The following is a 57,671-nucleotide window of genomic DNA, read 5'->3' on the forward strand; positions in this document are numbered from 1 at the left end:
CATCGCGGTGCCGACGGGCGTGAAGGTGTTCAACTGGCTGTTCACGATGTTCAGGGGGCGTATCCGCTTCACCACGCCCATGCTCTACTCGATCGGGTTCGTGGTCACCTTCGTGATCGGCGGCGCGTCGGGCGTGCTGCTCGCCATCCCGCCCGTCGATTTCGTGCTGCACAACACGCTGTTCCTGGTGGCGCATTTCCACAACATCGTCATTCCCGCCGTGCTGTTCGGGCTGTTCGCGGGCTACACCTATTGGTTTCCCAAGGCGTTCGGGTTCAAGCTCGACGAGCGTTGGGGCAAGCGCGCTTTCTGGTGCTGGATCATCGGCTTCTACATCGCCTTCATGCCGCTCTACGTGCTGGGGCTGATGGGCATGCAGCGCCGCATGAGCGCGCACTACGTCAAGGCGTGGGAGCCGTGGCTGATCGTCGCCTCCGTCGGCTCGGCGATCATCGCACTGGGCATCGCCGCGATGGCGGTGCAGCTCTACGTATCAATCAGGAACCGCGCGGCCTTGCGCGACGACACCGGCGACCCCTGGGACGGCCGCACGCTCGAGTGGATGACCACCTCGCCGCCGCCGTCCTACAACTTCGCCGTGCTGCCCGACGTCAGCCACGAAGAGGCTTATTGGAGCCTGAAGGAGGGCGCGCGGGAGAAGAAGCGGCTGAGCGACCGGCCCGACTATGAGCCGATCGAGATGCCGCGCAACTCGCCCACCGGCTTCATCACCGCGTTCTTCACGACGGTGCTGGGCTTCGCGGCGGTGTGGCACATCTGGTGGCTAGTGATCCTCGGGGTGCTCGGCGCCTGGGCGACGTTCACGATCTTCGCGTGGCGCGACCATCACGAGTTCGAGATCCCGGCCGACGAGGTCGAGCGCCTCGACCGCGAGCGGCGCGAAGCCAAGGCGCAACTGCTCGGCATCCCTAAGGAAGCGACCGCGTGAGCGCGCGCTCGACCCAGGCGTACGCCGGCGCGCACGGCGACCCGAACCGGCTCGGCCACGGCGAGGGCCCGTCGATCAGCGAGCTGGGCCCGGCGCCCAAACGCATCATCGTCGGCTACGGCTTCTGGATCTTCCTGCTGTCCGACTTCATCATGTTCGCCGCCTTCTTCGCCGGCTACGCGGTGCTGGTGGGCGAGACGGCGGGCGGGCCGTCGGGGCGCGAGCTGTTCGACCTTAGGTTCGTGGCGGGCGAGACGGCGCTGCTGCTCCTGTCCAGCTTCACCTGCGGCATGGCAACCATCGGCGCGGCGGCGAGGAGCCAGTGGTGGTTCCAGATCGCCATGGCCTGGACCGCGCTGCTCGGCGCGGGGTTCCTAGGTATGGAGCTCTGGGAGTTCGCGCACCTGATCGGCGAGGGCGCAGGACCGGACCGCTCCGCCTTCCTGTCGAGCTTCTTCGCGCTGGTGGGCCTGCACGGGCTCCACGTGCTCGCGGGCCTGCTCTGGCTGCTCACCATGATGGCGCAGGTGCTCGCCAAGGGGTTCCGCGAGGACATACAGCGACGCATCCTGTGCTGGGCGCTGTTCTGGCACGCGCTCGACATCATCTGGATCGCCCTGTTCACCGTCGTCTATCTGTTCGGAGCGCGCGCATGAACGAGGAGGAATACTCCAAGCGGAGCGACATCGACCGCGCGCCGGGCGACCAAAACGAGGACGAGGACCTCGACGTCGTCAAGGGCGTGCGCGGCTACGTCATCGGCCTGATCGCGGCGTCGCTGCTCACCGCGGCGAGCTTCTGGTTCGCGACCACCGACTTGATCTACGAGCCGGGGCTCCCCGTTTTCCTCGTCGCGCTCGCGATCGGGCAGATGGGCGTGCACCTGGTGTTCTTCCTCCACATCACCACCGGGCCCGACAACAGCAACAACGTCCTCGCGCTCGCCTTCGGCACGCTGATCGTGGCGCTGGTGCTGTTCGGGTCGATCTGGATCATGGCGCACCTGAATCACGGCATGTCGAACGGGCAGATGCACGACATGATGCGGGGGATGTGAGGGCCGTCCCGCGAAGTGGTACTTCGCGGGGGAAGAAGCCCCTTCATCTTCTTTCGTCACCCCGGACTTGTTCCGGGGTCCATCGTCGTGCGCGCGATCCGTTCGAGGGTGTACACAGCCGTCCGCCTCCTGCTCGCGGCCGGTTCGCCCGGATAGCGATGGACCCCGGAACAAGTCCGGGGTGACGGGTGGGGTGGGGAGAGGGCTGTGCTTCCCGGTCCGCTATAGAGGGGGTAGGGCCGCCGCATGAACCTGGACGACGACAAGCGACTCGCCGCCGAGGCCGCCGTGGCCGAGGTGCGGGATGGGATGATGGTGGGGCTCGGCACCGGCTCCACCGCCGCGCACATGATCCGCGCGCTGGGGCGGCGCGTGGGCGAGGGCCTGAAGATGGATGCGGTCGCGACCAGCCATGCCTCGGCCGATCTGGCGCGGGAGCTCGGCATCCGCGTCCACGACTTCGCCGACGTCGCCCGCGTGGACCTGACGATCGACGGCGCGGACGAGATCGATGGGCTCATGCTCGTCGTAAAGGGCGCGGGCGGCGCGATGCTGCGCGAGAAATGCGTGGCCGCCGCCAGCGACCGCATGGTCGTGATCGCCGACGGCGCGAAGCGCGTCGAGCGCATCGGCAAGGCTGCGGTGCCCGTCGAGGTTCTGCCCTTCGCAAAAGCCTATGTGACGCGCGTGCTGGCTGAGCGGTCGGACGCGGTGCTCCGCATGGCGGGCGGCGAGGCGTACCTGACGGATCAGGGCAACCTCGTCCTCGACTGCGCCTTCCACGACCTGTCCGACCCGCACGAGGTCGCGGCTTGGCTCCAGGGGATCCCCGGCGTGCTGGGGCACGGGCTGTTCCTGTCGGAGGTGGACGGGGCGTATCTGGCCGATGGCGGCGTCGTGACGAGGCTGGAACGGTCGGAGCTCGGCTGATAGGGGCACGCTGAAACCAGTCCTCCCCCGCATCGTAGATGCGGGGGAGGGGGACCGCGCCCGTAGGGCGTGGTGGAGGGGGTACAGGGCGATGCCGCATCCCGTAGTTCCCCCTCCACCATGCTTCGCATGGTCCCCCTCCCCCGCTGTGAGCGGGGGAGGAACTCGGATCGCGCAACCCAATCGTGCGCCTCGCGTTCGGGGCGTTAACCTGAAGAGGGCTCCATGAACGACGCGACCATCCCAGCGGCTCTTGGCTCGCGGCCCGCCGCCTCTTCAGGCGAGGGCAAGAGCGCGCAAGCGCTCGCCGTCGACACGATCCGCACGCTGGCGATGGACGCGGTGCAGAAGGCGAACTCGGGCCATCCCGGCACGCCGATGGCGCTGGCGCCCGCGGGGCACACGCTCTGGACGCGGTTCCTCCGCTACGACCCGAGCCGCCCCGACTGGCCTAACCGCGACCGCTTCGTGCTGTCAGTCGGCCACGCGTCCATGCTGCTCTACGCGCTGATCCACCTGGCGGGGATCGAGGAGATCGACGCGGACGGCAACAAGACGGGCCACCCCGCGATGGGCCTCGACGACATTCGCGAGTTCCGCCAGCTCTCCAGCCGCACGCCGGGCCACCCCGAATACCGCCACACCACCGGCGTCGAGACGACCACGGGGCCGTTGGGCGCGGGCTGCGGCAACTCGGTCGGCATGGCGATCGCGGAGCGCTGGCTGGCGGCGCACTTCAACCGGCCCGGCTTCGAGCTGTTCGATTACGACACCTACGTCTTCTGCTCGGACGGCGACCTGATGGAGGGCGTCGCGAGCGAGGCCGCGTCGGTCGCGGGGCATCTGAAACTCGCGAACCTATGCTGGGTGTACGACGCCAACCAAATCACGATCGAGGGCGGCACCGACCTCGCCTTCGACGAGGACGTGGCCAAGCGCTTCGAGGCCTATGGCTGGCAGGTGCTCTACGTCGACGACGCGGAGGACGTGGGCGCGTTCGCGGGCGCGATCGAGCAGTTCCGCGCGACGGAGGACCGGCCGACGCTGATCGTGCTACGCTCCGTCATCGGCATCGGCTTCCCGACGCGCGCGGGCACGCACAAGGCGCACTCGGACGCGCCGGGCGAAGAGGAGATTCGCGGCGCGAAGCGCAGCTACGGCTGGCCGGAGGACGCGCAGTTCCTCGTGCCGGACGAGGCGGTCCGCAGCTTCCGCGACGCGCTGAACGGCCGCTCCGTGCCGCTCCGCGAGGAGTGGGAGCGCACCGTTGAGCGCTACCGGAAGGCGCATCCTGAGCTTGGCGCGGAGCTCGACGCCATGCTCCGCGACGAGCCCGCGCCGGGTTGGGACGCCGACATTCCGACCTTCCCCGCGGACGCGAAGGGCGTCGCCAGCCGCGAGGCGGGCGGCAAGGTGCTGAACGCGATCGCCAAGCACGTGCCCTGGCTGATGGGCGGGTCGGCCGACCTGGCGCCGTCCACCAAGACACTCATCGACGGCGAAGGCTCGTTTCAGGCGGGCAGCTACGGCGCGCGCAATCTGCATTTCGGCGTGCGCGAGCACGGCATGGGCGCGATCGTCAACGGCATGGCGCTGTCGCACCTCAGGCCCTACTCGGCGACGTTCATGGTCTTCTCCGACTATATGCGGCCCGCGATCCGGCTGGCGGCGGTCATGGAGGTGGGCTCGATCTTCATCTTCACGCATGACTCGATCGGGGTCGGCGAGGACGGGCCGACGCACCAGCCGATCGAGCACCTAGCCGCGCTCCGCGCCATTCCCGGCCTCGACGTGATCCGCCCGGGCGACGCGAACGAGGTCGCCGCGGCGTGGCGCTGCACGATGGAGATGGCGGACCGGCCGACCGCGCTCATCCTCTCGCGCCAGGCGATCCCGACGCTCGACCGGAGCAAGTACGCGCAACCGGACGTGGCGCGCGGCGCCTATGTGCTCGCCTCGGCGGACGATCCGGAGGTGATCCTGATCGGCACCGGTTCCGAGGTCCCGCTGGTCGTGCAGGCTTATGAGAAGCTGACGGAGCAGGGCATCCGCGCCCGTGTCGTCTCCATGCCGAGCTGGTACCGGTTCGAGCTGCAGGACGACGGGTACAAGGACGGCGTGCTGCCGTCGAACGTCCCGCTACGGCTCGCGGTCGAGCAGGGCGGCGAGATGGGCTGGCACCGCTATGTCGGGCTTGAGGGCCGCACGATCACCATGTCGACCTTTGGGGCGTCGGCCCCGATCGCCAAGCTGCAGGACAAGTACGGCTTCACCGTCGACAACGTCGTCAAGGTCGCGCGCGAGATGCTGGAGGGCAAGAAGTGAGCAAGCTCAAGGAGCTGTCCGCCAAGGGCACGGCGGTGTGGTTGGACTTCGTCGACAAGCAGTTCCTCGACGCGGGCGGCCTCAAGAAGCTGGTCGACGAGGACGGGCTGACGGGCGTCACGTCCAACCCGACCATCTTCGAGAAGGCGATGGGCCACGGCACCGCGTACGACGCGGGGCTAGCGGAGTACGACCGCGCGCATCCGGGCGCGTCCGCGCTCGACCGCTACGAGTGGCTCGCCGCCGCCGACATCCGCGCCGCCGCCGATACGTTGCGCCCGGTGTACGACCGGCTGGACGCCAAGGACGGCTATGTCAGCCTGGAGGTCTCGCCCACCATCGCGCTCGATACGGACGCGACGATCGCCGAGGCGACGAAACTCTGGGCCATGGTCGACCGGCCCAACCTGATGATTAAGATCCCCGGCACCGACGCGGGGGCGCCCGCGATCGCGGCGACGATCCGCGAGGGGATCAACGTCAATGTCACTTTGCTGTTCAGCCAGGCGGCTTATGCTCGCGTGGCCGAGGCGTATGCGATGGGGCTGGAGGAACGGGTCGCGCGAGGGGAGCCGATCGATCGGATCGCGAGCGTGGCGAGCTTCTTCGTCAGCCGCATCGACTCGACGATCGACAAGGAGATCGACCGCCGCGTAGGCGAGGGCGATCCGGAGAGCGACGCGCTGAAGGCGCTCCGCGGCAAGGCGGCGATCGCCAACGCCAAGATGGCGTATCAATGGTATCTCGACTTCCTGAAGTCGGACCGCTGGCGGAGCCTGGCGGCGAAGGGCGCGCAGCCGCAACGGCTGCTCTGGGCGTCGACGGGCGTGAAGGACCCCGCGTACCCGGACACGCTCTACGTCGACCAGCTGATCGGCCCCGACACGGTCAACACCATGCCGCCCCAGACGATGGACGCGTTCCGCGACCACGGCACGGTCGCCGATACGCTGACGGACGGCGTGGACGAGGCGCGGCGCGTCCTGGCGGAGGTGGAGCGGCTGGGGCTGGACCTGGACGCGGTGACGAGCAAGCTGGTGGACGAGGGCGTGGCCTCGTTCGTGAAGTCGTTCGACGACCTGCTGGGCAGCATCGCCGCGAAGCATCCGGCGAACGCATAACACGAGGGAGCCTCCCCGGCGGAAGCCGGGGCCCAGTCACGATGAACGACGGGGGTACGCACCAAGTCAGCGCACCGTAGCTGGGCCCCGGCCTTCGCCGGGGTGGGGCCGGTGGAACGTGGAAAGGAGACCGCATGAAGCTCGGCATCATCGGCTTGGGACGTATGGGCGGGAACATCGCGCGGCGGCTCATGCGCCATGGGCACCAGGTGATCGTGTATGATCGCAACCAGCCGCTCATCGACGCGCTCGCCGGTGAAGGGGCGGAGCCGGCGGGCTCGCTCGACGACATGCGAGGGAAGCTCGACCACCCCGCGATCTTCTGGGTCATGCTGCCCGCCGGCGCGCCGACGGAGGAGACGGTGATCGCGCTGTCGGAGCATTGCGGCGCGGACTCGATCGTCATCGACGGCGGCAACAGCTTCTACAAGGACGACATCCGCCGCGCGAAGATGTTGGGCGAGAAGGGCGTGCACTATGTCGACGTCGGCACGTCGGGCGGCGTCTGGGGCCTGGAGCGCGGTTATTGCATGATGATCGGCGGCGACAAGGCGACGGTCGATCACCTCGACCCGATCTTCGACGCGCTGGCGCCGGGCCAGGGCGACGTGCCGCGCACGCCGGGCCGCGAGGATGCCGATGACCCCCGCGCGGAGAAAGGCTATATCCATGCCGGTCCCGCGGGCGCGGGGCACTTCGTGAAGATGGTTCATAACGGCATCGAGTATGGGCTGATGCAGGCGTACGCCGAGGGCTTCGACGTGCTCGCCGCCAAGAACTCGGAGAAGCTGCCGGAGGACCAGCGCTACGACCTCAACATGACGGACATCGCCGAGGTGTGGCGGCGCGGGTCGGTAATCTCCTCCTGGCTCCTCGACCTCACCGCGCAGGCGCTAGCGAAGGACGAGCGGCTGGAGGGCTTCTCCGGCCGCGTCTCCGACTCCGGCGAGGGCCGCTGGACGATCGAGGCGGCGATGGAGGAGGCGGTGCCCGCGCACGTGCTGTCCGCCGCGCTCTACGCGCGCTACCGCAGCCGGCTCGACAACACCTTCGGCGAGAAGGTCCTGTCCGCGATGCGCTTCGGCTTCGGCGGCCACGTCGAGGTGCCACAGTGACGGCGTCGCCCGGTGCGATCCGCTTCGTCGTCTCGGACGTGGACGGCACGCTGGTCGATCATGACAAGCGGCTCCGCCCCGCGACGATCGAGGCGGTCAGGCGCGTCCGGGACGCTGGCGTCGGCTTCACGGTCATCAGCGCGCGGCCGCCGTCGGGCGTCGAACCGATCGCCGACGCGCTCGGCCTCGACACGCCGATCGGCGCGTTCAACGGCGGCACCGTGTTCCGCCGCGGCGGCGAGGTGATGGAGCAGCACCTCGTGCCGGCCGAGGTGGGGCGCGGCATGCTGGAGCTGGCGCACGGATCGGGCGCGGACGTCTGGGTTTTCGCCGAGGGGCGCTGGTACGCGTCGACGCCGGACAACCCGCACACCGACCGCGAGCGCAAATCGGCGAACCAGGAGCCGGTGATCGTCCCCGACCTCGCCGAAATGGCGGGCCGTGCGGGCAAGATCACCTTCGTCAGCGACGACCCGCCCGTGCTCGCGCGCACCCTGGAGCAGGGTCGCGACCGCTATGGTGGGCAGGCCACGATCGCGAACTCGCAGACCTACTATCTCGACGTCACCGCGCTGGACGCGAACAAGGGCGCGGGCGTCGAGGCGCTGGCGCGCGCGGCCGGGGTGTCGCTCGATCAGGTGATGGTGCTCGGCGACATGCGCAACGACTTGCCCATGCTGACGCGCGCCGGGCTCGCGGCGGTGATGGGCCAGGCGCCCGCCGACGTGAAGGCGGTGGCGGACTGGGTCGTCGCCTCCAACGACGAGGACGGCGTCGCCCAGGCGCTCGACCGGCTGCTCGCCGAGCGCGGTTAGGCCGATCCGCCGTATGCTCCCGTGACTGCGTATATTGCTTCTGGCTCGTTCACTCCGTCATCCTGAACTCTTTGGGCACCTGTACCCTTCGGGCACGTATGCGCCTCCCCGGCGGAGGCCGGGGTCCAGCTACGGTGCGCTTCGGGAGTTGGCGTCCATGCTTGCACATGGCCCCGTGACTGGGCCCCGGCCTGCGCCGGGGAGGTGTCCATGTTCGAGCGGGATAGGCACCTACTTGTTTCAGGATCCAGCGTGGTGCGCGCGACCGAGCCTGAGTCGTCCGTACAGCCATGGATGCTGAAACGAGTTCAGCATGACGGCGGGAGGGGAAGCGGGAGGCGGAGATCGACCGCGCTCTCCCGTTTCGGCCGCTCCGGTGCTATGGTGCGCCCGCAGGGACGGGGCGGGCATGCTGGATAGGGTCGGTCATCATTTCCAGTTCGGGTCGGCGGCGGCGCTGAAGCTGTGGCTGTCGGAGACGCTCGTCCACGAGACCGACCCCGTGACGATCCTGCGCGTGACCGCCGAGGCGGTGGGGCGGTTCCTGCGCGTCACCCGCATCGGCTACGGCGACGTGGAGCCGGGCGAGGATTGGATGACGATCCCGCTCGACTGGACGGACGGCATCCCGAGCCTGGTCGGGCGCATCCCCATCTATCGCGAGAACGCCTTCGTGCAGGCCTATCAGCAGGGCCGCACCATGACGGTGTCCGACGTGCGGCTCCTCGACCTGCCCGCCGACGAAGCGGCGATGCTGGAGCAGACCTTCTGCCGCGCGTGCATCTCCGTACCGCTGGTCCATGAGGGCGAGCTCGTCGCGCTCTTCTCCGCGACGCACCGCGAGCCGCGCGACTGGACCGCGGAAGAGGTCGAGCTGGTCGAATATGTCGGCGCGCGCACCTGGGCGGCGCTGCGCCACGCGCGTGCGGTCGCCCGGCTGAAGGAGAGCGAGGAGCAATTCCGCCAATTGGCCGAGAACTTCCCCGGCATCTGCTGGCTCGCCGGTCCCGACGGGCTGGGCCATTGGATGAACGCGCGCGGGCTGGAGTTCTACGGCGCGGACGGGCTGCCCACGGCGGCGGCGGCGGTGGTCCATCCCGACGATCTCGCCTCCGCCACGGGCATGCTGGACGCGGCGCTCACCGGCGGACGGGCGGTGGAGGGCATCGTCCGCGTGCGCGGGTCGGACGGGATGTTCCACCCGTTCCTCAGCCGCATGGTGCCGATCCACGACGCCGAGGGCGCGATCGCGCGCTGGTGCGGCGTGCAGGTGGACCTGACGGAGAAGCACAGCCGCGACCGGCACGAGGCGTTCTTCCGCCACGTCAGCGAGGCGATCCGCGAGGAGACGGACGCCGCGCGCATCCTCGACATCGCCGCCGACGCGCTACGCGAGCATCTCGACGTGACCTTCGTCGTCTATAGCGAGGCGCAGGAGATGGCGGGGGTGTTCGCCAACCTGCACGGCGCCGCCGCCGACCCGAGCGGCGACTGGGACGACAACCCCATTCAGGTGCCCGCCGAGTTCGCGCCGCTGCTGGCCACGCTCGCCGAGGGGCGGACGGTGGTGTCGCGCGACCTCCACGAGCTGACACCGATCATCACGCCGCAGGTGCGCGACTTCTTCGGGAGCCGCGGCGTGCGCTCGGGCGTGAGCGTGCCGCTGGTCAAGGACGGGCGGCTCGTCGTCATCCTGAGCGCGCAGCACGAGAGCGCGCGCGACTGGACGCCCGAGGAGGTGCGGCTCGTCGAGGAGCTGGCGGAGCGCACCTGGTCCACCTACAGCCGCGCCCAGGCCGAGGCGGCGCTGGCCGAGCGCGAGCGGCACCAGCGCTTCCTGGTCGAGTGGAGCGACGCGTTGCGCGACCAGCGGTCGGTGCCCGACATCCTCTCGGTCACGCTGGAGCGCTTGGCCGAGCAGATCGGCGTGGCGCGCGCGAACTATTCGGAGGTGGCCCAGGACGCGCGCTCCTTCACGATCCTGGCGGAGCACCGCTGCGACGAGGCGGCGGCGGTGACCGTCGGCAACAGCTACCAAATCGATCAGGTCGGCGCGGACATCTGGCGGCGCTTCTCGCGCGGCGACGTGGTCGGCTCGGACGACGTCGAGGCCGATCGGCTGATCGACGAGGCCGCGCGCGAGGCGTATCGCCGCCGCACGGTGGGCGCGTTCCTGAGCGTGCCGCTGGTGCGCGAGGGCAAGGTGCGCGCCGTCTTCTCCGTGCAGCACCGGCGTTCCCACCACTGGACCGACGGTGAGATCCGGCTGCTCCGCGACGTCGCCGACCGCGCCTGGGTGGCGCTCGAGCGCGCCCGCGCCGAAGCGGCGCTGACCGAGCGCGAGCGGCACGGCCGGTTCCTGATCGAGTGGAGCGACTCGCTGCGCGAGCGCACCTCCGCGTCGGCGATCATGGCGATCACGCTGGAACGGCTGGCGACGCACCTGGACGCGTCGCGCGCGAACTATGGCGAGCGCGACGAGGCGGACGGGCTGTTCGTCACCGCGGCCGAGTGGCGTCGCGACGGCGTGCGGGGTTCGATGGGCGTGCGCTACCGCATCGAGGAGGTGGGCGCGGCGATCCACGGGTGCTTCGCCGCCGGCGAGGTCGTGCGGTGCGACGACGTCGAAACCGACCCGCGCATCGACAGGACCGCGCGCGCCTTTCACCGGGAGAACGGGGTGGGCGCGTTCGTCAGCGTGCCGTTGGTCCGCGAGGGCCGGGTCTGCGCCGTCCTGTCGGTCAAGGAGCCCGGTCCGCGCGTCTGGCGCGAGGACGAGGTCAGGCTGATGCACGAGGTCGCTGACCGCGCCTGGGTCGTGCTGGAGCGCGCCCGCGCCGAAACGGCGCTGAAGGAGCGCGAGCGCAACCAGGCCTTTCTGCTCGCCTGGAGCGACGCGGTGCGCGCGGAGACCTCGCCGGAGGCGATTGTGGACGTCACGATCGAGCGGCTGGGCCTGCATCTGGGCGCGGCGCGCGCCAATTACGCCGAGGGCGACGAGGCCGGCGGACGCTTCGAAGTGGTGCAGGAATGGCGGCGCGACGCCGGGCCGGACGGCGGTTTCGTGCCGCGGCGCGAGGCGGTCAGCGACGGCGTCCACCACGCGTACCTCACCGGCGACGTCGTCGTGGTTGACGACGTGCACGCCGACGACCGGTTCGAGGCGGCGGCCGCGCGCGCCTATGCCGCGGTGGACGCCGTCTCGTTCCTGGGCGTGCCGATGGTCCGCGGCGGCCGGGTGCGCGCGGTCCTGTCGGTGCAGCACGGACGCGCGCACCGCTGGCGGCCCGCGGAGGTGCAGCTCATCCGCGAGGTCGCCGACCGCACCTGGACGATGCTGGAGCGCGCCCGCGCCGAGGCCGCGCTCAAGGAGCGCGAGCGTGAGCAGGCATTCGTGATCGGCTGGAGCGACGCGGTCCGCAACGAGTCCGGCCCGCGCGCCGTGCTCGCGGCCACGCTCGACCGGCTGGGCCGGCACCTGGGCGCCGGGCGCGTCAACTATGCGGAGACGACGCAGACCGGGGACGAGTTCGAGGTCATCCAGGAATGGACGCAGGGCGCCGTCCGCCTGGCGGGCCGGCGCTTCCCCTTCGCGGCGTTGGGCTCGCGCGTCGTCGCCGACCACATGACGGGGCGGCCGTTGGTCGTGAACGACGTGACCACGCACCCGCTGTTCGACCTCTCCTCGCAGAGCGTCTACGCGTCCGCCGAGGTGCGGTCGGGCGTCAGCGTGCCGCTGCTGGTGGGGGGACGGCTCCAGGCCGTCCTGTCCGTCATGCAGCCGACGCCGCGCGCCTGGAACGAGAGCGAGGTGCGGCTGATCTGCGAGATCGCCGACCGCACCTGGGCGACGCTGGAGCGCGCGCGGTTCGAGGAGCGCATGGCGGAGTCGGAGGCGCTGCTGGCGACGTTCATGGAGAACGCGCCGATCGGCATGCACCTGAAGGACGCCGATGGCCGCTACATCCGCGTCAACCAGGAACTCGCCCACGCGATCGGCCGCCCGCGCGAGGACATACTCGGCCGCCGCGTGGCCGAGATCATGGCGCCGGAGATCGCGTGCGAGGTGGAGCGGCTGGAGCGCCAGGCGATGGCGGGCCAGCGCGTCAGCGCCGAGCTGGCGCGCGAGCGGCACGACGGCCGCTACGCCGCCGCGCTCTCCATCGCCTTTCCGATCGAGGGGCATGGGCTGGCGCGCACGGGCGGCTTCACCATCGATCTGACCGACCGCAAGGCGGCCGAAACCGCGCTGCAGCGCTCGCGCGAGGCGCTCTACCAGACGGAGAAGCTGTCGGCGCTGGGCAGCCTGTTGGCCGGCGTCAGCCACGAGCTCAACAACCCGCTCTCCATCGTCGTCGCGCAGGCGGTGATGATGGAGCGGCAAGCCGCGGGCACCGAACTCGCGGACCGCGCCTTCAAGATCCGCCGCGCCGCGGACCGCTGCGCCCGGATCGTCCAGACCTTCCTGGCGATGGCGCGCGCCAAGCGGCCGGAGCGCGAGCCCGTGGACCTGAACGCGGTTGCGGTCGCCGCGCTCGACCTGGCGGATTACGGGTTGCGCACCGACGGCGTCGCGGTCGAGCGGCGGCTGGCGGCGGACCTGCCGCGCATCGCCGCGGACGCGGATCAGCTGCACCAGGTAATCATCAACCTTGTCGTGAACGCGCAGCACGCGATGAAGGAGGCGGGGACGCACGATCGGCGGCTGGTGCTGACGACCGCGCGCGGGCCGGAGCCGGACACGGTGGTGCTGGACGTGTCGGACAATGGCCCAGGCGTGCCCGAAGAGCTCAAGCGCCGCATCTTCGAACCCTTCTTCACCACCAAGCCGCAAGGCGAGGGGACGGGCGTGGGCCTGTCGTTCAGCCAGGGCCTGGCCGAGGCGCATGGTGGCCGCCTGGCGCTGTTGCCGACGGAGATGGGGGCGACGTTCCGGCTGACCCTGCCGATCGACGTATCGCTCACCCTGCCGCGCGTGGAGCCGGAGACGGCGCGGCCGTCCCCGGTAGCCGCGCGCCGCGCGCTGGTGGTCGACGACGAGCGAGAGATCGCCGAGTCTCTCGCCGATTTTCTGTCGGTCGAAGGCTATAAATGCGAGATCGCGATCGGCGGCGCGGCGGCCAAGGAACGGCTGGGCGAGGGTCGGTACGACCTGATCGTCAGCGACCTGCGCATGCCCGACGTGGACGGGCCGGAGCTCCACGCCTGGATCGCGGCCGCGCGGCCGGACCTGGCCGGGCGCATGGCGTTCACCACGGGCGACACGCTGGGCGCGGCCGCCGAGCGCTTCCTCAAGAGCGCGCACCGGCCGGTGCTGGAGAAGCCCTTTACGCCCGAGAGCGTGCGCGCGCTGATCGAGCGCGTGGACGCGGGTGCCTAGCCCAGCAGCGCGCGGACGATCCCGGCGGCTTCGACGGGCTTCTCGAAGCGCTGAACGCCGTCGAAGCGCTCTGGGATGGCGGACGCGTCGTAGCCGGTCGCGAAGACGAAGGGCACGTCGCGCTCCATCAGCAGGTCGGCGATCGGAAACGCCTTCTCGCCCTGCAGGTTGATGTCGAGCACCGCGCAGTCGACCGGCTCGCTCCCGTCGAGCAACGCGAGCGCGTCCTCGACGTTCGCGGCGGGGCCGACCACGGACGCGCCCTGCGCGCGGAACTTGGACGCGAGGTCGTCCGCGAGGAGATACTCGTCCTCGACCACCAGCAGGTGCCGGCCGGCGAGCGTATCAGGCTGATCCGTCATGCGCTCTCCCCCGATCCCCTCGAACGGTGCAGCCACCGTGCAACGCGCCCGCGCCCCGGTCAATGCGGCGCCGGACGCGGTTAACCGATCGCATGCCCGTCCCGATCCGGAACGGCCGGAAAGCGCGTCTAGTCAGCCCGCACCGCTTTGGGCATGACCTTGGGCTCGAAGGAGGTCGCTGGTGGTCGGAGTCGGAGCGAACGGCATGCGGATCGTCGCGCTGGTGGTCCTGTCGGCGGCGCTGGCGGTGATCGGCTGGGCGGTGGCGGCCCCATATCTGTCCGGCGCACCTGCGATTGTCGACGCGAAGCCGGTCCTCGCCGCGGCGCCCGCTAAGCGCGCCCCGCCCGCGGTCGAGCCCGCACCGCCCCGGCCGGAGCCGACCCTGGTCGTGAAGCGCATCCTCGACATCCCCGCCGGCATCGGCTTCGGCGAGTGGGTCTGGAACGAGGAGGGCGCGCCGCCGGGCGGACGCGTCGTCATGACGGTGGACCTGAAGGCGCAGACCATCTCCGTGTTCCGGGGCGGGCACGAGATCGGCACGGCGGCGGTGCTCTACGGCGCGGACGACAAGCCGACGCCGCTCGGCCGTTATCCGATCCTGGAGAAGGATCGAGACCACGTATCGAACCTGTACGGCGCGCCCATGCCGTACATGCTGCGCCTGACCATGGACGGCGTCGCGATCCACGGCAGCGACGTGAAATACGGCATGGCGACGCACGGCTGCATCGGCGTGCCCACCCCCTTCGCCGCCAAGCTGTTCGAGGCGGTAGGGAAGAGCGATCTGGTGATCGTCACGCAGGGCAAGCTCTTGAAGCTCGGCGACCGGATCGCCTGACCGTCAGAGCGCGTCGGCGAACACGACCTGGTACAAGTCCGCCATCCCTTCCGGCTGGCCTTCGCGCGGGCGGTCGCTGGCGAAGGTGAGGCGCTTGCCGTCGCGGCTGAGCGCGGGGGTAAAGTTGAAGCGGCCGGCGTTGACCGCGGCGTTGAGCGGGACCGGTTCCGACCAGGCGTCGCCCGTCCGGCGGCTCATGTGGATCCGGCCTTGGCCGTCCACCATGCGCCAGAACAGCGCCGTGCGGCCGTCGCGGCTCAGCGTGAAGTCGCTCTCGCTCGCGGCCGAGTTGATCGGGGCGGGGAGCAGGGCGGGCTTGGCGAAGCCGTCGGCCGTCACCTCCGCCGCGTACACGTCCAGCCCGCCCATGCCGCTCTTGCGCGCGGTCGCGAAGTAGAGCCGGCCGTCGTGCAGCTCCGGCCCTAGCTCCTCGCCCACGCCGTTGACGACATGGCCCAGGTGCTCGGGCGTCTGCCACACGCCGTCGCGCTTCACCGAGCGCCAGATGTCCAGGTCGTGTCTGTCGGGCCGCGACGGGGTGGGGCGGTCGGAGACGAAGAGGAGCGTGCGCCCGTCGGGCGTCAGCCACGGGTCCGAGTCGCGCCAGCGGTCGTCGGAGAAGGCGATGGGCTCGGGCGCGGTCCACGCGCCGTTCCTGCGCTCCGCGACCATGATCTTGGCGCGACGGAAGTCCGCCTCCGACCGCGCGAACACCGCGGTGCGCCCGTCGTCGCTGAGGCTGTAGTTATACTCGTTCATCGCGCCGGACGCGACCTCCGGCCGGATGCGCGCGGGCGCGGTCTGCGCGTCGGCGACGCCGGCGGCGAGCAACAGGGCTAGAGCGAGGGCTGGGGCGAGGCGGGACGTCATGGTCGGGGCTCCTGGTCGAGCCCGTCGGATCGCAGCCGAGGCGGGCGGACGGAACCGCGCTGCGACGGAAGCGGAGCGCGGCGAGACGAAGCGGAGCCGAAACGGTTCTGGGGCGTAATCCCTTCCATGAGGGACGCAGCCGACGCCGCGTCGGCGTCTGCGCCGGCGATCGAGGATTACGGCGTCGTCGGCGACCTGCGCACTGCGGCGCTGATCGGGCTGGACGGGTCCGTCGACTTCATGTGCTGGCCGCGCTTCGACGGGCCGTCCGTCTTCGCCGCGCTGCTCGACCGGGATAAGGGCGGCAGCTTCCGGCTCGCGCCCGAGCTGGGCGGACCCGTGCGCCGGCGCCAGCTCTACTTGCCGGAAACCAACGTGCTCGTATCGCGCTTTCTGTCGGCCGATGGCGTGGCGGAAATCACCGACCTCATGCCGATGACGGGCGACGAGGGCCGGCTGGTGCGGATCGCGCACGCCGTGCGCGGCGAGGTCACGTTCGCCATGCGGTGCGCGCCCCGCTTCGACTACGCCCGCTCCGGGCACCGGCTCGAGCTGGACGACCGGGCGGCGGTGTTCCGGCCCGAGACCGACGGCGTCATCCCGATGCGCCTGGTCGCCACCGTGGCCGTCGAGCGGGACGGCGACGACGCGGTCGCGCGCTTCACGCTCAAGCCCGGCGAGAGCGCGACCTTCCTGCTGGAAGGCTATGACGCGCCCGAGCTGCCCTGCGGGCTCGAGGGCTATTCCGCGCAGTGCTTCGACGACACGGTGCGCTACTGGCGCGGCTGGGCGGCGCGCTCGCATTATGGCGGCCGCTGGCGCGAGATGGTGATGCGCTCGGCGTTGGCGCTCAAGCTGCTGACGTCGCGCGACACGGGCGCTATCGTGGCAGCACCCACCTTCGGCCTGCCGGAGACGATCGGCGGTCCGCGCAACTGGGATTACCGCTACACCTGGATCCGCGACGCGGGCTTCACGCTCTACGCGCTGATGCGGCTGGGCTATACGGGCGAGGCGGCGGACTTCATGCGCTGGATCAGGGCGCGCGTGGAGGAGGGGCCGCGCGACGGTACGCTCCAGGTGATGTACGGCATCGACGGCCGCACCGACCTGACGGAGAGCGAGCTGCCGCATCTATCGGGCTATATGGGCTCACGGCCCGTGCGCATCGGCAACGACGCCTACGACCAGCTGCAGCTCGACATCTACGGCGCGATCATGGACGCGGTGTACCTCGCCAACAAGTACGGCGAGCCGACGCCGTATGACGGTTGGGTCAATATCTGCGCCACCGTCGACTGGGTGTGCGAGAACTGGCGCGAGCCCGACGAGGGCATCTGGGAGTTCCGCGGCGGGCGGCGCGAGTTCCTCCACTCGCGGCTCATGTGCTGGGTGACGGTGGACCGGGCGATCCGCTTGGCCAGCAAGCGGTCCTTGCCCGCGCCCTTTCCGCGCTGGGTAGACGCCAGGAACGAGATCCACCACAGCATCATGCGCGACTTCTGGGACGAGGAGCTCGGGGCGTTTGTGCAATTCAAGGGGGCCAAGGCGCTCGACGCGGCGTGCCTGCTCATGCCTCTGGTCAAGTTCATCAGCCCCACCGACCCGCGCTGGCTCTCCACGCTCGACGCGGTGGGCAGACACCTGACGGAGGACGCGCTGGTCCGCCGCTATGACGGGCAGGCGAGCGCGGACGTCGATGCCCTGGCGGGGGTGGAGGGCGCGTTCACCACCTGCTCCTTCTGGTACATCGAATGCCTGGCGCGCGCCGGGCGGTTGGACGAGGCGCAGCTCCTGTTCGAGAAGATGCTGGGCTACGCCAACCATCTCGGCCTCTACGCCGAGGAGCTGGGCCCGGCGGGCGAGCACCTGGGCAACTTCCCGCAGGCGCTGACGCACCTCGCGCTGATCTCCGCCGCTTTCGCGCTCGACCGCGAGCTGGCGGGCGGCAGGCGGGGAGCGTGGGAGCGCTAGAAGCGGGTGGACAGGCCGAGATAGGCTTGCGCGTCGGGCGTCGCGCGGTTGAGCCCGAAGTTCGCGCCGGCGTCGAGCTGGAGCCGCGGACGAACGAGCCAGGTCACCGCCACGTCCGCCGAATATTGCCGGACCGTGCCCGCGGGATCGTAATTCTGCGCGGTCCACAGCTCGGCCGCGACGCCGACGGTGGGTGCGACCGCCTTGGCGATGTTGGCGGTGCCGACGAGCTGGACGTGCTTGCCGCGCCCGTCCGCGTCGTGAAGTAGGTCCACCTCCGGCCCGAAGGTGAGCGTGACGCCTCGCGGAAGCGCGTACTGGACCGGCACCGCCACGCCGCCCTCCCATTCGCGGTTGCCGACGCCGCGCTTGGCGGTGGGCGCCTTCACGAAGGGGATGACGCCGACCTGGAGCGCGGCGTCGGGGTCGGTGAGGCGCTGCTTCAAGCGCAGCACGAGGTCGCCCGCGCCGCCGATCCGCTCCACCGCGCCGTCAGGCGTGCGCACGCGGGTCTCGACATAGGGCGCGATGTTGAACTGGACGTCGGTGTGGCGGCCTAGGCCGAGCTTCAGCGTGGGATTGGTGTAGGCGATCGTGTCGACGCGCGTCCCCGCAGCGTCGGTGCGTGTCCAGGCGATGAGGTCGGTCTCGATCTGGATCGCGCCCGCGGGCACGGTGCAGGCGGCGTTCGACTTGGTCGGGCGGTCTGTGCAGAGCGGCGGCTCTTGCGCGTCCCCCTGCTGCGAGGGCGCGGGCGGCAGGCCTTGCGCGAGCGCCTCCGCAGAAAGCGCCAGGGCCGCGAGGGTCACCAGCTTCTTGTGCATTCGTCTTCCCCGGACCGCCCTGGATCGGACGCACCATAGCGGTGAGGAAGCTTTGGGGAACAGCCGGGGTAGGCGGGGCCGCGCCCGTCGACTACCGGGCGCGCGATGAAGTCGTTCCCGCTCGCGTTCCTGCTCACCGCCGCTCCCGCCGCCGCCCAGCAAGCGCCCGAGGTGGTCGTGACCGGTCGCGGGCTCGATGAGCGCCTCGGCGACCGCGCGGCGGACGTGGTCACGATCGACCGTGCGCGGATCGAGCGGGCGGCGTCGAACCGGCTGGAGAGTGTGCTCGCCGAGGTGGCGGGGCTGCAGCAGTTCCGCCGCTCGGACTCGCGCAGCGCCAATCCGACGAGCCAGGGGATCAACCTGCGCGGCTTCGGCGGCAGCGCGTCGAGCCGGGTGGCGCTGCTGCTCGACGGCGTGCCGCAGGCGGACCCGTTCGGCGGCTGGGTGGCGTTCCCCGCCTATGCCACGGGCCGCTTGGGCGCGGTGCGCGTCACGCGCGGCGGCGGGAGCGGCTATGCGGGGCCGGGCGCGCTGGCGGGGACCGTGGAGCTGGAGAGCGCGACGCCCGATCAGCTCGGGGCGTTCGAGGGCGCGGCGTTCGGCGGCGGCCGCGACTCGGTCGACGCGCAAGCGGCGGCGATGCTGGAGCGGGCGGGCGGCTTCGCGACTCTGTCGGGGGCCTATGCGCGGGGCGACGGTTTCGTGCCGATCGTGCGCGAGGACCGCGGCCCCGTCGATCGGCGCGCGCCGTACAAACAGGCGTCGGGCGCGGTGCGCGGCGTGGTCGAGATCGCGCCCGCGACCGAGATCCAGGCGAACGTCACCGCCTCCACCGACCGGCGCGAGCGCGGGACCGCGTTCTCCGACATTCGGAGCGAGGGGGCGGAGGCGAGCGTGCGGCTGGTCGGGCGCGGGCGCTGGGGCTGGTCGGCGCTGGCGTACCTGCAGACGCGCTCGCTCGCGACGAGCTTCGCGGGCGTGAACGCCGCGCGCACCACGGTCACGCGGACGCTGGACCAGTACGGCACGCCCGCCACTGGCCTCGGCGCGCGGCTGGAGGTGCGGCCGTCGGTGGGCGCGGGGGCGGACCTGCGGCTCGGCGCGGAATGGCGCGACGTGGAGGGGCGGACCCAGGAGAATTACAGCTTCGTCAACGCCGCGCCGACGCGGCGGCGGGTGGCGGGCGGCGCGAACCGGACTATTGGACTGTTCGCCGACGGCGCGGTCGAGCTGGGGGCGGCGACGCTGACGGCGGGCGGGCGCGTCGACCGATGGCGGATCGCGGACGGCTTCCTGCTCGAACGGCCGCTGGCGGGCGGCGCGGCGCTGACCGATGCGCGGTTTCGCGACCGTTCCGGGACCGAGTGGACGGGCAGGGCGGGCGCGGCGTGGCGCGCGTCGGACGCGCTGAGCCTGCGCGCGGCGGCATATCGCGGCTGGCGGCTGCCGACGCTGAACGAACTATACCGCCCGTTCCGCGTCGGCGCGGACGCGGTCGCCGCCAACGCCGAGCTCGCGCCCGAACGGCTCGACGGCGCGGAGGCGGGGCTGACGTTGACGCCCTTCCCCGGCGCGAGCCTGTCGGCGACGCTGTTCCACAACCGCTTACGCGGCGCGATCGCGAACGTCACGGCGGGGCGGGGGCCGGGGACCTTCCCCGGCGTCGGCTTCGTCGCGGCCGGCGGCGTGTACCGCGTCCGCCGCAATCTCGACGCGATCCGATCGACCGGCTTCGAGGTCGACGCCTCCGTCGTTGCCGGTCCCGTCTTCGCGCAGGCGTCGTGGAGCCGCACCGACCCGCGCGTCGAGGCGTCGGGCGAGGCCGCCGCGCTCGACGGCCTGCGCCCGGCGCAGACCCCGCGCGACCTCATCGGCGTGACGCTCGGCTGGCGACGCGGCGCGGCGACCGTCTCCGCCACGCTCCGCCACGCCGCCCGCCAGTTTGAGGACGACGCGAACACGCGCACCCTCGCACCCGCGACGACGCTGGACGCCTTCGCGTCGGTGCCGCTGACGCCCGCGCTGAGCCTGGAGGCGCGTGGGGAGAACCTGTTGAACGAGCGCGTCGAGGCCGCGGTGACCGGCGCGGACGTGGTGGAGCGCGCGACCCCGCGGACGCTGTGGATCGGGGTGCGGTTCAAGGCGGGGTGAGGCCGCGGCGGGATCGCGCCGCACGGAGCGCTTGAACCCTTGCGCGCGCTGCTTCGTTGCGTCTCGATGGTATGATGATCCATGTTGGCGGAGACCTCGCGCGACGGAGCTAACGTCCATGCTCACCAGGGTTGATCAGAGGACGGACCGTCTCATTCTCAAGCTGCAGGCCTATACCCGCTTCTCGGAAGAGGACCGCGCAGCGCTGGCCGCGCTCGGCCGCGCGCCGGTGCAGGAGGCCTCGCCGCGCCACGACCTTATCCGCGAGGGCGACGAGCCCAGGACCGTGCGCCTGATCCTGAGCGGCTGGGCGTGCCGCTACAAGACGCTGCCCGACGGGCGGCGGCAGATCGTGGGCTTCTTCGTGCCCGGCGACTTCTGCGACCTTAACGTCTATATCTTGAAGGAGATGGACCATTCCGTCGGCGCGATCACCCGCGTCGGCTATATCCAGATCGCGCCCGACGAGATGGAGCGGGTCATGGAGGCGCGGCCGCGTATTGCTCGGGCGCTGCTGTGGCACGAGCTGGTCACGTCCGCCGTGCAGCGCGAATGGCTGTTGAACGTGGGCCAGCGCACCGCGCGCGAGCGCATCGCGCACCTGCTGGTCGAGATGTTCGTGCGGCTGCGCGTGGTGGGCCTGACGCAGGGCGACGCCTGCGACTTCCCGATCACCCAGAACGACATCGGCGAGGCGACCGGGCTCACCCCCGTGCACGTCAATCGGACGCTCCAGGAGCTGCGCGGCGACGGCCTGATCGAGCTGGCGCAGCGGCGGCTGACCATCCCCGATCTGAAGGCGCTGATGCGGGCGTCGATGTTCAACCCGAACTATCTGCATTTGGACCATGAAGGCCGGCACCTCGACGCCAACGACTGACGCCGCCTGGCCGTTCGGCGCCGGCGAGATGGCGCGGCGGGTGCGGGAGCTCGACTGGGCGGCGACGCCGCTCGGGCCGGTCGAGCGCTGGCCGCAGAGCCTGCGCACGGCGGTGGACATGGTGCTGGCGATGCCGGGGCCGGCGACCTTGTTCTGGGGTCCCGAGGGCGTCCAGATCTACAACGACGCCTACGTCGCGATCGCGCGCGAGCGGCACCCGTCCTTGCTGGGCCGGCCAATCGCCGAGGGCTGGCCCGACATCGCCGAGGCGGCGAACGAGCGGCTGCGCGCAGCGATGCGCGCCGGCCGCGCGCTGCGGCTCGCCGACCATCCGGTGACGCTCGCCGGGCCGGACGGCGCGTCCACCACGCGCTTCTTCGACGCGCACCTGTCGCCGGTCCGCGACGAAACGGGCGCGGTCGCGGGCGCGCTGCAGATGCTGACGGAAGTTACCGACCGGCATCGGGCGCAGGCCGCCATGCGCGAGAGCGAGGCGAGGCGGCGGCTCTCGACCGCGAGCTGGACCCAGGCGGTGTGGGAGACCGATGCCGATGGCCGCGTCGTCGCCGACAGCCCGAGTTGGCGCGCCTATACCGGGCAGACGCTGGAGGAATGGCTCGGCTATGGTTGGCTGAACGCGATCCATCCCGACGATCGCGCCTATGCCGAGCGGCGATGGCGCGACGCGGTCGCGGCCCGAGGGAGCGTAGACGCCGAGTTCCGCCTGCGCGCGCCCGATGGCGGGTGGCGCTGGACCAACGTCCGCGCCGCGCCCGTGCTCGACGCGGGCGGAATGATCGAGAAATGGGCCGGCCTCAACATCGACATCGACGCCCGCAAGCGCGCCGAGGCCGAGAGCCGCCATCGCGGCGAGCAGCTCGACACGCTGGTCGATCAGGCGCCGATCGGCATCTACCTCGTCGACGCCGATTTTCGCATCGCGCAGGTGAACGGCGTCGCCCAGCCCGTCTTCGGCGACATCCCGGACCTTATCGGCCGCGACTTCGGCGAAGTGATCCATAGGCTCTGGGAGAAGCCGTACGCCGACGAGGTCGCGGCCCTGTTCCGCCGCACGCTGGAGACGGGGGAAGCGTATGTCACGCCGGAACGCGGCGAACTGCGCGCCGACCGCGGCCTCGTCGAATATTATTCGTGGCGCATCGAGCGTATCACGCTGTCCGACGGCCGGTACGGCGTGGTCTGCTACTTCGACGACGTTTCCGAGCAGGTCCGGGCGCGCCTGGCGATCGCGGCGTCGGAGGAGCGGCAATCGTTCCTGCTCGCGCTGGGCGACTCCATGCGCGCGCGATCGAGCGCGACCGAGAAGATCGAGGTCGCCGCCCGCCAGCTGGGGGAGCGGCTGGACGCCTCCCGCGTACTGTTCGCCGAATTCGACGAGGCGAGGGGCGTCGCCGAGGTCTTCACCGGTTGGTCGGCCGACGGCGCCGCCCCCTTCCCGACGACCCTGGCGCTGGCGGATCATGACGGGCCGGTGATGGACGACTTGCGCGCCGGGCGGACGGTGCGGATCGACGATATCGAACGCGTGGGCGACCATCCGGCCTATCGCGCGGTCGCCGCGCTGGGCGTGCAGGCGCTGCTCAGCGTCCCGCTGGTCGTGGACGGCGGGCTGACGGTCAATCTGAGCGTCCACCAGCACGAGCCGCGGCGCTGGACCGACGACGAGGTCGCGCTGGTGCAGGAGGTCGCGGAGCGGCTGTGGGCGGAGGTCGTGAAGGCCCGCGCCGAGGCCGCGCTGGCGGCGAGCGAGGCGCGGCTGCTGCTTGCGCTGGATGCGACGGACCTCGCCGTTTACGAATGGGACCTGGTCACCGACTGCATAACCGCCAACGAGCGATTCAGTGAGCTGGTCGGGGTCGAGGAGCCGTTGGTCGGCGCGCGCGTCCTAGAGGGCGCCGTCCACCCCGACGACCGCGCCCGAGTCGACGCCGAACTCGCCCATGCGATGGGTGGCGAGTCGTCAGGCCGGTACGTCTTCGAGCATCGGCTCGCCCCGAACGATCCGGACGTCCAGCGATGGGTGTTGAGCCATGGGCAGGTCTATTTCGCCGGGCCGGACGGCGATCGCCGACCGTCCCGGGCGCTCGGCACCCTGATCGAGATCACCGATCGCAAGCGGGCCGAGGCCGAGCTGCGCGCGCGCGAGGAACGCCAGGCGTTCCTGCTCGAGCTCAGTGATATCCTGCAACGCCTGACGGCGCCGAACGACATGAAGGCGGCGGCCATGCACATGCTCGGCACGCATCTTGGCGTCAGCCGCGTGCAATATCATGAGGTCGACGGCGGCGAATATTTCGACACCGACGGGATCGGTTTCGCCGACGGCCTTCCGCTTCTGGACGGCAGGCACCGCATCGACCAGTTCGGCAGCTTCGTCGCCGAATGCTTGGAGGCCGGGCGCGCGTTCCACAGTGACGACCTCCTGACCGATCCTCGGCCGACCGCGGAGGAGCGCAACGCCTTCGCCGGGTACGGAGTACGGGCGGCCGCCGCCGTTCCGCTGCTGCGCGGCGGCAAGTTCGTCGCCGTTCTCGCCGTCCACGACGTGCGCCCGCATGCCTGGACCGACCTGGAGATCGAGCTGGTCCGCGAGACGGCCGAGCGGGTCTGGGTGGCGGTGGAGAAGGTCCGCACCGAGGCCGTCACGCGCGAGGACGAAGAGCGGCAAGCCTTCCTGCTGATGCTGAGCGACAGGTTGCGAACGGAGGAGGACCCGCGCGCCGTCGCATTGACGTCGGTCAACCTTCTCGCCGAGCATATGCGCCTGGACCGCGCTTGTGTGGCGCAGGTCGACAAGGCGGGCGACCGGGCCGAGATCGGGCCCGAATATCGCCGCGCCGACCTGGCCGCGGTGGAAGGCGTCATAACCTTGTCCAACTTTCCCGAAGCCTGGGCTCGGGTGGAGTCGGCGACCCTGGTGCTTTCGGACGCGGCGGCCGACCCATCGCTGGCCGACGCGGACAAGCAGGGCTTCGCCGCGCTCAGCATGGGTGCGCTGATGGTCGCCTCGGCGCGGAAGGGTGCCGACAATCCTGTCTGGGCTCTGCTGGTGGCGTCGGAAACGCCTCGGCGCTGGACGGCGGCGGAAGTCGCGCTGGTGGAGGACGTCGCCGAGCGCACCTGGGCCGCCGTCGAGCGCGCCCGCGCGGAAGCGGCGCTGCGCGAGAGCGAGGATCGGCAGGCGTTCCTGCTCGCGCTGTCCGACACCCTGGGACCGCTCACCGAGGCCTCCGACATCGCGAAGGTCGCCACCCACCGCCTGTGCGAACGCCTCGACGTCGACCGGGTCTATTACGGCCGGATCGAGGGCGATCGGTTGACGGTCGATCTCGACTGCGCCCGCGGCGTCCCGTCGATCGTCGGCGAATATTCGATGGAGCCTTTCGGCCCGGAGTTCGGCGACGCCTATCACGCGGACGCGGTCATCCGGGTCGACGACATCGAACGGGACCCGCGGCTCCCGGAGGCCGGGCAGGCCGAGCTCCGAGGGCGGCGGATCGCCGCCTTCATCGACGTGGTCGTCCTGGAGGACGAGCGGGCGGTGGGCTTGTTCGCCGTCCAGAGCGCCGCGCCGCGGCGTTGGACGTCGTCCGAAATCGATTTGATCCGGGAGGTCGCCGAGCGCGCCAGATCGGCCATCAGGCGCGCCCGCGCGGAAGCGGCGCTGCGCGAGAGCGAGGAGCGTTTCCGCTCCTTCGCCGAGGCCAGCGAGGACGTGCTGTGGATCGTGGACGCCGCGACCCGTCGGCTCGAATATATCAGCCCCGCGTACGAGCGGATCTGGGGCGAGCCGCGCGAGGCGGTCATGGCCGACCTCGGCCAATGGGCGGCGCGCCTCCACCCCGACGACCTGCCGCTGCCCGGCGAGGGCATCGAGGCGCTGTTCGCCGGGCGCAACTACACCGCCGAATATCGCGTGCGGCGCCGCGACGGCGGCGTCCGCTATGTCCGCGACACGGGCTTCCCCATCTTCGACGCCTCCGGGCGCGTCCGCCGCGTCGCGGGGGTCGCGCAGGACCTGACGGAGCGCCGCGTCGCCGAACGCGCGCTGGCCGAGAGCGAGCGGCGCGCGCGCACGCTGATGGAAGGCATCCCCCAGCTCGTCTGGACGTCCTGCGACAAGGGGCTTTGGACTTGGTCAAGCCCGCAATGGCGGGAGTTCACCGGCCAGAGCCAGGAGGAGAGCCACGGCCGCGGCTGGCTCGACGCGGTGCACCCCGACGACCGCGAAGCGACGCTCAGGGCTTGGGACGAGGCGCTTCCCCACGGCAGGCTCGACGCCGAGTACCGGTTGAGGCGGGCGAAGGACGGCACCTATGTCTGGCACCACACGCGCTCCGTCCCCGTCCACGACGAGGACGGGCGCATCGTCGAGTGGCTCGGCACGTCCACCGACATCGACGAGATGCGGCGCGTCCAGGACGCATTACGCGAGAGCGAGGAGCGCTTCCGCCGCTTCGGCGAGGCGTCGCAGGACATCCTCTGGATGCGCGACGCCGAGACGTTGAAGTGGACCTACCTCACCCCGGCGTTCGAGGCGATCTACGGAATCAGCCGCGAGGAGGCGCTGGAGGGCGACAATTACCGCAACTGGATGGACCTGATCGTCCCCGAGGACCGTGAGCGCGTTACGGGGGAGATCGAGAAAGTCCGCAGGGGCGAGCACGTCGCCTTCGAATATCGCATCAGGCGGCCGAGCGACGGCGCGGTCCGCTGGCTGCGCAACACCGACTTTCCCATACCGGACGGCGCGGGCGGGATCGCGCTCATCGGCGGCATCGGCCACGACGTGACGGACCTGCGCGAGAGCGAGGGTCGGGCGCGGCTGCTGCTCGAGGAGCTGCAGCACCGGGTGCGCAACATCATGGCCATGCTCCGCTCCGTCGCCCGCCGGACCGGGGAGACCACGGACACGGTCGAGGATTACGTCCAGCATTTCGACGGGCGCTTGAGCGCCATGGCGCGCACCCAGGCGCTGCTGACCCGCGCCGTCCACGCCACCGTCGACCTCGAGAACCTCGTCCTGGACGAGCTGACGATGCAGGCGGCGGAGCCCGACCGATACGCCGTGACCGGCCCGGACGTGGCGCTCTCGCCCAAGGCCGCCGAAGTGCTGGGCCTCGCGATCCACGAGCTGGCGACGAACGCGGTCAAATACGGGGCGCTGCGCCAGCCGGACGGGCGCGTGGACGTGCGCTGGGCGCTCCTGCAAGGCGACGGCAAGCCGCAGCTCGGCCTGATCTGGTCGGAGTTCGGCGTGAGGACGGACGGGGAGCCGAGCCGCCAGGGCTTCGGGACGGAGCTGATCACGCGTCGCGTGCCCTATGAGCTGCGCGGCACGGGGACGATGGAGTTCAGGCCGACCGGCCTGGTCGCCACGATCGAGTTCCCGCTGGAAGACCTGCCGAGCATCCTGCAGACCGACGACGGAAAGGTGGGGCGATCATGACGGACGAGCGGCCGCTGGCGGGGAAGCGCATCCTCGTCCTAGAGGACGATTTCTACCTGGCGAGCGACGAGAAGGAACTGCTCGAGCGCGCGGGCGCCAGCGTGGCGGGGCCGTTCGGCCGCTCCTGCGACGAGCGCGACCTACTGGACGCCGGGCCGGTCGACGCGGCCGTCGTCGACGTGAACCTCGGCACGGGCCCCGATTTCGGCCTGGCGAGGCTGCTGACCGACCGCGGCGTCCCGTTCGTGTTCGTGACCGGCTATGACGAGGCCGTCATCCCCGACGAGCTCTCCCACGCGCCGCGCCTCGAAAAACCGATCCGCGAGCGGGAGCTGGTCGCGGCGCTGACAGGGTTAGTGGCGGTTCCGCTCGGCTGAGGCCGAACGCCCGCTCACCCGAATATGCGCAACGGGCAGCGCCGTCGTCCGAAGAAGCGTCGACCGCTTCGTTGTCGGTGAAATGGTGCCAGAAGAGGACTCGCATGTTGACGCTAAGTAGCTGACATACTACAATATTCTGCCAGCTCTTATCTGGAGAGCCCCCACAAAGGCCCCCAGCAATATTTTTCTTGCGGACGTGAGCCGGTGGTGGCTGAGGCATGACGTTCACGCGAATTAGCCCTCTGTGCCGTCGGCAGATGGACGAAGGTTATCATTCAGCGAGAGGTCCAGCGATCACACCGGGATGATCGACTTCCTCATCCAGCTCTACATCTACAGGCGACGGAAGATGACGAAGCTGGTGCTGCTGATTGCTAACGCTGGGGGGAAGCTGTTCTCGCGTCCCACTGGCGTCCCGTAATGCAGCGGAAGGTCAGAAGCGGGAACCTGGCCCTACGAGCTGCCTCGCAACGGATCATTTCATGCACACCCTACGCGGCGACGCCGCAGATAAGTTGTTGATCTTACAGGCCAAAACCTGTTTTACACGACATGCAGCTTTGTACCACAATGTTATACAGATGTAAGCCGTTGATCTAGTCTGGAATTCTCTGCGCCGGTGACTCGTGTAGTCGCTTTTGGAATGGTCAGTATGTTCCGCCGAAATCGCCCTGGGACTGTCCTCTCTGAGCCACCAGCGGTCGTCTTTCAGGCCTCGCTCATAGTGCTGGCGAGGAACTAGAGAACCGCGAGGGCAGGGCGTTTGCGCCAGCGCGCATGCATATTGGGCGGCGTTACGAACGGACTGGCCACATTTGGGACCTAGCTAAAGCTAAGGGGCGCTAAGACCCACGTCCGGACATTCGGGCCGGCTGGATCTCTCCCCAGAACCGGACATCTGTTCATACTTAGTTGATCAATCGACGTTGATCATAGCTGATCCGATCGCTTCCCGGCGCGAGAAGGGTTGAGCGGACGAGTCTAACTAGACACCAGGGTGGGCGCGAGCGCGCTCCGTTATAGCGAGCTCGACGGCTTAACTAGAGTACTGCGGGGCGGAACTACCCCCACCCTCCGCTTGCCCCTGTCCCGCGCCGGGCGCGCCGCCCTGTGATTGCGGGGCGCTCGGCTGCACGGTGGCATTGCGGCCGGAGCCAGCCGCCTGCGCTGCGCCTGGCTCACCGCCCGCACCGCCGGCTGGACTCGCACCGCCCGACCGGCCGCCGGAACCTGAAGCGCTGCCTGCGTCGCCTCCGGACCCGGTTGACCCGCCGGAGCCGCCCGCCATCGCGCCCGACCCACTTCCGCCGTCCTCCGCGGAGCCCCCCTCTCCTCCACCGCCGCCGCCAGAGCCGGGCGCGTAGACCGTGCCGCGGACGGACTCGGTCGGAATAGCCTGTCCCCGTGGTTCGTCTTCGAGCGGGTCGGAACAGGCCGCGACCGTCAGGGCCAGGAGCAGCGGCAGGACGAGCTGGCGAGCCATCAGTGCTTCTCCGTATAGGCAGGCTCGGGCGGCGGGACCCAGCCGCCCCCCAGTGCCTTTTGCAACGCGGCCCAGTCGGCGAGCACCGCGCCGCGCGCCGCAGCGGCCGCGTCGGCGGCGGCGAAGCGGTCGCGCTCGGCGTCGAGCACCTCCGCCAGCGTCACCAGACCCGCCCGGTCCTGCTCGCGCGCGATGCGCACCGCGCGCTCGCGCTCGGCTAGTTCCGCCTCGCGCTCGGCGAGACGGTCCTGATCGCGGTCGAAGGCGACGACCGCGTCCTCCACGTCCTGGAACGCCGCCAGCACCGTCTGGCGGTAGCGCGCCAGCGCTTCGTCCACCTGCGCGCGGCGGAGCGCCACCGTGCCGCGCCGCCGCCCGCCGTCGAGCAGCGGCGCGAGCAGGTTGCCCGACAGGCTGAAGAAGCGGCTCGCCCAGTCGAACAGCGAGCCGGGCGCGGTCGACTGGAAGCCCGCCGAGCCGTTGATCGTGAAGCTGGGATAGAGGTCCGCGACCGCGCCGCCGACGTCGTAAGTCGCCGCCGCCAGATTGCGCTCCGCTTGACGGATGTCGGGCCGCCGCCGGAGCAGCTCGGACGGCAGGCCCAGCGCGGCCGTGCGCGGCGCGAGCGGAGCGGGTCGCGGCGTCTCCAACAGCGTCAGCAGCGCGCCCGGCTCGCGGCCCGACAGGACCGCCAGCCGCTGCGCGCCTTGCCGCACCTGCACCTCCAGCGCGGGCGCGGCCGCGGCGATGCCACGCACCGCCGCCTCCGCGCGCGCGACGTCGAGGCCCGTCGCCAGCCCCGCCCGGTCGCGCTCGCGCGTGATCGACGCGGTGCGCCGCGCGGCGTCCAGATTGGCGCGCGCGACGGCGAGCCGCGCCTGCGCTTCGCGGATCGCGGCGTAGTCGCGCACCAGCTCGCCCGCCAGGCTCGTGCGGATGTCGGCGACCGCCAGCTCCGCCGCCTCGACACGGGCGCCGGCGGCCTGACGCCCACGCCGCGCCTCGCCGAACAGGTCCAGCTCCCAGGAGGCGTCGAAGCCAACCTGGTATTGCTCGAACGTCGATCCGGGCAGGCCGGAGAAGGGCGAGCCGCCAGCACCCTGTCCGCCCCCGCCAACACCACCCTGCCCCGGCTGACCGCCCTGGTCGGGTTGTTGTCCGCCACCCTGGCTTCCTCCGCCGCCGATCGGGATACCGTTCTCGCTGATGCGCTGGCGCGTCGCGCGGCCGCTGGCGCTCACCGTAGGCTGGCCTTCCGCACCCGCGATGCGTCGCTGCGCGCGCGCCTGGGCGAGCCGCGCCCGCGCGATCTCAAGGTCGAGATTGCCCGCCAGCGCGTCGGCGATCACCCGGTCGAGCACCGGATCGCGTAGCGTCCGCCACCATTCCGGCCGGTCGCCGGGATCGCCCGGCAGCAGCCGGTTCGCCGCGGACGGGTCGGCGGCGTTGGCGTAGGGCGTGCTCAGGCCCACACGCGGATCGGGTTTGGTGGGCTCGGGCCCAAGCGTGCACGCGCCGGTCAGCAGAGCGAGGACGACGATCGTCCGCATCATCCCTGCTCCTTCCCGGTCGGCTTGCCCCTGAGCATCATGGCGATCAGCACACCCACAAGCGCGACCACACCGTAGACGAAGAACAGGTTCTCATAGGCGAGCAACGTCGCCTGCTCCTCGATGACGCGGTTGAACGCCTGCTCGCCGCCATACGCCTCGACGGCCTGCGCATACTCGTCGCGGAACGGGTTGGCGTAGCCGACCAGGTCCTCGCGATAGGACTGCCGGTTGCGCTCCAACAAGGTCACGCCAAGCGCGGTGCCGACCGACCCGCCGAGGTTGCGCGCCAGGTTCATGAACGCCGCCACCTGCTCGCTCGACCGGCCGGGCACGCCGATGAAGGCGTGACTTTGCAGCGGCACGAACAGCATGGATACGCCTATCGTCTGGCCGATGCGCACCAGCGATAGCTGGAAGAAGCTGTAGTCCTCGTAGACGCGCACCGTCATGAACAGGCCGACGGCCATGATGCTGAAGCCGATCGCCACCAGATGCCGCGTCGCCACCTTGCCGGTGAGCCCGCCCGCGGCGGGCATGAGGAGGAACACGGCCAAGCCGCCGAAGCCGAGCGCCAGCCCCGCGTCCGTCGCGGTGTAGCCGAACGACTGTTGCAGCCAGAGCGGATACAGCGACGTGCCCCCGAACAGCACGCAGCCAACCCCGAAGAGCAACACGAAGCTCAGCGCGAAGTTCGGGTTGCGGAACAGCGTGAAGTCGAGGATCGGGTCGCGCCGGAACCGCTCCCAGAAGGGCAGGATCAGCAACGTCGCGACCGAGACGATGGTCGCGGCCGTGATCATGCTCGACCCGAACCAATCCTCCGACTGGCCCTGGTCGAGCACGATCGTCAACGCCGCCAGTCCGACGATCGCCAGGCCTGCGCCGATCCAGTCGACCGCGCCGAGGCCCGCCGCACGACGCTTCTTCGACTCCTCGATGATCGGCGGCTTGTCCTCAATCAGGAGCCAGCAGCCGATCGCCGCCAGGATCCCCATCGGCACGTTGAGCCAGAAGATCAGCGTCCAGCTGTACTCGTCCGTCGCCCAGCCGCCGAACACCGGCCCCAGCGTCGGCCCGACCACCACCGCCATGCCGTAGATCGCGAAGCCCTGGCCCCGCTTCTCCGGCGGGAAGCTGTCGGCGATGATGGAGCTCTCGCTGGAGGCATTGCCGGCTGCGGCCGCTCCTTGAAGCACTCGGAAGACGAGCAGCGACTCGATGCTCCAGGCCATGGCGCAGAGCACAGACGTAAGCGTGAACAGGATCACGCAGAAGATGAAGTACGGCTTGCGCCCGAAGTACGTGGCGGCCCAGCCCGACAAGGGCATCACGGCCGCGTTGGCGACGAGGTAGCCGGTGATGAGGCCGTCGCTCTCCTCCGCGGTCGCGCCGAGATTGCCCGCCGTGGTGTTGAGCGCCACCGACAGCGCGGTCGAGTTCAGCGCCTCGAACAGGGTGCCGAAGCTCACCAGCACCGCGATCACGAGCGGGTTGACGCCCGGCTTGGCGGCGGAGCGGGGAAGGTCCGCCACGCTTAGTCCTCCGGCCGCACCCGGACGCGCGCCTCGACCGAGAGGCCAGGCACCACGTCCGCGCGCGCGGGGAAGTTCCGGAACGCGTCCGGGCGGAAGCGGATGCGCACGGGGACGCGCTGCACCGTCTCCACCCAGTTCGCCGTCGCGTTCTGACGCGGCAGCGCCGAGAACTCGGAGCCCGTGCCCGCCTGGATGCTGTCGAGCACCGCGGGCAGCTTGTAGTCGCCGCCATAGGCGTCGATGGTGACCTCGACCGGCTGGCCGACGCGCATGAGGCGGAGCTGGTTCTCCTTGAAGTTAGCCTCGACCCAGCGCGCATGGCCGACCAGCGCGACGACGGCCGTCCCCGGCCGGACATAGTCGCCCGGCTCGATGTCGAACTGCGTGATCCGCCCGGCGATGGGCGCGACAAGCAGCGTGTCGCCTTGGTTGAGGCGCGCGGTGGCGAGCATCGTCTCAGCCTGCCGCACCCGCGCCTGGGCGGCGGCGATGTCGGCCTCCGCCTGCTCGGCGCGCGCGGCCTGGGTCGACACGGCCCGGCGCGCGGCCGCGGCGGTCGCGGCGGCGCTCCGCGCCTCGCCCGCCGCCCGGTCGCGCTGCTGCTCCGCCAAGGCTTCGGCGCTCAAGGAGGCGTAGCGGGCGTAGTCGAGCCGCGCCCGGTCCGCCTCCGCCGCCCGCGCGGCGGCGACCGCGTCCGACTCGGACACCTGCGCGCGCGCGGCCCGGGCGGCGGCGCGCGCCTGGACGAGCTGCGCGCGCGCCTGGGCTAGTTCGGCCTCGGCGCGCGCCACCGACGTCTCGAAGCTTGCGCCCGATAGCCGCAGGATCGGCTGGCCGGCGCGCACCATCTGGTTGTCCTGCACGAACACCTGGCCGACATGGCCTGCGACGCCCGGCGACAGCCTGGCGATCGGCGCCTGGATGTACGCGTTGGCAGTGGTCTGCCATTTGCGGCTCTCCAAGTACCGGAGCACGCCCCAGATGATCGCGCCGAGCACCGCGAGCGCGACCAACGCCACGATCAGCTTGTTGCGCGGCCGCTTGATCCACTCGCCGAAGCTACGCTTGCGCGCGTCCTCGCCCTCATCGCCGGACTCGCCATCCTTATCGGCTGCATCTTCGCCCTGCTTCGCGCCGTCCGACCGGCCCTCGTTCGGCCGGTCTCCGTCCTTATCGTCGCGCCGCTCGTCATCGTCGGATCTCGCCATCGGATCGGCTCCGGACTGCTGGGTTGCGACGCCGTTAACGAATACGAGCCGTAAAGGAAAGTATAATTTCCGTTACGCGCCCATCGGTGCGTGGAGCGCGATGAACAACGCCGCCCCGCGACGCGCCCGTTCCGTCACTTCGGCCGAGGTCAGCGGAGGTGCAGCCACGTCGATCAAGCGCATCCTCAGCGCATCGCCCCAGATCAGCCCCAGGAACACGTCGATCGCCGTCGGGACGTCGGGCACATAGAGCGCCCCACGCTGGTGGCATCGTTCGAGGTAGCCGCCGATCACCGCATAGCCCCGCATGGGGCCGTTGCGGTTATACTCCCCGCCGATCGCCGGGTTTTCGGCGCTGGCCCCGATCACGGCGCGCTGAAAGGCGAGCAGCTGTGGGGACAGCGCGAACTCGATCGCCATCGTTGCGGTGCGGCGCAGCGCCTCCTGCGGCGGGCCGTCGCTCTCCAACAGCGCGCGTGCCGCCGGTTCGATGCGGCTGGCGAAATGATCGGTGACCGCGCGGAACAGCCCCGCCTTGCCGTCGAACCAAGCGTAGATCGTCTTGACCGAGACGTTCGCCTCGCGCGCAATCGCGGCGAAGCTGGTCTGGTCGTAGCCCTGCCGCGAGAACACGTCGGCCGCCACGGCGACCAGCTGCGCCTTCCGCGTGGGCAGATCCTGCGCCGCGGGACGCCCTCGCCGGGCTGGATGGGAAGGAAGCGCCACGCCCGAAGGATAGGTCGTGGCGGGGCCGGCGCAAGCCGCGCCGCTTCTGCGCGCTGCCCCGACCGTATGTCCAATCTGCAGGAGCGCCTATATTAAGCTAGAAGGCCACTCGCCCTCGCTCCCGACCTAGCGGCAGAGCTTCAGCGAAATCGGCCCGGCCGCTCGGCTGCATCGACCCACAATCAGTCGTTCAAACGCTACCTATCGCGTCCTGCGATCGGCCGTTCAGTCATCGGCTGCGCAGTCGGGGCACGCCTCATGCGGCAAGAGCGCCTGAACTGACGGCTGCTCACGCCACTGGAGCGCCCGAAAGCGGTCAGACCGTTCTCCACCAGATTTTAGTCAGTACCTGCAAGCCGGCGGATTGACGCAGTGCGAACTAGCGTGCGCCGGCCGAGCTTGAAGGTTTCCAGACGTCCATCGTTGATGAAGCCGTAAACAGTTGTGCGTCCGACGCCGAGCACCTTGGCAGTATCGTTAATTGAGATTGCTAGAGGATCCACCACGCTCTCCCGTGTTCGCCCGCATTCCAGTGCGTGCGATGGCGATCATGCGCTAGACAGGCATTGAAGCGCAGACTTTCCGGCGTGAATTTCAGGTTTCGCGCGAGCTCAGCCCTGATCTCGCATGACGCGCGCTACGATTCCGATCCGGCGCGACAAGCGGCGCATTCGGTCAGGTGAAATACAATGTGGCACGCGCGAATCGTCGCGCGCTGCGCGCCAGATAACGTTCAGCGCGCGATCAACGCGCGGCGTTCGCGAAAGGCAAGATCGTCGCACCTTCGCGCAGCGTGTCGAGGTGGTCGCTCCACCACTGCGCCATGGCGACTCGTTCCTTCCAATGCGCGCCCCGGTGATACACCGCGCGTATCTGGTCGGTGTCGCGGTGAGACAGCGCCCGCTCGATTGCGTCCGACGACCACTTGCCCGACTCGTTCAAGAGCGTGCTCGCCATTGCGCGGAAGCCGTGCGCGGTCATCTCGTCCGCCGCGAAGCCCATACGGCGCAGCGCCGCGGTGACGGTGTTCTCCGATAGGGGTCGGTCCTGCTTACCCATCGCCGGGAACACGTATCGGCCATGGCAGGTCAGCTCGCGCGCGGCTGCGAAAATCGCGAGCGACTGGCGGGAGAGGGGCACCACGTGCTCGCGCCGCTGCTTCATGCGTGCGGCCGGAATGCGCCAGATCGCCGCGTCGAAGTCGATCTCGCTCCACTCGGCTTGGCGGAGCTCGCCCGGTCGGACGAACACGTGCGGCGAGAGCGCCAGGGCGTAGCGGGTCGTGAAGTTGCCTGAGTAGGCGTCGATCGCGCGCAACAGATCGCCCACGCGTTTCGCGTCGATGATCGCGGCCAGGTTCTTCGGTTGAGGCGCGGCCACCGCCCCGAGCAGAAGTGCCGCGGGATCGGTCTTCGCCCGAGCAGTAGCTACCGCGTAGCGGAATACCCGGCTGGCAAACGCCCGCGTCCGTCGAGCAGTCTCCAGGTTACCCTTGTTCTCCTGTTGCTTGAGAACAGCCAGAAGCTCGTGAGGCTCGACCTCGCTGATCGGCCGGTGCCCGATCGCCGGGAGCAGCCATTCGCGCGCCCAGCGCAGCTTCGTGATCGTCGCGGGGGAGCGCCCCTCGCGCTCCGCCTTCTCGACATACTCCTGAGACACCGCCGCGAACGTGATGCCGGCCGCGAGCTTGCGGGCGACGCGTTCACGCCGCTTCGCCGCGGAAGGATCGTCGCCCCCGCTCATGCTCACCTTGGCCGCGTGCGCGGCCTTGCGCGCTTCGCCTAACGTCATGGCGGGGTACTTGCCCAGCGCCAGCTTCCGCTCGATCCCCAGGAAACGGTACTTAAGCCGCCAGAGCCGCCCGCCGGACGGCGTGACGAGCAGGTAGAGACCGCCGCTGTCGGCGAGCTTGTACTCCCGCTCGCGGGGCTTGGCCGCCCTGATTCCCGTATCGGTAAGCGCCATCGATCAGGCCCTCATCCCACCGCTGAAAAGGGCCCCAAAAAAGGCCCCCAAAACGGCCCGGCTTTGGGCGAACGTCTGGGAACGCCCGCGGCCAGGTCAGGGAAGAAAGTGGCTGATTTCTGCGGGTTTGTCCATCATCCGGGTACCCCGGAGAGAGAACAAATGGTGCCCAGAAGAGGACTCGAACCTCCACGACCTTGCGATCGCCAGCACCTGAAGCTGGTGCGTCTACCAATTCCGCCATCTGGGCACGGGAGCTTGGAAAGCTCGGGTAGGCGGCGGCCCTTAGAGGCGGGGGCGGAGCCTTGTCAACAGGGCGGCGCTTCGGGCAAGGGGCGCGGCGTCCGGACGGAATTCGAGGAACGGTGAGACGTGGTTAGGGGCAAGCTGGTGACGTTGATCGGCGGAGGCGGCTTTCTGGGCCGCTACGCCGCCCAGGCGCTGCTCAGGGACGGCGCGCGCCTGCGCGTGGCGCAGCGCGATCCGCGCCAGGCCTGGTACATCAAGTCGCTGGGACAGCTCGGCGGCACGCAGACGGTCGCCGCCGACATCACCCGGCCCGACACGCTCCAGCGCGCGGTGCGCGGGTCGGACGCGGTGGTGAACCTCGTCGGCATCTTGGCCGGCGACTTCCAGCGCGTCCATGTCGACGGCGCGCGCGCGGTGGCTGAGGCCTGCGCGGCCGAGGGCGTTTCGGGGCTGGTCCACGTGTCCGCGATCGGCGCCGATCCGGAGTCGCCGTCGGCTTACGGCCGCTCGAAGGGCGAGGGTGAGGCGGCGGTGCGCGCGGCGTTCCCGAACGCCACGATCCTGCGCCCGTCGATCGTGTTCGGGCGCGAGGACCAGTTCCTCAACCGCTTCGCCGGGCTGATCGCGCGGCTGCCGATCGTGCCGATCCTGAGCCCCGCCACGCGGTTCCAGCCCGTATTCGTGGGCGACGTCGCCGATGCGGTATCGGGCGCGCTGAAGGACCTGCGGGCGCACGCCGGCCGCACCTACGAGCTGGGCGGCCCCGACATTCTCTCGATGGCGGAGCTCAACCGCTACATCGCGCAGGAGATCGGCCGCGATCCGGCGTTCGTCGAGGTGCCCGACTCGATCGGCGCGACCATCGCCAAGCTCGGCTTCCTGCCCGGCGCGCCGATCACGTCGGACCAGTGGATGATGCTTCGGCGCGACAACGTCGTGTCCGCGGACGCCGCGGGCCTGGAGGCGTTCGGCGTCACGCCCACGCCGCTCGCGGCGGTCGCGCCGAGCTACCTCGTCCAGTACCGCCGCGCAGGCCGCTTCGGCCGCCGCAAGACTGGTTGGGCCTCGTAAGGCGTACCGCCCAGCCTCCGTCATGCTGAACTTGTTTCAGCATCCATCGTGGTGCGGACGACTTAGCCGGAGCCGCGTGAACCGCCCTGGATCCTGAAACGAGTTCAGGATGACGGCTGGAGGGTGATAGAGCCCTCCTCCTTATCCCCACCGCTCGCGGAGCTTCTACCTTGTCCGACCTGATTGTCGCTATCCTGCTCGGCATCGTCGAGGGGGTCACCGAATTCCTGCCCGTCTCCTCGACCGGCCACCTGATCCTGGCGACGGAGCTGATGGGCTACGACGCCGCGCGCTGGGCGGTGTTCAACATCGCGATCCAGCCGGGCGCGATCCTGGCGATCGTGGTGCTCTACTGGCGCACCTTCCTCGCGGTGGGGAGGGGGCTGCTCACCTGGGAGCCCGGCGCGGTCGCGTTCGTGCGCAATCTCCTCCTCGCCTTCTTCCCGGCGGTAGCACTCGGGCTCGCCTTCGACGACCAGATCGAGGCGCTGCTGGAGAACGCGGCGGTGGTCGCCTGGGCGCTGATCGCGGGCGGGATCGCGATCCTCGCCGTCGAGCGGCTGGCCAAGACGGAGAACGTGTTGGGCGTGGCGGGCGTGTCGACCGCGCAGTCGATCAAGATCGGCCTCGTCCAGTGCCTCGCCATGGTGCCGGGCGTCAGCCGGTCGGGCGCGACGATCATGGGCGCGATGGCGCTGGGCGTCGACCGGCGCACCGCGGCCGACTTCTCCTTCTTCCTGGCGCTGCCGACGCTGTCGGGCGCGACGGTGCTGCAGCTGTTCAAGCACCGCGACGAGATCGGGACGGACGACCTCCAGCTGATCGGCGTCGGCTTCGTCGTTTCGTTCGTCGTCGCGCTCGCCGTCGTGAAGGCGTTCATGGCGATCGTCACGCGCCACGGCTTCGCACCCTTCGCTTGGTACCGAATCATCGCGGGCGTGGTCGCACTGGCATGGCTCTCGTTGCGATAGGGCCGAAACAGACCTGAGTAGCCGGCCGAAGTAGCGGTTGAGAATGTAAGATCGGCTGAACACGCCTAAGTACGGCATATATGCTGTCGCAATGGTCGAATTTGACGTGACACTGGGTCCAACACGCAATAAGCGTGCGCGAACGGGAGGTGCCGATGGCCGCCGATGCCATGCTTAAGTTCGTCCAGCTCGACCAAGCCTATCCGGACAAGCGGGCCGCGGCCGCGCGCGTGGCGGACTTCCGCGAGCTCGCCGACCGTTATGCGGCGCCTGACGCGGGCGAGCAGGCGGGGCGCTGCTCGCAATGCGGGGTGCCCTATTGCGCCGTGCACTGCCCGCTCCACAACCACATCCCCGACTGGCTGCGCCTGACCGCGGAGGGGCGGTACCGCGAGGCTTATGAGCTGTCGAACGCCACCTCGACGATGCCGGAGATCTGCGGCCGCATCTGCCCGCAGGACCGCTTGTGCGAGGGCAATTGCGTCATCGAGTCCGCCGGCCACGGTGCGGTGACGATCGGCTCCGTCGAGCGCTTCATCACCGACATGGCCTGGGACCAGGGCTGGGTGGAGCCCGTCGCGGTCGGGCCGTCGCGCGGCCAATCGGTCGCGATCGTCGGCGCGGGACCCGCCGGGCTGAGCGCGGCCGACTACCTGCGTACCTACGGCTACGACGTCCATGTCTACGACCGTCACGACCGCGCGGGTGGGCTGCTGACCTACGGCATCCCCGGTTTCAAGCTGGAGAAGCCGGTCGTGATGCGCCGCGTCGACCGGCTTCGTGCGGCCGGGATCACGTTCCACCAAGGTTTCGAGGTCGGCCGCGACGCCTCGCTCGACGAACTGCGCGCCCGCCATGACGCCGTGCTGATCGCTACCGGCGTCTATAAGGCGCGTGCACTCGACGTGCCCGGATCGGACCTGCCCGGCGTCGTCGAGGCGCTCGATTACCTCACCGCCTCCAACCGTCGCGGCTTCGGCGATCCGCCCGCGAGCGGCGCGGGAGCGCTCGACGCGGCGGGCCGCCACGTCGTCGTGGTCGGCGGCGGCGACACCGCGATGGACTGCGTCCGCACCGCGGTGCGCCAGGGCGCGGCGTCGGTGAAGTGCCTCTACCGCCGCGACCGCGCCAACATGCCGGGCTCGGCGCGCGAGGTCGCGAACGCCGAGGAGGAAGGCGTCGATTTCCAGTGGCTCGCCCAGCCGACCGCCTTCGTCGGCGGCGCGCAGGTCGAGGGCGTGGCGGTCAGTCGCATGCGCTTGGGCCCTCCCGACGCGAGCGGCCGCCGCGCGCCGCTCCCCGACCAGGGCGGCCCGGAGACGATCCGCGCCGACCTGGTGATCAAGGCGCTCGGCCTCGACGCGGAGGACCTGCCCCAACTCTTCGGCGCGCCGGGCCTGGGCGTCACCCGCTGGGGCACCGTGCTCGTCGACGCGAAGAGCATGATGACCAGCCTCGACGGCGTGTTCGCGGCGGGCGACATCGTCCGCGGCGCGAGCCTCGTCGTCTGGGCCGTGCGCGACGGCCGCGACGTGGCGGCGAACATGCACAAATGGCTGAAGGCCAGGGCCGAGCAGGGGAGGATGGCGGCGTGAGCGTCCTTGTGTCCGTGATGGTGCTGATGTGCGCGACGCCGGTGTCGGCGCAGACCGCAGCGGCCGCTCCGGCCCAGGCGGTCGATGCGGCGCGACTCGAAGCGGCGCGGGCGCTCATGGACGTGCTCATGCCGCCTGCGACGCGTGAGCAGATGATGCAGGGCATGATGGCGCCCCTCATGGCCAACATCGAGCGCGGCATGGCCGCCGATCCTCAATTCGCCGCGGCGATCGGGTCGGACCCGCGGGTGAAGGCGCTGTTCGACGAGTTTACGCGCAAGCAGATGGCGCGAACGACGGAGCTGATCCGGACCTCTCTTCCCGGCATGATCGACGCGATCGCGAAAGCCTATGCGCGGCGCTTCGACGTCGCTCAACTCGGCGAGCTCCGACGCTTCTTCGAGACGCCGACCGGCCGCGCATATGTGCGGGACTCGATGACGATCATGGCCGATCCCGACGTGGCGCAATGGCAACAGGACCTCATGACCCGATCCATGACCGACGCGCGTGTCGACGTGGAGGAGATCGCCCGGCGCGTCGCGGCGTTGGAGCCCGGCCGAACGCCATGACCGACCCCTGCATCCACCTCGCCGCCCACGGCATGTACCGCCCGGACCTCGAGTCCGACGCGTGCGGCGTTGGACTCGTCGCCGCGACCGACGGCCAGCCGTCCCGCCGCGTCGTCCAGTCGGCGATCGACGCGCTGAAGGCCGTGTGGCACCGCGGCGCGGTCGACGCCGACGGCAAGACGGGCGACGGCGCGGGCGTCCATCTCGACCTGCCGGCCCGCTTCTTCGACGACGCCATCGCCGCGTCGGGCCACAAGCCCAAACCCAACCGCCTCGCCGTCGGCCAAGTGTTCCTGCCGCGTACCGACTTAGGGGCGCAGGAGACGTGCCGCACGATCGTCGAGAGCGTCGTCATCGAAGCGGGCTACACCATCTACGGCTGGCGCCAGGTGCCCGTCGACGTGTCGGTCATCGGCGTGAAGGCGCAGGCGACGCGCCCCGAAATCGAGCAGATCATGATCGCCGGCCCCATGCCGGACGAGCAGAGCGTCGAGGAGTTCGAGAAGCAGCTCTACCTGATCCGCCGCCGCATCGAGAAGCGCGTGATCGCGGCGCAGATCCAGGGCTTCTACATCTGCTCGCTCAGCTGCCGCTCGATCATCTACAAGGGCCTGTTCCTCGCCGAGAGCCTGTCCGACTTCTACCCCGACCTGCGCGACCAGCGCTTCGAGAGCCGCGTCGCGATCTTCCACCAGCGCTATTCCACCAACACCTTTCCGCAATGGTGGCTGGCCCAGCCCTTCCGCTGTCTCGCGCACAACGGCGAGATCAACACGATCCGCGGCAACCGCAACTGGATGCTGAGCCACGAGATCCGCATGGCGAGCCTCGCGTTCGGCGAGCATTCCGAAGACATCAAGCCCGTCATCCCCGCCGGCGCGTCCGATACCGCGGCGCTCGACGCAGTATTCGAGGCGATCTGCCGCTCCGGCCGCGACGCGCCCACCGCCAAGCTGATGCTGGTGCCCGAGGCGCTCGACGAGGGGAGCGACACGCCGGACGCGCACAAAGCGATGTACCGCTACCTGGCGAGCGTCATGGAGCCGTGGGACGGCCCCGCCGCGCTCGCCATGACCGACGGCCGCTGGGCGGTCGCGGGCACCGATCGCTCCGCGCTCCGCCCGCTGCGCTACACGCTCACCGCCGACGGCCTGCTGATCGTCGGCTCGGAGAGCGGCATGGTACCCGTGCCGGAGTCGACCGTGGTCGAGAAGGGTCGGCTCGGCCCCGGCCAGATGATCGCGGTGGACCTGGCCGAGGGTCGCGTCCTCCACGACCGCGAGCTCAAGGACCGCATCGCCGCCGAGGCCGACTATGCCGGGCGCATCGACGGCTTCCTCACCATGGCCGACTTGCCCGCGGACGACGCGGTCGTCGGCTACCCCCGCGCCGAGCTCACCCGCCGCCAGATCGCCGCCGGCCAGACGCTGGAGGACATGGAGCTGATCCTCTCGCCCATGGTCGAGACGGGCAAGGAGGCGGTGGGCTCGATGGGCGACGACACGCCGCTCGCCGTCATTTCCGACAAGCCGCGGCTCATCAGCCAGTTCTTCCGCCAGAACTTCAGCCAAGTCACCAACCCGCCGATCGACTCCTTACGCGAGCGCTACGTCATGTCGCTCAAGACGCGGTTCGGGAACCTCGCCAACATCCTCGACACCGAGGACCGGCGGGGCAGGGTGCTCGTGCTCGACAGCCCCGTGCTGACCGGCGCGGACTGGAACGGCCTGCTCAAGCACTTCGCGCGCTCGGCGGCGGTTATCGACTGCACCTTCCCCGTCGGCGGCGGCCCCGAGCAACTGCGCGCGGCCATCCAGCGCATCCGGCACGAGGCCGAGCAGGCCGTGCGCGAGGGCCGGTCCGAGCTGTTCCTCACCGACGAGAACGTCTCCGAGGACCGCGTCGCCATCGCCGGCGTGCTCGCGGCCGCCGCCGTCCATACGCACCTCGTCCGCCGGGGCCTGCGCTCCTACGCCTCCGTTAACGTCCGCACCGCCGAGTGCCTCGACACGCACTACTACGCCGTGCTGATCGGCGTCGGCGCGACCACGGTGAACGCCTACCTCGCCGAGGCCGCCATCGCCGACCGGCACCAGCGCGGCCTGTTCGGCGACCTCTCGCTCGGCGAGTGCCTCAAGCGCCACCGCACCGCGATCGAGGAAGGCCTGCTCAAGGTCATGTCCAAGATGGGCATCGCGGTGATCTCGTCCTACCGCGGCGGCTACAATTTCGAGGCGGTGGGCTTGAGCCGCGCGCTCGTCAACGATCTCTTCCCCGGCATGCCCGCCAAAATTTCCGGCGAGGGCTACGCGTCGCTGCACTTGAACGCCGTCGACCGCCATGCGCTCGCCTATGATCAGGCGGTCGCGCATCTGCCGATCGGCGGCTTCTACCGCCAGCGCCACGGCGAAGAGACGCACGCCTATTCCGCGCAACTAATGCACCTGCTGCAGACCGCGGTCGCGACCGACAGCTACTCGACCTATCTCCAGTTCAGCCGCGGCGTCGCCGACCTCCCGCCCGTCTATCTCCGCGACCTGCTCCAGTTCAACTTCCCGGCCGAAGGCGTCCCCGTCGATCAGGTCGAGGCGATCACCGAAATCAGGAAGCGCTTCGTCACCCCCGGCATGTCGCTCGGCGCGCTCTCCCAAGAGGCGCACGAGACGCTCGCCATCGCCATGAACCGCATCGGCGCCAAGGCCGTGTCGGGCGAGGGCGGCGAGGACGCGGAGCGGTACGCGCCGCGCGAGAACGGCGACAACGCCAACTCGGTCATCAAGCAGATCGCGTCCGGTCGTTTCGGCGTCACCGCCGAGTATCTCAATGCCTGCGAGGAGATCGAAATCAAGGTCGCGCAAGGAGCGAAGCCCGGCGAGGGCGGCCAGCTCCCCGGCTTCAAGGTCACCGAGTACATCGCCCGCCTGCGCCACGCGACGCCGGGCGTGACGCTGATCAGCCCGCCGCCGCACCACGACATCTACTCGATCGAGGACCTGGCGCAGCTCATCTACGACCTGAAGCAGATCAACCCGCGCGCGCGGGTCTGCGTCAAGCTCGTCTCCTCCGCCGGGATCGGCACGGTGGCCGCCGGCGTCGCCAAGGCGCACGCCGACGCAATCCTCGTCTCCGGCCATGTCGGCGGCACCGGCGCATCGCCCCAGACCTCGATCAAATATGCCGGCACGCCTTGGGAGATGGGCCTGTCGGAGGTGAACCAGGTGCTCACCTTGAACGGCCTGCGCGGCCGCGTGCGCCTGCGCGCCGACGGCGGCCTCAAGACCGGCCGCGACATCGTGATCGCCGCGATTCTCGGCGCGGAGGAGTTCGGCGTCGGCACGTTGAGCCTTGTCGCGATGGGCTGCATCATGGTGCGCCAGTGCCATTCCAACACCTGTCCCGTTGGCGTCTGCACGCAAGACCCCAAGCTCCGCGCCAAGTTCACGGGCAGCCCGGAGAAGGTCATCAACCTCATGACCTTCATCGCCGAGGAGGTGCGCGACATCCTGGCGCGGCTCGGTTGCCGGAGCCTGGACGAGGTGATCGGCCGCACCGAGCTGCTCCGCCAGGTCAGCCGCGGCGCGGAGCACCTCGACGACCTCGACCTCAACCCCATCCTTGCCAAGGTCGACGCCACCGACGCCGAGCGCCGCTTTAGTCTGAACACGTTCCGCAACGACGTCCCCGACAGCCTCGACGCCCAGATCATCAAGGACGCCGCCCCCGTCTTCGCGCGCGGCGAGAAGATGCAGCTGACCTATAGCGTCCGAAACACGCACCGAGCCGTCGGCACGCGCCTCTCGTCGGAGATCGTCACGCGGCTCAAGGATCGCCCGCTCGCCGACGACCACGTCACCATCCGCCTACGCGGCTCGGCGGGCCAGTCGCTCGGCGCGTTCCTCGTCCGCGGCGTCAAGCTGGAGGTGTTCGGCGACGCCAATGACTATGTCGGCAAGGGCCTGTCCGGCGGCACGATCATCGTCCGCCCCGCCGTCTCCTCGCCGCTCGCGAGCCAGGACAACACCATCCTCGGCAACACCGTCCTCTACGGCGCGACCGCGGGCAAGCTCTTCGCCGCCGGCCAGGCAGGCGAGCGCTTCGCGGTCAGGAACTCGGGCGCGACCGTCGTCGTGGAAGGCTGCGGCGCCAACGGCTGCGAGTATATGACCGGCGGCGTGGCGGTCGTGCTGGGCGCGGTCGGCCGCAACTTCGGCGCGGGCATGACGGGCGGCATGGCCTTCGTCTACGACGCCGACGACGCGTTCGAACGCCGCGCCAACCCCGACAGCATCACCTGGACCCGCCTCCGCTCCGCCCATTGGGAGGGCGCGCTCCGCGCGCTGATCGCCGACCACGTCCGCGCCACCGACAGCAAATGGGCGAGAGGCCTCCTCGACGACTGGGACCGCGCGGTCGAGCGGTTCTGGCAGGTCGTGCCGAAGGAGATGCTGGGCCGGCTGGAGCACCCGCTTGAGGACACGGTGGAGCTTGTGGCGGCAGAGTAGAGTATAACTGAGCACTGATTTTGAGAAAAGATACGCTACCTCCGTTACAGGCGCAGCTAAGGGGGCAATGGTGCGAATGATTCTAGTATCGGCCGCTTTAACGCTACTAGCCGGGTGCTCGGTGTCGGGGCGGATCAGCGAGCAGGAAAGTGCATGCAGGTCAGACATCACCAGCAAGCTGCTTAATCCAGAAACCGCTAAATTTTACGATTTTGGCCCCGCTGCTGAGGATACCTTCCGCAAAGGCATTGAGAACTGGAACCTAAAGGAGCGCGGTATAGCGCCCTCAGAACGCCCGAGATACCGAGCGCTGCTCGAAGGCGGGACCAGTGAGCTGATGAGAAACCTAACCTCGGTTGGAGCAAAGTTCCATGCAGTTCGCGTGAGGTCGGACGGGCGGATGGGAAACAAGGTTACATCGGAGTTTGTGTGCGCGACGGCCAGCGATGGCTGCGCGGGTTTCGACGGCTCAGATTAGACGGCATGCTAGGAATTTGCTGTCCTACAACCCTCCACCCGTGCCACGATCCCCAGCGACTCGGCCTTACCCGAGCCGCCGCTCTTCCACATCATCAGCCCAGGACTCGTCGTCCTAGCGAACGCTGGGATCGCGTGGTTCGGACCGGATGCGCTCTCGGCCTGCGACCCCAGCTTTCGCTGGGGTGACGACCGGAGGAGCGACGCACTCGGTTCGTCGCGTTCTCACGCGGACATACGCTTACCTTCGTTACCTTCGGCGTCTGCACCCCCGCGCGCGTTGGCGTGTACTTTAATGTACTTCCGCCCCACTCACTTCCGCCGTCATCCTGAACTTGTTTCATGATCCAGCGTGGTCCGCGCGACCACGGGTGGTCGTGGCCGCTACCCTGGACGCTGGAACAAGTTCAGCATGACGGTGGCGGGGGGGAGGCCAGGGCGATTCCCGCTCAGCCCCACCGCAGCGCCAGCCACCCCAGCCCTGCGAACAGCGCGAGCGCCCACCAGCCCCCGTCGGTGCGCAGCAGGTACGCGACCCCCAGCACCCCCACCGCCACCAGCGTCGCGCCCGCGACGCGCGGCGCGGCGACCTGGCCCAGCAGCCACGCCCCACTCGCCAAGCACAGGCCGGCGTTCGCCGCGATCCACAGATACGACCCGCCCCGCCCGATCGAGCCGAACAGCGGCAGCTTGATCGTCGCGTAGCCCCGCATCCCGTTCGGAAACAGGTCAGCCGCCAGGTGCAGCCCGAGGCCTAAGCCCAACCCCGCCGCCACCGGCCAGAACCGCCTGTCATAGGCCAGCGCCAGCACCGGCAGAATCCCGTGCGTCAGCGCGCTCCGGTGCCCGAGGGGAAGCAGCTGGTCGAGGTCGGGGAACGTCGTCCCCGCCACCGCCGCCACGACCACCGTCGCCGCCACCATCACCGGCCAGCCGCCGCCATACAGCGCCATCAGCACCGCCGCCGCCAACGTCATGATCGCCGTCATCGCCCCGTCCGCCTTATTCCGTCGTCCACCCGCTCAACCACCCTTCCACCTCACGCCCATCCTGCCTAACAGCGGACAAATGTGGCAGCTCTACCAGTTTCCCCTATGTCCCTTCTCCCGCAAAGTGCGTCTCCTGCTAGGCGAGAAGGGCGTGGGCTATGAGCTGGTCCGTGAGTCCCCCTGGAACCGCCGCGACGAGTTCCTCCACCTCAACCCCGCCGGCCAGACGCCCGTCATGGTCGAGGACGCGCAGGGCTCCGTCCTCGTCGACAGCCAGGCGATCTGCGAGTTCTTCGAGGAGACGGTGGACAAGCCGTCGCTGATCAACGGCACCGCCGTCCAGCGCGCCGAGATCCGCCGGCTCGTCAGCTGGTTCGACACGCAATTCTACAACGACGTCACCGGCCCGCTGCTCCACGAGCGCATGATCAAGCGCCTGAACGCCCGCCCCGCCACGCCCGACGCCAAGGCGCTGCGCGAAGCGATGAAGGCTGCGATCGGGCATCTCGATTACACCGACTACCTCCTCGACCATCGCAACTGGATAGCGGGCGCGACCTTCAGCCTCGCCGACTTAGCGGCCGCGGCGCAGATCTCGGTCGTCGACTATCTGGGCGGCATCGACTGGAAGGGCCACGAACAGACCGCGCGCTGGTACATGGGCCTGAAGAGCCGCCCGAGCTTCCGGCCGCTCTTGGCGGAGCGGATGGAGGTTATCGGGCCGGCGCCGCACTACGCTAACGTGGACTTTTAGGTGCGGGCGCCCTCACTTTGCGTGAGCAAAGTGAGGAGACGCCGCGGCGGGCAGCGGGACGGCGTAGCCGTCCCGTCTGACGGCGCGGCGGAGGGAGATTACGCATGCACATGACCCACGACCCCACCGCGCCCTCCGCGCCGGAAATCGCGTTCGACGACTGGCTCAAGGTGGACATCCGCGTCGGCACGATCGTCTCCGCCGAGCCCTTTCCGGAGGCGCGCAAGCCCTCGATCAAGCTCGTGATCGACTTCGGTCCCGCCATCGGCCGCCGGAAAAGCGCCGCCCAGATCGCCGCCCGCTACGCGCCCGACGAACTGGTCGGCCGCCAGGTCGCCGCCGTGGTCAACTTCCCGCCGCGCCAGATCGGGCCGACGGTAAGCGAGGTGCTGACGCTGGGCTTCCCGGACGAGGAGGGCAGGGTGGTGCTCCTCCAGCCGGATGCAACCGTCCCGAACGGCGGCCGGCTGTTCTAACCTTCTCCCTCTCCCCTCCGGGGAGAGGGTCGGGGAGAGGGGCAGTGCAGGGCGCCACGCTCGACACTGCCCCTCTCCCGCCTTCGCTACGCTCGGCACCCGCATCAGGTAAACCGTCCCCCGGACGGTTTAGGTCATGCCGGGGGCATGACCGACCTGATGCGCCCCAGAGGGGAGAGGGAGGTGGATCACCCCTCCAACGACTTCGACGCTTGCTCGAACAGGTCCTTGCTCAACCCCGGCGTCGCGACGATCCGCTCCAGCTCGGCGCGCATCAGCTTCGCCCGCCCCGCGTCGAACCGCCGCCAGCGCCCGAGCGGCGGCAGCAGCTTGGCCGCGGTCTGCGGGTTGAGCTTGTCGAGCGCGATCAGCTGTTCGGCCAGGAACCGATAGCCCTCCCCCGACGCCCCGTTGAACGCCCGCTGGTTCACCCCGAACGCGCCGACCAGCGACCTGGCGCGGTTCGGGTTGGCGAGGGTGAAGTCTGGGTGCCGCGCCAGCTCCGCGACCTGCGCGGCCGTATCGTCGCGCGACGACAGCGCCTGCGTTTGGAACCACTTGTCGAGCACAAGCGCATTGTCGCGATAGCGGTTATAGAAGATGTCGAGCGCCGCCTCACGCAGGTCCGACGCGCCGCTCGCCAGCGTCGTCAGCGCCCCCATGCGGTCGGTCATGTTGTCCGCCGCCTCGAATTGCGTGAAGGCCAGCTTGTCCGCGTCGCCCGCGCCGCTCGCCGCGATATAGCCCAGCGCGACATTGCGCAGGCGCCGCAAGCCTTTGGCCCGCGGCGTGTAGGCATAGGGCTCGCGCTCGCCGTCGTAGAGCCCGCGCCACCGCTCCTCGAGTTTCCCGCCCAGCGCCGCGCGGAGGCCCTCGCGCGCCCGGAACACCGCTTCCGGATCGACCACGCTCAGCTGGTCGCCGATGAAGCTCTCCGACGGCAGCAGCACCGCCTCCGCCACAAACGCCGGATCGCGCTCGGCGTCGTCCAGCGTGTTCGCGACCGCCGCGACCACCGCCTCGTGCCCCGACCGGTCGCCCTCGACCGCGTCGGCCACCAGCGTGTCGAGCATCAGCTGCTGCATCGCCTCGTAGCGCGCGAACGGGTCGTCGTCGTTCGCGCTCAGGAACCCCAGGTCCGCCGCCGAGCGGTCGCTCTCGATGATCACCGGCGCGGAAAAGCCGCGATTGATCGACAGCACCGGCCGCTCGACCACGCCGTCGAACACGACGGTCTCGGCGGGGTCCTTGAGCAGCACCAACCGCTCGTCGGTGAGCGGCTTGGCGGTCTCCGCGCCGAACAGCTTGACCTTGAGCGGGATCACCATCGGCTCCTTGACCGGCTGGCCCGGCGTCGGCGGCACGTGCTGCGCGAGCCGGAGCGTCGCGCGGCCGCCCTCATGCTCGACCGACGCCTGGACGCGCGGCGTGCCGGCCTGGGCATACCAGAGGCGGAATTGCGACAGGTCGACGCCACCCGCCTCCTCCATGCAGCGCACGAAATCCTCGCACGTCGCCGCCGTCCCGTCGAACCGCTGGAAATAGAGGTCGCACGCCGCTCGGAACTTCTGCGGGCCCAGGATGATCGACATCATCCGAATGAGCTCGGCGCCCTTGTTGTAGATGGTCGCCGTGTAGAAGTTCGAGATCTCGATGTAGCTCTCCGGCCGCACGGGGTGCGCGAGCGGCCCCGCATCCTCCGGGAACTGCGCCGCACGAAGACCGCGCACCCCCTCGATGCGGTTCACCGCCGGCGACCCCTGGTCCGCGGAGAAGCCCTGGTCGCGGAAGACGGTGAAGCCCTCCTTCAGCGACAGCTGGAACCAGTCGCGGCAGGTGACGCGGTTGCCCGACCAGTTGTGGAAATATTCGTGCGCCACCACCGCCGCGATCGCGTCGTAGTCGTAGTCGGTCGCGGTGTCCGGGTCGGCGAGGATGTAGCGGCTGTTGAAGATGTTCAGCCCCTTGTTCTCCATCGCGCCGAAGTTGAAGTCGTCGACCGCCACGATGTTGAACACGTCCAGGTCGTACTCGCGGCCGTACACGCGCTCGTCCCACGCCATCGACACCTTCAGCGCGTGGAGCGCGTGGTCGGTGCGGGGCAAGTCGGCTTCCCGCACCCAGATGCCGAGCTGTACGGTGCGGCCCGACTGCGTCACGAACTCGTCGCGGTTGGCCTGGAGGTCGCCCGCCACCAGCGCGAACAGGTAGGACGGCTTGGGGAATGGGTCGTGCCACTCCGCCCAGTGCCGCCCGTTGTCGGCCTCGCCCTGCGCCACCGGATCGCCGTTCGCCAGCAGCACGGGGAAGCGCGCCTTGTCGGCCGTCATCCGCACCCGGTACGTGGCCAGCACGTCCGGCCGGTCGGGGAAGTAGGTGATGCGCCGGAAACCTTCGGCCTCGCACTGCGTGCACAGGATGCCGCCCGACGCGTACAGCCCCATGAGCTGGGTGTTCTTCTCCGGCTCGATCTCGACCTCGGTCTCAACGGTGTGCGCCTCGCCCGTCAGCGGCACGACCAGCCGCTCGCCTTCCAGCCGCCAATTGTTGACCGCGACGCCGTCGACCAGCACGCGCACCGGCTGCTGCCCCGCGCCGTCAAGCTTGAGCGGCTCGCGATGCGCGCCGTTGCGCTCGACCCTGAGCGTCGCGCGCACCCGCGTCTTGGCGGGGTCGAGGTCGAAGTCGAGCTCGACCTCCGGCACCATCCACTCGGGCGGATGGTAGTCCTCGCGGCGGGTCACGGCGGGGAGCGCGGGCGCGTTCTGCATGTCCATGCGCGCGATATAGCCGCCCGAGTCGCCGCCGCCACCCGACGCTTGCGGAAAACACGGCCCGTGCTACCTCCGCAATACAGATAGAACAGAAGGATGCCGATGTTCCGTTCCGTTTCCGCGTTCGCATTGCTGCTCAGCTCGACCGCCTTCGCCCACGATCACGCGCATCAGACCGCTCAGCCGCCCGCTACGCCCGCCGCGCCGCAGCCCAGCGAGGCGGAGGCGAACGCCGCCGCGAACGCGGTGCTGCCGCCGGATCAGGCGGCGATGAAGGCGCACATCCTATTCCTCGCCTCCGACCAGCTGAAGGGCCGCGAGGCGGGTACGCCCGAGTATGACGTCGCCGCGCAGTATGTCGCGTCGCAATTCTACGCCGCGGGCTTACGCCCCGCAGGCGACGCGGGCAGCTATCTGCAGCGCGTGCCGCTGGTCAGCTACAAAGCGGCTGAGAAGGGCACGATGAGCTTCCAGCGCCGCGGCGGCCAAGCGGTGCCGCTCGTGTTCGGCGAAGACTTCGTCACCGGCGCCGATCCCGAGCGCGCCGTAACGGACATCACCGCGCCCGTGGTGTTCGTCGGCTACGGCATCGACGCGCCGGAGTTCGGCCGCAACGATTATCGGGGCGTCGACGTGAAGGGCAAAGTCGTCGCGTTCCTGGACGGCGCGCCCGCCGGGATCCCTAGCGAACCGCGCGCGCACCTGAGCCGCACGGGCAAGATGGAGGCCGCGTCCAAGCGCGGCGCGATCGGCGCGATCACGCTGCAGACGCCCGAGTCCGCCAAGGTCCGCTCGATTGCGCGGCTCGCGGAGAGCTGGGACGGTGTGCGTATGACCTGGGCCGACGGACAAGGCGTCGGCCACTCGGAGGCGCCGGGCGTCACCAGCCTCGGCACGCTCGGTCCCGCGGGCGCCGCCAAGCTGTTCGAGGGCGCGTCTACGCCCTGGGCCACGATCGCCGCCCGGAGCGCCGACCCCAAGGCGCGGTTCAAGGCGTTCCAGCTGCCCGCGACGGCCACCGTGCGGCTCAAGACCACGATCGCGCCCGCCACCAGCTACAACGTCGCCGGCCTGCTGCCGGGCAGCGACCCCAAGCTGAAGGACGAGGTGGTCGTTCTCACCGCCCACCTCGATCACGTCGGCGTCGGCCGCGCGGACGCGAGCGGAGACACCATCTACAACGGCGCCATGGACAACGCGGTCGGCATCGCCTCGCTGATCGAGGAGGCCAAGCGCTTCAAGGCCAGCGGAAAGCCGCCGCGCCGCTCGATCATGTTCCTGGCGGTGACGGCGGAGGAGAAGGGGCTGGTCGGCGCCGACTATTTCGCGACCAACCCGACCGTGCCCAAGGCGAACATGGTCGCCAACGTCAACCTCGACATGCCGATCATCACCTACAAGTTCCAGGACGTGGTCGCGTTCGGCGCGGATCGCTCATCGCTGGGGCCGATCGTGCGTCGGGCGGCGGCGAACATCGGTGTGGGCGCGGCCGACGATCCGCTGCCCGAGCAGAGCTTCTTCGTCCGCTCCGACCACTACCGCTTCGTGCAGCAGGGCGTGCCGTCGGTGTTCCTGTGGCCGGGCCCGGGCGGGCCGGGCAAGGAGGCCTGGAGCACGTTCCTCGCCACCAACTACCATCGTCCCTCCGACGAGGTCGTGCAGACCGCGCCGATCGATTGGGAGTCGGGCGCGCGCTTCATCGAGGTGAATTACCAAATCGCCCGCGAGATCGCCGACGCCGACCAGCGGCCGGTGTGGAACAAGGGCGACTTCTTCGGCACGCTCTACAAGGGCCCGATGGCGCGGTAGAACGAAGATACGTTCCTCCCCCGCAACGTAGTTGCGGGGGAGGGGACCGCCGCAGGCGGTGGTGGGGGAACTACGGGATGCGGCATCCCCTGTACCCCCTCCACCACGCCGCAAGCGGCGCGGTCCTCCTCCCCCGCCGTGGGCGGGGGAGGATTTAGTAAGGAGTGACCATGCGTAACCTCATCCTCCCCCTCCTCCTCGCCACCGCCGCGACCGCGTCCGCGCAGGCCCCCTCCGCCCCGCAGGAAGCGGCGCTGCGCGCGCATGTCGCCTATCTCGCCTCCGACGCGATGCGCGGGCGCGAGGCGGGGACGCCCGACTACGACCGTGCGGCCGACTATGTCGCCAAGCAGATGCAGGCCGCCGGCCTCCAGCCCGGCGCGAACGGCCGCTGGCTTCAGCCCGTGCCGCTCGTCGTGGCTAAGCCCGCAGGTGAGCCGGTCATGACGCTGACCGCGAACGGCGCGACGACGCCGCTCGTCTTCGGCACCGACTACACGCTCCGCCCGACGCCCGCCGGCGAGACTATCGACGTGTCCGCGCCCGTGGTCTTCGCGGGCCACGGCGTCGTCGACCCCGCGATCGGCCGCAACGATTATCGCGGGCTCGACGTGCGCGGCAAAGTCGTCGCCGTCTTCTACAGCGGCCCACAGGGGATGAACTCGGAGGTCGCGGCGCATCTTGGCAACCGCGTCGACCGCGCCCGCACCGCCGCCGCCAAGGGCGCGCGCGGCATCGTCTTTATCGAATCGAACCAGAGCCGCGGCATCATCCCCGTCTCGACGATTCACCGCAGCTGGGACGCGCGCGCGGTTACCTGGGCGGGGCCGGACGGCATGCCCCGCGACGGCGGCGCGCCCATCCTCGCGATCGTCTCCCAGGAGGGCGCGGCCAAGCTCTTCGCGGGCTCCAAGCTGAACTGGGAGGAGGTCCGCGCCGCAGACGCCGCCGGCCGTCCCGTGCCGACGGGCCAGCTCGCCGCGACGCTCGCCACCAAGCAGCGCTTCACGACCGAGCGGCTCAACAGCAGCAACGTCGTCGGCCTGCTGCCCGGCTCCGACCCGAAGCTCCGGGGCGAGTATGTCGTGCTCTCCGGCCACTTGGATCACGTCGGTATCGGCCGCCCCGACGCGACCGGCGACACGATCCACAACGGCGCGATGGACAATGCGGTCGGCATCGCCTCCATGATCGAGGTCGCCAAGCGGATGAGGAGCGCGCGGCCCAAGCGCTCCGTCCTCTTCGTCGCGGTCACCGCGGAGGAGAAGGGGCTGATCGGCTCCGACTATTTCGCGACCTACCCGACCGTGCCGAAGCGCTCGCTCGTCGCGAACGTCAACCTCGACATGCCGATCCTGACCTACCGCTTCCAGAACCTGGTCGCGTTCGGCGCGGACCGGTCGGGCATCGGCCCGATCGCGGCGGCGGCGACGAAGAAGCTCGGCTTCGCGCTCGTGCCCGATCCCGCGCCGCAGGAGGCGTCGTTCGTGCGCACCGACCATTACAGCTTCGTCCGCCAGGGCGTGCCGGCGGTGTCGCTCGTGCCCGGCCCCGGCGGCGGCGGCACGACCGCGACGGCGGAGTTCATCAAGAACCACTACCACAAGCCGTCCGACGAGATCGACCTGCCGTTCGACTGGACGGCGGCGGCGAACTTCGTGTCGCTCAACCACGCGATCGCCACCGCGCTGGCCGACGCGCCGGAGCGCCCGCGCTGGGTAAAGGCGGACTATTTCGGCACGCTCTACAAGGGCCCGATGGCGCGGTGACACCGCTGAATTCCTCCCCCGCAACGTAGTTGCGGGGGAGGGGGACCGCCGAAGGCGGTGGAGGGGGTACATCACGATGCCGCATCCCGTAGCTCCCCCTCCACCAGCTTCGCTGGTCCCCCTCCCCCGCCATGGGCGGGGGAGGAATCAGTAGTGCACCTCCTCATCTTCGGCCTCGGCTACACCGCCGGCCGCGTCGCAGTCGCCGCCCGCGCCCGCGGCTTCACCGTCGCCGCGACCACCCGCGACGGCCGCGCCGGCACGCTCCGCTTCGACGACCATCACGCCGTCGCGGCCGAGCTCGCCCGCGCCACGCACATCCTCTCCTCCGTCCCGCCCGACGGCGAGCACGACCCGGTGCTGACCGCGTACGGCGACCAGCTCGCCCGCACGCCCGCTTGGCTGGGCTACCTTTCCTCTACCGGCGTCTATGGCGACACCGGCGGCGCCTGGGTCGACGAGACCGCCCCCACCGGCGCAGGTCGCCGCTCCGCCCGAGCCCGCGCCGACGCCGCCTGGCTGGACGCCGGCGCACGGGTGTTCCGGCTACCCGGCATCTACGGCCCCGGCCGCTCCGCGCTCGACCGCGTTCGAGAGGGCAGGGCGCATCTCGTCGACAGCCCGGGCCAGGTGTTCAGCCGCGTCCACGTGGACGACATCGTCTCCGGCGTGCTCGCTGCGCTCGACGCCCCGTCCGGCGCGTACAACCTCGCCGACGACCGACCCTGCTCACAGAACGAGGTGGTGCGCTACGCCGCGCGGCTGCTCGGGTTGCCCGAGCCGCGCGTCGTGCCGCTCGACAGCCTCTCGCCCATGGCGCGCGGCTTCTATGCCGAGAATCGCCGTGTCGCGAATGGGAAGGCCAAGCGCGTGCTAGGCTGGACCCCGCACTATCCCGACTACCGGTTGGGCCTGCGCGCGGTGAGCGCGATCACCAGCCCTACGCCTGCGAGCAGCCCGCCGGCCGCCGCCAGCGCCGACCAGCGATAGCCTTCGAACACCGTCGAGAACAGCATCGCGATCACCGGCACGACCACGCTGTTGTACGCCGCCTTGGCCGGGCCGATCACGCGGATGATGTTGAAGTAGAGCGTGAACGCCACCGCTGACGCGAACACGCCGAGATAGAGGACGCCGAGCAGATAGCCCGGCCGCGGGTCCCAGCTCGGCGGGCCCGCGAGCGCAAAGGCCGCGCCCGCGTCGATGGCGGCCCCGATCAGCATCCCCGCCGCCAGCATCGACGCCATCGGATACGCCTTGGCCGTCGCCGAGCCCTGCATGACGTTGGTGATCGACGCCGACAGCACGCCCAAGAGCGTCAGGCCGACGCCCAGCATCACCTGTCCCGGCCCGTTCGGGTCCACCCGCGCCTCGTGCACGAAGAGCAGCGCGATCCCGCACACCGCGACCGCCGAGCCCAGCAGCAGCTGCCGCCCCAGCCTCTGGCCCAGGAATACGCGCCCGAGCAGCGCGTTCGGCACCAGCATCAGCGCGAACACCACCGCCACCAGCCCGGACGTCACGAACCGCTCCGCCTGGTAGACGAAGTTGAAGTTGAGGCAGAACTGGAACAGCCCCAGCACCGCCGCGAAGCTCAAGCCTCGCGCGTCGGTCGGCCAGCGGTCGCCGCGCCACCACGCCACCGCCGCCATCGCCAGCCCCGCCACGATGAAGCGGTATGCGACCGACCATTGCGGCGGCACCGTTCCGATCTGGTCGGCGATGACGATCCAGGTCGATCCCCAGATCAGCACCACGACGAAGAAGGGGAGGAGGATGGAGAGGCGGGTGGAGTTGGGCCGCGTATCCCCGCTCACAACGCGCGCACCGCCTCCGCGAGCGGGCGGATCACGTCGGCGCCCTGGTCCCACGACACCACGAACCGCGCCTCGCCCGGACCCCAATCGTAGAAGTCGAACCCCTTGGCCCGGAGCGAAGCCGCTTCTTGCGGAGTCACGCGCAGGAACACCTCGTTCGCCTCCACGGCGTGTACCAGACGGTCGCCCGCGGCTTGCGCGAGCAGCGCCGCGCCCTCGTTCGCGCCGCGCGCGCACTCCAGCCACAGGTCGCCGTCGAGGTGCGCCAAGACCTGCGCCGCCAGGAACCGCCCCTTGCTGAACAGGAGCGCTGCGCGCTTGCGCCGCTGCGGGGTGTAGGCCGCCAGCTCCGGTTTGAAGAACACGAGCACTTCCGCCGACATGCCGCCGTTCTTGACGAAGCCGAAGGAGAGCGCGTCCACGCCCGCCTTCCACGTCAGGTCCGCGACACCCGCGCCGGTCGAGACCACCGCGTTCGCGAACCGCGCCCCGTCCATGTGGAAGCCCCAACCGCGTGCGTGCGCCAGCTCGCCGATCGCCGCCACCTCGTCGGGCTTGTAGACGAGGCCGTACTCGGTCGCGTTGGTGATCGACACCGCGTGCGGCTGCACCCGGTGCACGTCGTTCGCGATCAGGTCCGCCGTCTGCGCGATGATCTCCGCCGAGAGCTTCGCGCCCTCGCCGTCGGCCAGGTACAGCTTGGCCCCGTGCGTGTAGAATTCGGGCGCGCCGCCCTCGTCGTTCTGGATGTGCGCGTCGCGGTGGCAGATCACGCCGCCGTGCGGCGGGCAGAGCGCGGTCAGCGCGAGGCAGTTCGCCGCCGTCCCCGTCGGCACCCACAGCGCGCGCACCTCGGTGCCGAACAGCTCGGAGAAGCGCTCGTCGAGCCGCTTGGACCAGCGGTCGCCGTCATAGGCTGTGTCTTGGTGGTTGGCCGCGTGCAGCGCCTCCATGACTTTGGCGTGCACGGGGGCGGCGTTGTCGGAGAAGAAGCGCATCGCGCGGCGGGTAAGCGCGAGAACGGACTAGGTAAACCCTAGAACTCCCCCTCCAACTCCTCTTCCACCGGCGGCCGGCGCTCCTCGCGCGGCGGCGGGGGCGGACGCTCCTCGCGCCGCGACGGCCCGACGGAAATCGTGCCTTCGGGATCGACCTGCAGGTCGACGCCTAGCCCCTCCAGCTGCTCGGCTAGCGGCGGCAGCTCGGGGATCGCGCCCTCCGGGAGCACGATGCCCTCGTTCGCCAGCACGTCCTCGACCGTCGTTTCCGCGACGGGCGCACGCGGCGGCGGCGCGATGTTCAGCGCGGAGGACATGAAGTCGCGCCAGATGCGCGCGGGCGCGCCGCTGCCCGTCAGGCCCGCGGGCTTGTTGTCATCGCGCCCGACCCAGACGCCCACCACCAGGTCGCCCGCGAAGCCCACGAACCAGGCGTCGCGCCCGTCCTGCGTCGTGCCCGTCTTGCCGAACGCCTCGACGGGCAGCCGCGCCTGATAACCCGTGCCGCGCATGGCGGAGCCGAGCAACGATAGCATGTCCTCGTGGATCCGCTCCGGCATGTCGCGCCCGCCGCCCGTCAGCGTCTGGTACCAGCTGCGCTCCTCGGCTTGTTTCAGCCCGTGCGGCTGGACCGGATAGCGCCCGCGCGCGACCGCCGCGTAGGCCGCGGTCAGCTCCAGCAGCGACACGCCGCTGGTGCCGAGCCCGATCGTCGCCTCGTTGGCGATGGGCGTGGAAATGCCGAGGTCGCGCGCCGCCTTGATGACGTTCTTGACTCCCACGTCCTGCGTCAGCCTGGCCGCCGCGACGTTCGACGACCGCGCAAAGGCCTGCGCCAGCGAGATCTCGCCCAGGTAGCGACCGTCATTGTTGCGCGGCTTCCAGCCCGCGATGTCGACCGGCCGGTCCTCGACCGTGGAGGCGGGCGTCA

Annotated in this window: 39 protein-coding genes and 1 tRNA gene (2 of these 40 running past the window's edge); 25 read left to right on the top strand and 15 right to left on the bottom strand. The window is 70.0% G+C overall.

The annotated features are described in order from the left end of the window. The 9 genes from cyoB to CKY28_RS10245 all read left to right on the top strand — a co-directional run. Positions 1 to 949, top strand: the 3' portion of a protein-coding gene (gene cyoB, locus CKY28_RS10205) for a cytochrome o ubiquinol oxidase subunit I (protein ID WP_217989578.1). Its footprint begins 1,097 nt before the window's first position; 949 of the gene's 2,046 nt are visible here — the last part of the coding sequence; its start codon lies beyond the left edge, outside the window; it ends in the stop codon at positions 947 to 949. Beyond that, entirely contained in the window at positions 946 to 1,605 is a 660-nt protein-coding gene (locus CKY28_RS10210) for a cytochrome (ubi)quinol oxidase subunit III (RefSeq protein ID WP_095998210.1), read from the top strand. The genes cyoB and CKY28_RS10210 overlap by 4 nt, the downstream gene beginning before the upstream one ends. Further along, entirely contained in the window at positions 1,602 to 2,006 is a 405-nt protein-coding gene (cyoD, locus tag CKY28_RS10215; RefSeq protein ID WP_095998211.1) for a cytochrome o ubiquinol oxidase subunit IV, read from the top strand. Before CKY28_RS10210 ends, cyoD begins: the two co-directional genes overlap by 4 nt. A gap of 246 nt (positions 2,007 to 2,252) precedes the next feature. Further along, complete coding sequence (rpiA, locus tag CKY28_RS10220; RefSeq protein WP_095998212.1) at positions 2,253 to 2,936, top strand: ribose-5-phosphate isomerase RpiA; 684 nt, start codon at positions 2,253 to 2,255, stop codon at positions 2,934 to 2,936. A 225-nt stretch (positions 2,937 to 3,161) separates the two neighbouring features. After that, complete coding sequence (tkt, locus tag CKY28_RS10225) at positions 3,162 to 5,261, top strand: transketolase (RefSeq protein WP_095998213.1); 2,100 nt, start codon at positions 3,162 to 3,164, stop codon at positions 5,259 to 5,261. Continuing rightward, on the top strand, positions 5,258 to 6,382 hold the full coding sequence (tal, locus tag CKY28_RS10230) for a transaldolase (protein WP_095998214.1): 1,125 nt from the start codon (positions 5,258 to 5,260) through the stop codon (positions 6,380 to 6,382). The genes tkt and tal overlap by 4 nt, the downstream gene beginning before the upstream one ends. A gap of 134 nt (positions 6,383 to 6,516) precedes the next feature. Next, complete coding sequence (gene gnd / locus CKY28_RS10235) at positions 6,517 to 7,497, top strand: phosphogluconate dehydrogenase (NAD(+)-dependent, decarboxylating) (protein WP_095998215.1); 981 nt, start codon at positions 6,517 to 6,519, stop codon at positions 7,495 to 7,497. Beyond that, the gene (locus CKY28_RS10240) at positions 7,494 to 8,312 is read left to right on the top strand and encodes a Cof-type HAD-IIB family hydrolase (protein WP_095998216.1); all 819 of its coding nucleotides are present in this window, start codon (positions 7,494 to 7,496) and stop codon (positions 8,310 to 8,312) included. Before gnd ends, CKY28_RS10240 begins: the two co-directional genes overlap by 4 nt. Before the next feature lie 409 nt (positions 8,313 to 8,721). Then, positions 8,722 to 13,692, top strand: coding sequence for a GAF domain-containing protein (locus CKY28_RS10245; protein WP_176473047.1), 4,971 nt, complete (start codon positions 8,722 to 8,724; stop codon positions 13,690 to 13,692). Here CKY28_RS10245 and CKY28_RS10250 read toward each other — a convergent pair. Further along, positions 13,689 to 14,054: a response regulator gene (locus CKY28_RS10250; protein ID WP_095998218.1), complete on the bottom strand. Its 366-nt coding sequence runs from the start codon at positions 14,052 to 14,054 to the stop codon at positions 13,689 to 13,691. The two genes, CKY28_RS10245 and CKY28_RS10250, sit on opposite strands and share 4 nt — an antisense overlap. 181 nt (positions 14,055 to 14,235) lie before the next feature. Between CKY28_RS10250 and CKY28_RS10255 the strand changes: the two genes are divergently transcribed. Beyond that, positions 14,236 to 14,895, top strand: coding sequence for a L,D-transpeptidase family protein (locus CKY28_RS10255; protein WP_245841758.1), 660 nt, complete (start codon positions 14,236 to 14,238; stop codon positions 14,893 to 14,895). A 3-nt stretch (positions 14,896 to 14,898) separates the two neighbouring features. Here CKY28_RS10255 and CKY28_RS10260 read toward each other — a convergent pair whose 3' ends face one another. Then, a complete protein-coding gene (locus CKY28_RS10260) occupies positions 14,899 to 15,765 on the bottom strand; it encodes a TolB-like translocation protein (RefSeq protein WP_095998220.1) in 867 nt (288 codons plus the stop codon). A 126-nt stretch (positions 15,766 to 15,891) separates the two neighbouring features. Between CKY28_RS10260 and CKY28_RS10265 the strand changes: the two genes are divergently transcribed. Further along, positions 15,892 to 17,739, top strand: coding sequence for a glycoside hydrolase family 15 protein (locus CKY28_RS10265; protein ID WP_095998221.1), 1,848 nt, complete (start codon positions 15,892 to 15,894; stop codon positions 17,737 to 17,739). On the opposite strand, the gene CKY28_RS10270 is transcribed toward CKY28_RS10265, so the two are convergent. Continuing rightward, positions 17,736 to 18,563, bottom strand: a complete 828-nt coding sequence (locus CKY28_RS10270; RefSeq protein ID WP_095998222.1) for a transporter — start codon at positions 18,561 to 18,563, stop codon at positions 17,736 to 17,738. The two genes, CKY28_RS10265 and CKY28_RS10270, sit on opposite strands and share 4 nt — an antisense overlap. A gap of 105 nt (positions 18,564 to 18,668) precedes the next feature. Between CKY28_RS10270 and CKY28_RS10275 the strand changes: the two genes are divergently transcribed. From CKY28_RS10275 to CKY28_RS10290, 4 genes are all read left to right on the top strand, one after another. Further along, positions 18,669 to 20,717: a TonB-dependent receptor gene (locus tag CKY28_RS10275; protein ID WP_095998223.1), complete on the top strand. Its 2,049-nt coding sequence runs from the start codon at positions 18,669 to 18,671 to the stop codon at positions 20,715 to 20,717. A 118-nt stretch (positions 20,718 to 20,835) separates the two neighbouring features. After that, positions 20,836 to 21,597 (top strand): Crp/Fnr family transcriptional regulator, encoded by a 762-nt coding sequence (locus CKY28_RS10280; protein ID WP_095998224.1) that lies wholly within the window; start codon positions 20,836 to 20,838, stop codon positions 21,595 to 21,597. Beyond that, complete coding sequence (locus tag CKY28_RS10285; protein WP_095998225.1) at positions 21,566 to 27,067, top strand: PAS domain S-box protein; 5,502 nt, start codon at positions 21,566 to 21,568, stop codon at positions 27,065 to 27,067. Before CKY28_RS10280 ends, CKY28_RS10285 begins: the two co-directional genes overlap by 32 nt. Further along, positions 27,064 to 27,444, top strand: a complete 381-nt coding sequence (locus CKY28_RS10290; protein ID WP_095998226.1) for a response regulator — start codon at positions 27,064 to 27,066, stop codon at positions 27,442 to 27,444. The genes CKY28_RS10285 and CKY28_RS10290 overlap by 4 nt, the downstream gene beginning before the upstream one ends. Positions 27,445 to 28,929: 1,485 nt before the next feature. Here CKY28_RS10290 and CKY28_RS10295 read toward each other — a convergent pair. The 7 genes from CKY28_RS10295 to CKY28_RS10325 all read right to left on the bottom strand — a co-directional run bounded on the left by CKY28_RS10295 (position 28,930) and on the right by CKY28_RS10325 (position 36,167). Beyond that, complete coding sequence (locus CKY28_RS10295) at positions 28,930 to 30,483, bottom strand: efflux transporter outer membrane subunit (RefSeq protein ID WP_095998227.1); 1,554 nt, start codon at positions 30,481 to 30,483, stop codon at positions 28,930 to 28,932. Next, positions 30,480 to 32,015, bottom strand: coding sequence for a DHA2 family efflux MFS transporter permease subunit (locus CKY28_RS10300; RefSeq protein ID WP_176473048.1), 1,536 nt, complete (start codon positions 32,013 to 32,015; stop codon positions 30,480 to 30,482). Before CKY28_RS10300 ends, CKY28_RS10295 begins: the two co-directional genes overlap by 4 nt. 2 nt (positions 32,016 to 32,017) lie before the next feature. Then, positions 32,018 to 33,226 (bottom strand): HlyD family secretion protein, encoded by a 1,209-nt coding sequence (locus CKY28_RS10305; RefSeq protein ID WP_095998229.1) that lies wholly within the window; start codon positions 33,224 to 33,226, stop codon positions 32,018 to 32,020. 72 nt (positions 33,227 to 33,298) lie between these two features. Further along, entirely contained in the window at positions 33,299 to 33,952 is a 654-nt protein-coding gene (locus tag CKY28_RS10310; RefSeq protein ID WP_176473049.1) for a TetR/AcrR family transcriptional regulator, read from the bottom strand. A 338-nt stretch (positions 33,953 to 34,290) separates the two neighbouring features. Further along, positions 34,291 to 34,458: a helix-turn-helix domain-containing protein gene (locus tag CKY28_RS10315; RefSeq protein ID WP_342747166.1), complete on the bottom strand. Its 168-nt coding sequence runs from the start codon at positions 34,456 to 34,458 to the stop codon at positions 34,291 to 34,293. A gap of 238 nt (positions 34,459 to 34,696) precedes the next feature. Then, positions 34,697 to 35,917: a tyrosine-type recombinase/integrase gene (locus CKY28_RS10320; RefSeq protein ID WP_095998231.1), complete on the bottom strand. Its 1,221-nt coding sequence runs from the start codon at positions 35,915 to 35,917 to the stop codon at positions 34,697 to 34,699. Positions 35,918 to 36,080: 163 nt separating this feature from the next. Continuing rightward, positions 36,081 to 36,167: transfer RNA gene (locus tag CKY28_RS10325), tRNA-Leu, on the bottom strand. Between the two features lie 122 nt (positions 36,168 to 36,289). On the opposite strand from CKY28_RS10325, the gene CKY28_RS10330 reads away from it, so the two are divergent. The 5 genes from CKY28_RS10330 to gltB all read left to right on the top strand — a co-directional run bounded on the left by CKY28_RS10330 (position 36,290) and on the right by gltB (position 44,877). After that, entirely contained in the window at positions 36,290 to 37,237 is a 948-nt protein-coding gene (locus CKY28_RS10330) for a complex I NDUFA9 subunit family protein (protein ID WP_095998232.1), read from the top strand. A 170-nt stretch (positions 37,238 to 37,407) separates the two neighbouring features. Further along, on the top strand, positions 37,408 to 38,208 hold the full coding sequence (locus tag CKY28_RS10335) for an undecaprenyl-diphosphate phosphatase (protein ID WP_095998233.1): 801 nt from the start codon (positions 37,408 to 37,410) through the stop codon (positions 38,206 to 38,208). Positions 38,209 to 38,363: 155 nt separating this feature from the next. Next, positions 38,364 to 39,803: an NAD(P)-dependent oxidoreductase gene (locus tag CKY28_RS10340; protein WP_095998234.1), complete on the top strand. Its 1,440-nt coding sequence runs from the start codon at positions 38,364 to 38,366 to the stop codon at positions 39,801 to 39,803. Next, positions 39,800 to 40,375, top strand: a complete 576-nt coding sequence (locus CKY28_RS10345; protein ID WP_176473050.1) for a DUF2059 domain-containing protein — start codon at positions 39,800 to 39,802, stop codon at positions 40,373 to 40,375. The genes CKY28_RS10340 and CKY28_RS10345 overlap by 4 nt, the downstream gene beginning before the upstream one ends. Beyond that, complete coding sequence (gltB, locus tag CKY28_RS10350; protein WP_095998236.1) at positions 40,372 to 44,877, top strand: glutamate synthase large subunit; 4,506 nt, start codon at positions 40,372 to 40,374, stop codon at positions 44,875 to 44,877. Before CKY28_RS10345 ends, gltB begins: the two co-directional genes overlap by 4 nt. Positions 44,878 to 45,803: 926 nt before the next feature. Here gltB and CKY28_RS10355 read toward each other — a convergent pair. Then, entirely contained in the window at positions 45,804 to 46,343 is a 540-nt protein-coding gene (locus CKY28_RS10355) for a hypothetical protein (RefSeq protein WP_095998237.1), read from the bottom strand. 79 nt (positions 46,344 to 46,422) lie between these two features. On the opposite strand from CKY28_RS10355, the gene CKY28_RS10360 reads away from it, so the two are divergent. After that, positions 46,423 to 47,097: a glutathione S-transferase family protein gene (locus CKY28_RS10360; RefSeq protein WP_095998238.1), complete on the top strand. Its 675-nt coding sequence runs from the start codon at positions 46,423 to 46,425 to the stop codon at positions 47,095 to 47,097. Between the two features lie 104 nt (positions 47,098 to 47,201). Next, the gene (locus CKY28_RS10365) at positions 47,202 to 47,573 is read left to right on the top strand and encodes a tRNA-binding protein (RefSeq protein ID WP_095998239.1); all 372 of its coding nucleotides are present in this window, start codon (positions 47,202 to 47,204) and stop codon (positions 47,571 to 47,573) included. A 188-nt stretch (positions 47,574 to 47,761) separates the two neighbouring features. On the opposite strand, the gene pepN is transcribed toward CKY28_RS10365, so the two are convergent. Then, entirely contained in the window at positions 47,762 to 50,350 is a 2,589-nt protein-coding gene (pepN, locus tag CKY28_RS10370) for an aminopeptidase N (RefSeq protein WP_095998240.1), read from the bottom strand. Positions 50,351 to 50,449: 99 nt separating this feature from the next. Here pepN and CKY28_RS10375 point away from each other — a divergent pair, with 99 nt between their 5' ends. From CKY28_RS10375 to CKY28_RS10385, 3 genes are all read left to right on the top strand, one after another. Continuing rightward, positions 50,450 to 52,156, top strand: coding sequence for a M28 family metallopeptidase (locus CKY28_RS10375; protein WP_176473051.1), 1,707 nt, complete (start codon positions 50,450 to 50,452; stop codon positions 52,154 to 52,156). Positions 52,157 to 52,326: 170 nt separating this feature from the next. Then, entirely contained in the window at positions 52,327 to 53,925 is a 1,599-nt protein-coding gene (locus CKY28_RS10380) for a M28 family peptidase (protein WP_095998242.1), read from the top strand. A 153-nt stretch (positions 53,926 to 54,078) separates the two neighbouring features. Continuing rightward, entirely contained in the window at positions 54,079 to 54,915 is an 837-nt protein-coding gene (locus CKY28_RS10385) for a Rossmann-fold NAD(P)-binding domain-containing protein (protein ID WP_095998243.1), read from the top strand. Here the strand turns inward: CKY28_RS10385 and CKY28_RS10390 are convergent. The 3 genes in view from CKY28_RS10390 to CKY28_RS10400 are tightly spaced (at most 38 nt apart) and all read right to left on the bottom strand, a layout consistent with a single transcriptional unit that may run on beyond the window. Further along, a complete protein-coding gene (locus CKY28_RS10390; protein ID WP_095998244.1) occupies positions 54,825 to 55,742 on the bottom strand; it encodes a DMT family transporter in 918 nt (305 codons plus the stop codon). The genes CKY28_RS10385 and CKY28_RS10390 overlap by 91 nt on opposite strands. Next, complete coding sequence (locus CKY28_RS10395) at positions 55,739 to 56,740, bottom strand: threonine aldolase family protein (RefSeq protein ID WP_095998245.1); 1,002 nt, start codon at positions 56,738 to 56,740, stop codon at positions 55,739 to 55,741. The genes CKY28_RS10390 and CKY28_RS10395 overlap by 4 nt, the downstream gene beginning before the upstream one ends. Before the next feature lie 38 nt (positions 56,741 to 56,778). Continuing rightward, on the bottom strand, positions 56,779 to 57,671 hold the 3' portion of the coding sequence (locus tag CKY28_RS10400) for a transglycosylase domain-containing protein (RefSeq protein WP_095998606.1). 1,162 nt of this gene lie beyond the right edge of the window; 893 of the gene's 2,055 nt are visible here — the last part of the coding sequence; its start codon lies beyond the right edge, outside the window; its stop codon occupies positions 56,779 to 56,781.

Origin of the sequence: Sphingomonas lenta (assembly GCF_002288825.1) — a bacterium.
Lineage (GTDB): Bacteria > Pseudomonadota > Alphaproteobacteria > Sphingomonadales > Sphingomonadaceae > Sphingomonas > Sphingomonas lenta.

Coding starts and splice junctions, on each gene's coding strand:
- cyoD (WP_095998211.1), top strand. CDS start 1,602: ATGAACGAGGAGGAATACTCCAAGCGGAGCGACATCGACCGCGCGCCG.
- rpiA (WP_095998212.1), top strand. CDS start 2,253: ATGAACCTGGACGACGACAAGCGACTCGCCGCCGAGGCCGCCGTGGCC.
- tkt (WP_095998213.1), top strand. CDS start 3,162: ATGAACGACGCGACCATCCCAGCGGCTCTTGGCTCGCGGCCCGCCGCC.
- gnd (WP_095998215.1), top strand. CDS start 6,517: ATGAAGCTCGGCATCATCGGCTTGGGACGTATGGGCGGGAACATCGCG.
- CKY28_RS10245 (WP_176473047.1), top strand. CDS start 8,722: ATGCTGGATAGGGTCGGTCATCATTTCCAGTTCGGGTCGGCGGCGGCG.
- CKY28_RS10250 (WP_095998218.1), bottom strand. CDS start 14,054: ATGACGGATCAGCCTGATACGCTCGCCGGCCGGCACCTGCTGGTGGTC.
- CKY28_RS10260 (WP_095998220.1), bottom strand. CDS start 15,765: ATGACGTCCCGCCTCGCCCCAGCCCTCGCTCTAGCCCTGTTGCTCGCC.
- CKY28_RS10265 (WP_095998221.1), top strand. CDS start 15,892: ATGAGGGACGCAGCCGACGCCGCGTCGGCGTCTGCGCCGGCGATCGAG.
- CKY28_RS10270 (WP_095998222.1), bottom strand. CDS start 18,563: ATGCACAAGAAGCTGGTGACCCTCGCGGCCCTGGCGCTTTCTGCGGAG.
- CKY28_RS10275 (WP_095998223.1), top strand. CDS start 18,669: ATGAAGTCGTTCCCGCTCGCGTTCCTGCTCACCGCCGCTCCCGCCGCC.
- CKY28_RS10280 (WP_095998224.1), top strand. CDS start 20,836: ATGCTCACCAGGGTTGATCAGAGGACGGACCGTCTCATTCTCAAGCTG.
- CKY28_RS10285 (WP_095998225.1), top strand. CDS start 21,566: ATGAAGGCCGGCACCTCGACGCCAACGACTGACGCCGCCTGGCCGTTC.
- CKY28_RS10290 (WP_095998226.1), top strand. CDS start 27,064: ATGACGGACGAGCGGCCGCTGGCGGGGAAGCGCATCCTCGTCCTAGAG.
- CKY28_RS10295 (WP_095998227.1), bottom strand. CDS start 30,483: ATGATGCGGACGATCGTCGTCCTCGCTCTGCTGACCGGCGCGTGCACG.
- CKY28_RS10305 (WP_095998229.1), bottom strand. CDS start 33,226: ATGGCGAGATCCGACGATGACGAGCGGCGCGACGATAAGGACGGAGAC.
- CKY28_RS10320 (WP_095998231.1), bottom strand. CDS start 35,917: ATGGCGCTTACCGATACGGGAATCAGGGCGGCCAAGCCCCGCGAGCGG.
- CKY28_RS10340 (WP_095998234.1), top strand. CDS start 38,364: ATGGCCGCCGATGCCATGCTTAAGTTCGTCCAGCTCGACCAAGCCTAT.
- gltB (WP_095998236.1), top strand. CDS start 40,372: ATGACCGACCCCTGCATCCACCTCGCCGCCCACGGCATGTACCGCCCG.
- CKY28_RS10355 (WP_095998237.1), bottom strand. CDS start 46,343: ATGACGGCGATCATGACGTTGGCGGCGGCGGTGCTGATGGCGCTGTAT.
- CKY28_RS10360 (WP_095998238.1), top strand. CDS start 46,423: ATGTGGCAGCTCTACCAGTTTCCCCTATGTCCCTTCTCCCGCAAAGTG.
- CKY28_RS10365 (WP_095998239.1), top strand. CDS start 47,202: ATGCACATGACCCACGACCCCACCGCGCCCTCCGCGCCGGAAATCGCG.
- pepN (WP_095998240.1), bottom strand. CDS start 50,350: ATGGACATGCAGAACGCGCCCGCGCTCCCCGCCGTGACCCGCCGCGAG.
- CKY28_RS10375 (WP_176473051.1), top strand. CDS start 50,450: ATGTTCCGTTCCGTTTCCGCGTTCGCATTGCTGCTCAGCTCGACCGCC.
- CKY28_RS10380 (WP_095998242.1), top strand. CDS start 52,327: ATGCGTAACCTCATCCTCCCCCTCCTCCTCGCCACCGCCGCGACCGCG.
- CKY28_RS10395 (WP_095998245.1), bottom strand. CDS start 56,740: ATGCGCTTCTTCTCCGACAACGCCGCCCCCGTGCACGCCAAAGTCATG.